Here is a 56,327-nt window from a genome sequence, read left to right as displayed (position 1 = left end):
TCCAACAATGACTTCGCGCCCACCTTCACCGCCGAGCTGGCGAACAAGGACATCGGACTGGCCATCAGCGCTGCCGAGGACACCGGCACGCCGCTCGAAATCGGCAAGCACGTTCAGCAGCTGTACCAGCGCCTCATCGATGCGGGCGAGTCCGGCAAGGACTGCTCCATGATCATCAAGCTCGCCGACGGTTCCCTGGAATCAGCAAAGTAGAAGAGAGACCTCCATGCAGACCATTCCGCATTACATCAACGGCAGCCGCGTTGCCGATGCCGAACGCTTCGGCCCCGTCTACAACCCTGCTACCGGAGAGCAGGAAAAGCAGGTGGCATTGGCTTCCGCTGCCCGGGTAGAAGAAGCCATTGCCGTCGCCTCGGCTGCGCTGCCGGCCTGGCGGGCGACCAGCCTGGCGAAGCGGACCAACATCTTCTTCCGCGTCCGGGAAATCCTGACCCAGCGCAAGTCCGAGCTGGCCGCCATCCTGACCAGTGAGCACGGCAAAGTACTCTCCGACGCCGAAGGGGAAATCTCCCGCGGACTCGAGAACATCGAGTTCGCCACCGGGCTGTCCCACATGCTCAAGGGGGAACGCTCCGAGCAGGTCTCCAGCGGCGTGGACGTCCACTCCGTCCGGCAGCCGGTAGGCGTCGTGGCTTGCATCACCCCGTTCAACTTCCCGGCCATGGTTCCGCTCTGGATGATCGGCAGCGCCCTGGCGTGCGGGAACACCGTACTCCTGAAGCCCAGTGAAAAGGATCCGTCGTCCGCCGTGTTCATCGCGGAAGTCTTCGCCGAAGCGGGACTGCCGGCCGGTGTGCTGAACGTGGTCCAGGGTGACAAAGAAGCGGTGGACGTCCTGCTCGAACACCCGGACGTCAAAGCCGTCAGCTTCGTGGGCTCAACCCCCATTGCGCAGTCAATTTACAAGCGTGCGGCCGATCACGGCAAGCGGGTCCAGGCCCTGGGCGGGGCCAAGAACCACATGGTGGTCCTGCCGGACGCGGACCTTGACATGGCCGCGGACGCTGCCATCTCGGCTGCCTACGGATCGGCAGGCGAGCGCTGCATGGCGGTCAGCGTTCTCGTCGCCGTCGGCACCATCGCCGATGACCTTGTGGCGGCAATCCAGAGCCGGATGGCTACCCTGACGATCGGCCCAGGCACCGACCCGGCATCACAGATGGGCCCGCTGATCACCGCCGAACACCGGGAAAGAGTGGCCTCCTACGTGGCCGGGGCCGAAAACGAGGGCGCCACGGTGGTTGTCGACGGCCGCTCGCAGCAGTTCGATTCCAATGGGTTCTTCATTGGAGTCAGCCTGGTGGACCATGTCAAGCCGGGCATGAAGGTGTACGACGACGAAATCTTCGGCCCCGTCCTGTCCGTGGTCCGGGTGGATACCTACAGCGACGCGGTCCGCCTGGTCAACGACAATGAGTTCGGCAACGGGGTTGCCATTTTTACCCGCGACGGCGGCGCCGCCCGCCAGTTCGAGTTCGACGTCGAGGCGGGCATGGTGGGCGTCAACGTGCCCATCCCGGTGCCGGTGGGCACGTTCTCCTTCGGCGGCTGGAAGAACTCCCTCTTCGGTGACACGCACATGTATGGGCCGGACAGCATCCGTTTCTACACCAGGGGCAAAGTCGTCACCACGCGGTGGCCGGACCCCGCGACCTCGGTGATCGACCTGGGCTTTCCGCAGGTGGACTGACGCAGGTGGAACTGACCTACGTGGACTGACTCAGGTCAGCCGTTCATGATCTCGCCGCGGCGGGCCATGTACTCCTCCACGGAAAGTTCGCCGTTGCTGTACTTCTCATCCAGTTCCGCGAGCTTGCGTGCGCGGTAGCCCTGTGGGGCCGACGGCGGCGGGGGAGTGGCAGGTGCTGCTGGCTGCTGCGGGGATTGGGGTTGCCCCTGCCGGGGTTGTTCCGGCCGGGGCTGCCCGTACTGCGGAAACTGTTGGTCCATGGGCGGAAACTGCTGGTCCATGGGTGGAACCGGCTGGATGGGCGGCAGCGGCTGGGGCCGGTCAAGCTCGCGGAATCCGCCGCTGAAATAATCCTGCTGGGTGTAACCGTCCCGGGGCTGTTTGCTCTGCGGGCCGGCCGAACCGGGGAACTGGCCGCCGCCCGGAAACTGCTCGGGGTAGCGCCCGGAAAAGCTTTGCTCGTGGTTCCTGCGGGCGACAGACTTCCGGTACATCCGCATGGCCATCGGGATCAGGAATGACAAAATGATGATCCAGAAAAACAAGTTACTCACGGTGCCGTGCCTCTCATGTGTGTCCTTCCAGCTTAGCGCCGTACTGCACGCGGACGGCCGGGAGTCCCGTGAACGTGCCGTACCGGTCCACTGCTTCCTGCACTGCGGCTGCCAGCGGGGAACCCGGCCGGTCGTCGGAACTGGTGAGCCGGATGTCCAGCTCACACCGCCCCGGAAGCAGCCTGTGCCGCCAGGAACCGGCCATCCGTCCGTCCAGCAGCACTACGTGCATCGGCTGGCCTTCGAAAGGAAATGCGGGAGCTCCGCCGCCCATGTAACGCCGCGTGGCGGAATAGCCCATGATGTATTCGTCGTAGCACTGGATCAGGTCGATCCGCGGTCCTGCTTCCGAAAGGGCAGCGCCACCAGTCCGCGCGTTGGCTTCAGCGGTGGCGGCGCCAGCACTGTAATAGAGCTCGACGCCGTCAGCCGCCGTCTGGGCGAGGGCTTCGGGGTGTGCCTCCAAGGTGAGTTCCAGGCCCCGCCGGACATCCGTCATGGTCAGTCCTGACCAGTCGGCACAGTCCTTGATGCTTGCGGGGCCGCGGCTGGTGAAATAGCGGCGGGCAAGTTCTGCCAGCGCTTCGGCACGGGCAGGAACCGTCTCCGGGCTGCCGGGAACCCGTTCCTCAAAGAGCGCATAAGTCTGTTTAAGTGCACCACCGCGGCTGCGGACAGGCGCGCCGCTGACCAGGACGCCACTGGCTTCGGCGTGCATGATCAGGTACGCAAGGCGCAGTCCACTGGCCACTATGCCAGCCGCCTGCAGCTTCGCGGCGAGTTGTTCCCGGGTGAGGTGGTTGCCGCCAGCGACAGCACCGGCCAGCACCTCCCCGGCCCGGGCGGCAGTTGCCGTATCGATTCCGGTGAGACGGTACGTGGAGGCATTAGCCTGCTGCAGCCGTGGCGCCGAGATGGCCAGAAGCCAGCGCAGATCGTCCCGGTGGACGAAATGCCAGGTGGGGCGAAGGATATGCGTGCGCAGGATCCGGCCGGCGGCCACTGCGTCCTCGATGTCCGCGGCACTGATCGGCGGATCGATACGGCGTGAAACGCGCTGGGCAAGGCTCCACCTGGCGTAGGGAAACTCCTGCGCCTGGACGGCCAGCAGGTTCCTCAGGGCGGCCTCCGGCGAGGGGGCGCCTGGTTTCCGCAGCAGCTGGGCGGAAAGCCGGTGCCGCACTACCGCATCCGGTTCCATGCCCGTCTCCAGCTGGTCCGCTGCCACGTCACGCCGCCCGCCTCCTGCCCTGGTCACGGGGAACGGCCTGAGAACTGTCCCGCCCGTTGCCCGGAACCGTGGCCCGGCACTATCGCCGGGCGGCCTCGGTGGTCCCCAGCGGACCCTCGCCGGATCCCAGCGGAACACCGGGACCAAAGACGGGACCCGGCGTAGGACGCTTGGCAGTGATTCCATCGCCGGACGATTGGTGGCGCAGCCTGCGCAGCACCCACGGCACAAAATACTCGCGGGCCCACACAAGGTCACCCGAGCGCGCCTCGCGCCAGGTGCGGGGCGGCAGCGGTTTGGGCTGCAGCGGCTCCAGCGTGTGCTGCACGTTCAGCGAGTCCAGCACCATGGCCGCGATGGTGTGATGGCCAAGCGGTGAAAAGTGCAGCCGGTCCTGGTCCCACATCTGCGGATCGCTGAGCTGCCGCAGGGACCACATGTCCGCAATGACGGCATCGTGCCGGGCAGCCACGGTGCGCAGGTTTTCGTTGAAGATCGCCACCTTGCTGCGGATCCTGCCCAGCACCGAAGAACCGGTATCCGGGCCGTTAAAGAGGACCACGGTGGCGCCGCCCATCGCGAGGATCTGCACCACTGAATCGAGCTTTTCAGCCAGGGCGTCAGGGTCGCCGCCCGGGCGCAGCAGGTCGTTGCCGCCGGCCGAGAGGGTGACAAGGTCCGGCTTGAGCGCCAGGCAGGGGGCAAGTTGCTGGTCCACAATCTGCTGCAGCAACCTGCCGCGCACGGCAAGATTCGCGTAGGCAAAGTCGGGCTGCGTACGGCCCAGTTCCTCCGCCACCCGGTCCGCCCAGCCGCGGTAGCCGCCGGGGCGTGAGGGCTCGGGGTCGCCGATGCCCTCCGTGAAGGAATCGCCCATTGCCACGTAGCGGGTCCAGGGGTGGGATCCGGCGCGGGCAGTAGGGGATTGAATGGCACTTGTGTCAGTCACGGTCCTATCCTGCCTTCCGCTTCACTGGCTACGCGAACGTAGGTTGTTACCTTTCGCTAGCTGTAACAATGGAAACCATGACTGAAGCCGAAGTATTTCCTGCCCCTGTTGTTCTGTGGTCCCATCCCGAGGACCAGCGTGACGGCAGGCCGCTGCTGGTACTGCTGCACGGCTACGGCGCCAACGAACAGGACCTGCTCAGTCTGGCTGACCTGCTGCCCGGGGACTTCGCCGTCGCCTCCGTCCGGGCTCCCATCGCCATGGGCCCGGGTTTCACCTGGTTCCCGCTGACGGCTTCCATCGAGTACTCCCTGGAGCGGGTCAAGGCGGCATCGTCCTTTGTGCTGGACTGGATCGACGCCATCAAAGTGGGGCACCCCTCGGTCTCCCTGCTCGGCTTCTCGATGGGAATGGCGATGGCCACCACGCTCCTGCGGCAGCGGCCCACGGACTTCGCCGCCGTCATCGGGCTCTCAGGCTTTGTGGTGGACGCAGGCGACGATCCCAGCTTCAGGGACTCCGAACTGGACGGCACCGTTCCCATGTTCTGGGGCCGGGACCAGCAGGACCCCGTGATCACCCCGGACAAGATCGACTACACCATGGGCTGGGTCCGCAAGCACGTCAAACTTACCAAGGTCCTGTACACGGGCATGTGGCACGGGATCAACCAGCAGGAGATCGGGCACGTGGGTGAATTCCTTACCCACGAAGTCCTCAAAAAGTAGGCGGACGACGACGGGTGCGGGCCCGGCAGGTTAACCTGCTTCGGGTGCAACCACCCGGACCGTTTGCCCGTTGACCGTGACGGTATCGCCATGGTGCAGCTGGCGGCCGCGGCGGTCGTCGATCTCCCCGTTGACCTTGACGAGCCCGTTCTTGATGAGGTCCGCCGCCTCAACGCCGTCCTCCACCAGGTTGGCGAGCTTGAGCAGCTGGCCAAGGCGGATCATGTTGTCGCGGATGGGGATGTCTTCAACACGGTTGCTCATGAAGCAATAATGCCTGACGTAAGGTGGATTCAGTGACCTCCACCCATCGCCTGCCGCTGCTTGCAGGCCTTCCCTTGGCGGTGGGCGCAGGCCTTGCCATTCCCCTGCAGGGCCGGATTAACGGTGCCCTGGGTGCCCGGTTGAACGACGGCATCGCCGCTTCCGTGGTGAGCTTCAGCGCAGGGCTCGTGGTGATGATCCTGATCTCGCTGCTCCTGCCGCGCGGCCGCGCCGGTCTGGCCAGCATCCTGCCGGCCGTCCGCAGCCGGGCTTTCCCCCGGATCTACGTCCTTGCCGGGGGCATCGGGGCGCTGTTCGTCTTTGCGCAGTCCTTTACGGTCGGCATTTTGGGCGTGGCCCTCTTCACGGTTGCCACCGTCACCGGGCAGACCGTCAGCGGGCTCCTCGTGGACCGGTTGGGGATTGGGCCGGCGGGCCGGAAGCCAGTCACCGGGATCCGGATTGTCGGCTGCCTGCTGACCATCGCCGCCGTCGCCTGGGCAGTTTCGCCCCGGTTCAGCGGAGGTGCCGGAGGCGCCGGGGGAGCGGGCGGTGCGGCCGACGGCGGTCCGGCGGGCCTGCTGCTTCCGCTCCTGCTCCCCGTCGCCGCCGGTTTCCTGATGAGCTTCCAGCAGGCGATGAACGGAACGGCCACCGTTTACTACGGCACGCCGATCGCCGCCACGCTGGTCAATTTCGTGGCCGGTTCTGTGGTTCTCTGGACGGCCTATGCCATCAAACTGGCCGTGGTTGGCGCCGGGAACCCCCTGCCGGGGGAGTGGTGGTACTACGTCGGCGGTCCGATGGGATGCGTCTTTATCGGCCTGGGCGCGCTGCTGGTCCGCAGCCTGGGCGTTCTGGTCACAGGCCTGGGCATGATCGCCGGTCAGTTGCTCGGCTCGCTTGCCCTTGACGTGATCCTGCCGCCGCCGGGGACAGTGGTTGCGCCTGCCACAGTGCTCGGCACCATCCTCACGCTGGCTGCCATCATCCTGGCAACCCTGCCCTGGCCGCGGGGCGCACTCCGCAGGTAGGCACCGGTAGGCTAGGACACGCAGCTTTTTCGCATCTTTCCTTCATCCGCCCCCGCGGCAGCCAGCGGTCATGCGCCTCCGGCTTGCCCGGGGCCTGAAAACCGCGGACCGCACCCAGCGGCCCTGTAGAAATTGGAGTTACCCCATGGCAGCAAAATCCGTTCTCGACCAGGTCATTTCCCTCTCCAAGCGGAGGGGCTTTGTGTTCCAGGCCGGTGAGATCTACGGAGGTTCGCGCTCTGCCTGGGACTACGGGCCCCTCGGCGCCGAACTGAAGGAAAACATCAAGCGCCAGTGGTGGCAGTCCATGGTCCGCGGCCGCGAGGACGTGGTGGGCCTGGACTCCTCCGTCATCCTGCCCCGCCAGGTATGGGAAGCCTCCGGCCACGTTGACGTCTTCTCCGACCCCCTGGTGGAGTGCCTCTCCTGCCACAAGCGCTACCGCGCCGACCACCTCGAGGAAGAATACGAGGAAAAGAAGGGCCGCCCCGCCGAGAACGGGCTGAAGGACATCGCCTGCGCCAACTGCGGAACCCGCGGTGAATGGACCGAACCGCAGGAATTCAGCGGCCTCCTAAAGACTTTCCTTGGCCCGGTGGCCAGTGAGGAAGGCATGCACTACCTGCGCCCGGAAACGGCCCAGGGCATCTTCGTGAACTTCAACAACGTCCTCACCACCTCGCGCAAGAAGCCGCCGTTCGGCATCGGCCAGATCGGCAAGTCCTTCCGCAACGAGATCACGCCCGGCAACTTCATCTTCCGCACCCGCGAGTTCGAGCAGATGGAAATGGAGTTCTTCGTCGAGCCCGGCACCGATGAGGAATGGCACCAGTACTGGATGAAGGAGCGCATGTCCTGGTACACCGGGCTGGGCATCCGTGAGGAAAACCTGCGGTTCTTCGAGCACCCGCAGGAAAAGCTGAGCCACTACTCCAAGGGCACCACGGACATCGAGTACCGCTTTGGCTTCCAGGGATCGGAATGGGGCGAGCTGGAAGGCATCGCCAACCGCACCGACTTTGACCTCTCCACCCACGCCAAAGCCTCCGGCCAGGACCTGAGCTACTTCAACCAGGCCACCAACGAGCGGTACACCCCCTACGTCATCGAGCCGGCCGCCGGCCTCACCCGCTCCTTCATGGCGTTCCTGGTGGACGCCTACACCGAGGACGAGGCCCCCAACGCCAAGGGCGGCGTGGACGTCCGCACCGTCCTGAAGCTGGACCCGCGCCTTGCCCCGGTCAAGGCTGCCGTGCTGCCGCTGAGCCGCAACGAGGACCTGTCACCGAAGGCCAAGGACCTTGGCGCGCAGCTGCGAAAGAACTGGAACATCGACTTCGACGATGCCGGCGCCATCGGCCGCCGCTACCGCCGGCAGGACGAAATCGGTACACCGTTCTGCATCACCGTGGACTTCGACACCCTCGAGGACCAGGCCGTGACCATCCGCGAGCGGGACACCATGAGCCAGGAACGCGTTTCCCTGGACAAGGTGGAGGGCTACCTGGCCGCACGCCTGATCGGCGCCTAGCAGTGGCCATCGAATACCGCGCATGGCGCGAGGGTGACGACCTGGCCCTCCTGGAGATCTGGGGCGGCCCCGAAACGTACCAGGCCCGGCAGTTCCGCGGCGCGCTGGCGCTCTCGTCGGCCGGGGGCAGCGGCACCCCGTGGCGGCGCTGCATCGTGGCCGAGGACGTGGTGGACGGCGTCGGAATCCCGGTGGCCGCGGGCGTCGTCTACGAGGCCTCCCTGCACCCGGAGCGGCTCTGGGCCTACATTGAGGTGGCGCGGGACCACCGGCGCTCGGGCATCGGCGCGACGCTCCTGACCATGCTGCGCCGGGAAGCGGAGCAGTCGCCGTCGGGCGTGTCAAAGCTCCGTGCCAAGGTGGAGCCGGGCACCCCGGGTGCCGCCTTCGCTGAGCATTTCGGCCTTTCGCCCATCCAGCGCTCCCGGCTGGTGGTTGTGGAACCGGGCGCCCTCCGGCTTCCGGTGTTCCCCGCGGATGACGACGGCGGCAGGCCGGCCAACGACGAAAACGCCGGCTCCGACGTCGTGATGGACCTGGCCACCGGCTCCGTGGAACTCACGGACGTTGTGGGCCGCTACTACACGGCGATCCACGGCTGGGATTCCCCGGGCGTACTGTCCGTGGGCCAGGTGCAGCGGCTGTTCCTGGACGACCTCACCGGTGCCCATGGCGCCATCGTGCTGCGGGCCCGGCCGGAATCCGCTTTTGGTGCCGGGGTGGCGCCAAGCAAGAAGGGCCGGATCCGCGCCTTTGCCGTCAGCTATGCGGCCCCGGCAGACCCTGACGCGGCACCCAACCAGGAGGACACGGGGCCGGAAACTCCCACGGACGTCTTCGTCGGCCACGAGCCCGCGCTGGACGCCGATGATGCCGCGGAAGCAGTCCGGGACATGCTCGCCCTGATTGCCTACCAGCACCCGGTGATGCTGGAACTGGACGATTCGATGACAGCCCTCCGCGCCGCCGTCGAGCCCCTGCTGGACAGCGGCAAGGCCCGCCTCGCCGGCCCGGAAACCCTGGTGGTCTCGGACTAGGGCAGGGCCACCCAAGTGGCTCGCAGTTAACGCTCCCGCAACGCGATTTCGGAACGTCAACTGCGAGTCACTTGCGTGCGTCAGCTTCGCTTGGGCGGCCACGGGACGAAGCTGCTGGTCGCCTCGCGGTACTCACGGTACCCCGGCCGCCCGGACATCGCCTGCTCCGCCAGCGGCTTGCCCGTCTTCGCCGCCAGTGTCCACACCATCAATGCGGGCGAGAGGACCGTCAGGATTCCCGGCCATGAGTCGGCGGCAACCAGGAACAAGCCCGTCCATACGGCGGCGTCGCCAAAATAGTTGGGGTGCCGGGTCAGGCGCCACAGGCCGGTGTCCAGGACAGTTCCACGCCGGCGCGGGTCCCGCTTGAACTGCTGCAGCTGCCAGTCGCCCACGGCCTCGAAGAAAAACCCGGTGAGCCAGAGCAGGACACCCAGGACCGCAAGCCAGCCCAGGCCGCCTGTGGCGAACATTCCCACCTGGACGGACAGGGAAACGAAGAACATCACCACGCCCTGCGGCAGGTAGACCCGACGCAAAGCGTAAATATCCCTCTTGCCGGGGGCAGAGCCAAGCAAGGCCACGTACCTCGGGTCCTCGTGGCCGTCGCGGGCGCGCCAGCCAATGTGGGTGCCCAGCCGCAGGCCCCACACCCCGGTCAGGAGGAGGAGCAGCAGGCGCCTGGCGTCATCGCCTTCCCCGGCGGAGAGGAACCAGGACACCGCGGCAACGGCCACGAACCCGGGTCCCCAGGCCACGTCCATCACCGAGTGGCGCCCCTGCAGGACGGCCACGGTGTAGGTCACCGCCAGGACCGCGACGACGGTCAGCGCCGTCCAGGGCAGGGCCCCGGCAAAGTCCGGCCAGGGGAAAGGACTCACAGGGTCACCTGAACCGATGACGCCGGCAGCAGCTGCTCAAACCCCCGTGGCAGTGACACGTCAGTCCCGCTTGATTCACCGAAGACTTTCAGGACAAAACCGGTGGATAGTGTGTGCCACAGCCGGATCTTGCGGAACATAAAATGCCCGGCTCCTTTCAGGGCGACGTACTGCATGGATTCAGCATCTGCAGCGGCATGCCGGGCAAACGCGAGCGACGCCGACGGGCTGGTCCACCTGTCAATGGTGCCGTGGACGATCAGCACCTTTCTGCCAGCCACTGCGGAGACCGGAGTCCCGGGGCTGAGCCACGGTGCGAGCGCCACAACCGCTTCCACCTGTGGGTGATCGGCAGCACAGACAGCGGTCAGCCCGCCCATGGAATGGCCCACCAGGAACACGGGAACGCCGGGGTGCCTGCGGCTGATCTGCTCCAGTGCCCAGCGCGCATCCTGCAGCGGCGTCATGTCCGCACCGTTCCAGCCGCGCACGCTGTTGCGAAGAGACCAGACCGCAAGCCCGTGCTTTCTTCCGGCCCGGTGCAGGTGCCTTGCGAAGGGGACCATCCTGGCAGGGCTCAGGTGCCTGGCTTCCACCGGCTCGCGGCTGTGTGATTTCCCGCCGTGCAGCACCAGGGCAACGCCCAAGGTAGGCCCGGATGCCGGAAGCTCGCTAAGAACGGCCCGGTGGACGGTGTCAGCGGCTTCTCCTGCTGCGTTTCCCGGGGCATCAGAACGTCCACTTTCCCCAGTGCTGCCGTTGGCCATGCCAGGCTCCTCCAAGTTCTGACGATCCATTTATCAACCCTATGGTGCCGGACGTAGAGTTCAACGTATGAGGTTCTACTGCTGATGGGGTCCGGTCACTCCCACGCTTCTACAGGTCATTCGGAGCCGACGCCCCAGGCGATGGCCGCCCGCCGGAAGGCAAACCGCATCCTCGCGGCGGTGCTGATTCCCCTGACGCTCCTGACCCTTGCCGGGATGGCAATGCTGTGGCCCTCCGGGAGCAAGGAGGGAGTCTCCCTGGCCAACCCGTACTCCGCCGCGCCCGGTGTCACGTTCGACACCGGCACCATCCAAAGCGTGGTCACCGAAAACTGCATGCAGGGTGTGGCCCAGCAAGGCCAGCAGCCTTCGGGCGAACAAAGCCAAAGCCAGCAGGGCCAAACCCAGCAGGGATCCGACTGCACCTTTGCCTTCACGGAACCGGATAAGGGCGGAAGCCCGGTCAAGGTGGTCATCAACCCGGACGTCGCGAAGTCGCACGGGGTCAAACCCGGTGACCAGATCCGCTACCTTAACCTCTCCAACGCCCAGGGCGCCTCATCCTCCCAAGGTTCGCCAGCCTTTATTTTTGTTGACTTCGTCCGAACCCTGCCCATAGTCCTGCTCGCACTGGTCTATGCCGCGGTAGTCATCGCAGTGGCCCGCTGGCGGGGTCTCAGGGCACTGATCGGCCTCGTGGGCGCCTACTTCGTGCTGGCCAGCTTCATGCTTCCCGGCCTGGTGGAAGGGAAGCCACCGCTGCTGCTGGCCCTGGTGGGATCCACTGTGATTATGATCGGGGTGCTGTACTTCGCCCACGGATTCTCGGCCCGGACCTCCACCGCCCTCCTGGGCACCATGTTCGGGCTGGGCATCACGGCGCTCCTTGCCGCTTGGGCCACCGGAGCTGCGAACCTCGCCGGTGTGGGCAACCATGAGGCGACCGCCCTGGTGAACACCTCAGCCAACATCTCCATCTCCGGCGTAATCCTGTGCGGGCTCATCATCTCCGGGCTCGGTGTCCTCAACGATGTGACCATCACGCAGTCCTCCGCGGTGTGGGAACTGTACGAGCTGGCACCCGGCAGCAGCGCACGGAAGCTGTTCACCTCCGCAATGCGAATAGGGCGCGACCACATCGCCTCCACCGTCTACACCATCGCCTTCGCCTACGCCGGCGCCGCCCTGCCCATCCTCATCATCGTGATGCTCTACGACCGCCCGCTCGCGGACACGCTCACCAGCGCGGAGCTGTCGGAAGAGGTCATCAGGACCCTGGTCGGCTCCATCGGCCTGGTCCTGGCAATCCCGGTCACCACCCTGATTGCGGTGCTGGTGGTCAAGGCCACCGGCTCACGGGGAGCGGACCTTCCGGTGCCGGCTGCCGGCGGAACGGGCAACGCGGGAAGGGATGACGCGGGGAGGGATGACGCGGGAACGGGCAACGCGGGAACGGACAACGGCGAAGGTTCGGCCGGCACTGTACGTTCGGGCAGGGCGGCGACGCGTGCCGCCGTCAATCCGGACGATGTCAACGATACGGGGACCCTTGCCGCGGCGGCCCTGCAGACGCGGCGGGGCCGCAGGGCGGCGGAGCGGGACTGACGGCACCGGTTGCCCGGGGGAGGCCGGACCTGCCGCCACCCCCGATTTGCCCGGCTTTGCAACAATGGATAGGTGACTGTTGCAGCAACTACTCCCGCCCCCAGGTTGGAACTCCCGCCCCTGAAGCTGGGTCCCATCACCGTGGACACTCCGGTGATCCTGGCACCCATGGCCGGCATCACCAACTCGGCTTTTCGTCGTCTGTGCCGGGAATACGGCGGCGGCATGTACGTAGCGGAGATGGTCACCTCACGCGCGCTGGTGGAGCGGACCCCCGAATCCCTCCGGATCATTTCGCACGACGACGACGAGAAAGTGCGTTCCGTCCAGCTGTACGGCGTGGACCCGGTGACGGTGGGCCAGGCGGTGCGGATGCTGGTGGAGGAAGACCGGGCGGACCACATCGACCTGAACTTTGGCTGCCCCGTTCCCAAGGTGACCCGGCGCGGCGGCGGCTCGGCCCTGCCCTGGAAGATTGACCTCTTCACTTCGATCGTGCAGACAGCCGTCAAGGAAGCCTCCAAGGGCAACGTCCCGCTGACCATCAAAATGCGCAAGGGCATCGACGACGACCACCTCACGTACCTCGACGCCGGCCGGATCGCGCGCGATTCCGGCGTTGCCGCCGTCGCCCTCCATGGCAGGACGGCAGCCCAGTTCTACTCCGGACAGGCCGACTGGTCAGCGATAGCACGCCTTCGCGAGGCGCTGCCCGACATTCCGGTGCTCGGCAACGGTGACATCTGGTCCGCCGAGGACGCGGTGAGGATGGTGCGCGAAACAGGTGTTGACGGCGTGGTGGTGGGCCGCGGCTGCCAGGGCCGGCCCTGGCTGTTCGGCGACCTGCAGGCCGCCTTCGAAGGCAGCGACACCCGCTTCCGCCCGAACCTGCGCCAAGTGGCCGAGGGGGTGTACCGCCATGCCGAACTGATGGTGGAAACCTTCGGTGACGAAGGCAAGGCCCTGCGCGAGATCCGCAAACACATCGCCTGGTACTTCAAGGGTTACGTGGTGGGCGGCGAACTGCGCACCCGGCTGGCGCTGGTGACCAGCCTTCAGGTGCTGCGCGACACCCTGGCCGAACTGGACCTCGACTCGCCCTACCCGGGAGGCGACGCCGAAGGTCCCCGCGGCCGCGCAGGTTCACCGAAAAAGCCGGCCTTGCCCAAGGACTGGCTGGAATCACGGGCGCTGAATGCGGACCAGTCGCGGGACATCTCGGCCGCGGAACTGGACGTATCCGGTGGCTGAGACCAGGACCAGCGCGCCGGTGCTGCCAGGCTACGACAGCCACGATTCCGCCCGCTGGGTGGAGGAACCGCCCAAAAGCGTTTACCGTTCGGACTTTGAGCGTGACCGCGCGCGGGTCCTGCATTCCTCCGCGCTCCGCAGGCTGGGCGCCAAGACACAGGTGGTGGCACCGGACACGGACGACTTCGTCCGGACGCGTCTCACCCACAGCCTGGAAGTGGCCCAAGTGGGCCGCGAGCTGGGCCGCGCCCTGGGCTGTGACCCGGACGTGGTGGACACTGCCTGCCTGAGCCATGACCTGGGCCACCCGCCTTTTGGCCACAACGGGGAATCGGCCTTGAACGAGGTGGCGCACGCGATCGGCGGCTTCGAAGGGAACGCCCAGACCCTCCGGCTGCTCACGCGCCTGGAACCCAAGGTGCTCACGGTGGACAACCAGCCGGCCGGGCTGAACCTGACCAGGGCGAGCCTTGACGCCGCAGCGAAGTACCCTTGGTCCGCGCTGGAGGCTCCGGTGATCCACGGGCAGCGCACCAGCAAGTTCGGCGCCTACGAGGACGACCTGCCCATTTTCAACTGGATCCGCGAAGGTGCCCCGGAGCGCCGGTCCTGCCTTGAGGCCCAGGTGATGGACCTTGCCGATGACATCTCCTATTCGGTGCACGACGTCGAGGACGCGATCGTCGCCGGACACTTCCAGCTCCGTTGGATGGATAACCCGGACCACCGCGCCCGTGTAGTGGGGTACGCCAAGCAGTGGTACCTGCCGCACAACGATCCCGCCGCCATCGACGCTGCCCTGGCACGGCTGGAGGCGACGGACGTGTGGGTGCGCGAAGCGGATGGAAGCCGCAAGTCCATGGCGGCCCTGAAGAACATGACCAGCCAGCTGATCGGCCGGTTCTGCCAGAGCGCATTGGAAACCACCCGTGCCGTTTACGGTCCGGAGAACCTCACCCGGTACAATTCCCAGCTCATGGTGCCGGACGAGACCGTTATGGAAATCGCCGTCATGAAGGGCCTGGCTACCACCTTCGTGATGACCACCGAACACCGCCAGCCCATCTACGAACGCCAGCGCGAGGTACTGCACGCCCTGGTCACGGCGCTGAGCGCCACCGGGGACCGGCACCTCGAGCCGATGTTTGCGGCTGACTGGCGGGACGCGCCCGACGACGGTGCACGCCTTCGCGTGGTGATCGACCAAGTGGCGTCACTCACTGACGGCTCGGCGCTGGCCATGTACGAACGGCTGGTGGGAAGCCTTCCGTCGCTGTGGTGAAGTACGCAACAGGGTGCGGGTCGGGGCCGTACCCCGGGGGGCTAGGATGGCTCTGTGCCTGGGCTGATCAAACGTGAAGATATCGACGAAGTACGCCAGCGCACCGACATCAAGGAAGTGGTTGACGGCTACGTCACACTCAAGGGCGCGGGGCTGGGCACCTTCAAGGGACTGTGCCCGTTCCATGACGAGCGGTCACCGTCGTTTACTGTCCGGCCCCAGGTAGGCCGCTACCACTGCTTCGGCTGCGGCGAGGACGGGGACGTTATTGCCTTCGTCCAGAAGCAGGACCACAGCTCCTTCCAGGAGGCCGTGGAGAAGCTGGCTTCCCGGATCGGATACGAGCTCCGGTACGAGGACGGCGGGACGGGTCCCAGCCGCGAAGAAGTGGGGCGGCGGCAGCGGCTGCTCGATGCCCACAAAATAGCCGACGAATTCTTCCAGTCGCAGCTGCTGACACCCGGTGCCGCGGAGGCCCGCACCTTCCTGCACGGCCGCGGGTTCGACCGTGCCGCTGCTGAACAGTTCGGCGTGGGTTATGCGCCGCAAGGCTGGGATGCGCTGCTCAAACACCTGCGCGGGCGGGGCTTCACCGATGCTGAGTTGAAACTCACGGGCATGTTCTCGGAGGGGAACCGGGGCATCTACGACCGGTTCCGTGGCCGTCTCATCTGGCCCATCCGGGACATTGCGGGGGACACGATCGGCTTCGGCGCCCGCAAGCTCTACGAGGACGACCAGGGCCCCAAATACCTGAACACCCCCGAGACCACCCTGTACAAGAAATCCCAGGTCCTGTATGGGATTGACCTCGCGAAGCGCAACATCGCCAAGGACCGGCAGCTGGTGGTGGTGGAGGGCTACACGGACGTTATGGCCTGCCACCTGGCGGGGATCCCGACGGCGGTGGCCACCTGCGGCACCGCGTTCGGCACCGAGCACATCAAGATTGCCCGCAGGCTGCTTTCGGATGACGGCACCGGGGGAGAGGTCATTTTCACCTTCGACGGCGACGCCGCCGGCCAGAAGGCAGCCCTGCGGGCCTTTGAAGAGGACCAGCGCTTCACAGCGCAGACGTTTGTGGCCGTGGAGCCTTCCGGAGCCGATCCATGCGACCTGCGCCAAAGCAAAGGCGACGAGGCAGTACACGCCCTGGTGCAGTCCCGGCGTCCGCTGTTTGAATTCGCCATCCGCACCACGCTGAAGCAGTTCAACCTGGACACCGTGGAAGGGCGGGTGCAGGGACTGAAGGCCTCGGTTCCGGTGGTCGCAGCCATCCGGGATGCTTCCACCCGTACCGGCTACTGCCAGGCATTGACGGGCTGGCTGGGAATGCCTGACCCGAACGAGGTGCTGCGCCTGGTGACGGCAGAAGTCAAGAACGCAGTGAAGCGCGGGGACCAGGGCGGGCCTCCCGCCCCCGGTCCCCGGACTCCCTCTGGCGCGGCCCAACCGGGCGGGCCCGGGGTAGCTGCCGGGCCGCCGTCGGGCGCTGTCCCGTCCTTCCACCGCCCGGACCCGCGTGATCCGGTGGCTTCCATGGAGCGGCAGGCGCTGGAGGTGGCGCTGCAGGAGCCGGCATTGCTGGGCGGCGGAATCTGGGAACGCTTCTCTGCTGCCCGTTTCGCCACCCCGGCCTTCCAGGCAGTCCATGACGCCATGCGTGCCACCGGCCCTGCCCTTACCGCTGATCCCGTGCGCTGGGTGGAGCACGTGATGCACGAGGTCCCGGAACCCCTGCGGCCACTGGTATCTGAGCTGGCCGTGGTGCCGTTGCCTGCCAGCACGGAGGAAGCAGTGCAGAAATACTGCCGGGACATCCTGTCGCGGCTTTTCGAGCTCCAGATCACCCGGGTGAAAGCAGAGAAGATGGGCCAGCTCCAACGGCTGGACCCGGGTGCGGATCCGGAAACGTACCAGCGCCTCAACCGGGAGCTCATGATGCTGGAAATGGAACGCCGTGCCCTGCGCTCTGATGCCTAGGCTGCGCCCTTGCACTGCACCTGCCAACCCCGATTTCGTTTCCAGCCGGGGTGTTTGCTAGGCTAATACCCGCTTCATTCCTCCTTAGCTCAATTGGCAGAGCATTCGACTGTTAATCGAAGGGTTGCTGGTTCAAGTCCAGCAGGAGGAGCGCACAATCCCCGTTCCGGGTCTGCCGGAACGGGGATTTTTTATGTCCTCGTAACCATAAATGTGCCGGCAAAAGCGCCGATTTCCCTAGGCCGGAATCCTTTGCTAATGTCATACCTGCTTCATTCCTCCTTAGCTCAATTGGCAGAGCATTCGACTGTTAATCGAAGGGTTGCTGGTTCAAGTCCAGCAGGAGGAGCCAAGAGAAAAATCCCCGTTCCTCCGTTGGAGGGACGGGGATTTTTTGCTTCCTAGACGAAGTCCATCTCCACCTGAAGGAACCGCTCTGCCTCAACGATGGCGGCAAGGAACGCCTCCTTTTCGGTGGGCGACATCCGCGGCTGTCGCGGGTTCCACTCATGGGGCGCGGAATGGACGCGGACAAAGCCCGTCCCGGGTGGCGCGTAGAAGATGCCGAAGCGCTGCACGGGCCACTCGGGGGAGGCTTCCGGCGCCACCAGCAGGGCGGCTTTGACGGCGGGGTTGTACCACTGGGCGATGGGCCGGCGGCGGTCCTCGGTGAAGAGTCCTGCCGCGTAGAGGGCTGCGGACTGCTCGCCGCTCTGGGCACACAACCGGTCCCACCACAGTGGCAGTATCCCGGTATCGCACCGTTGCCATGTGGCCGGAAGTGGCGGGTGATCCTGCCAGCGGGGCACGGTCAACATTTTATCCCGTGAGAGGCGCACAGCGGCAGACGTCGCAGCCGCAGCCTGGGCGCGCCGGGATTGCCTGGGGGAGCGCCGTGGGGGCCCGGGCGGGCTGAATCAGGGCCGGTTCCAGGGCCCGGGGTTGACGCGGTAAAGCAAAGCCGATCCCGCCACCATGCCCAGCACAATTCCCATCGCCGGGTTGCCCAGGGCACGGCCGGCGAAATAACCCGCGACGGCGCCCAGCACCGCCCCCAGGAAAAGTCCCCGGCGGTTCCGGTGCGGCTTGCGCCCTGCAGTGTTCTTCATGGCGTCAGTGGATCGACGGCACGGTGCGCGGCCGGACCACAATCCACAGGGCAGCGATGGCGAGCAGGATGCAGGCTCCCTGGACGGCGCCCATGGGAGCGGCGCTGGTGATGCCCAGCCAGCCAACCACTGGGGAAATGAGGCCCGCCATCATAAAAGTCGCGAAACCCAGCAGGGAGGCCGCGGTGCCTGCCTGGGCGGCATGGCTTGCCAGGGCGAGTACCTGAACGCAAGGGAACATAAAGCCCGTGCCCATGATGTAGAACCACAGCGGCACCAACACGCCCCAGAGCCCGAATCCCAGCTGGTCGAACACCACGATCAGCATGGCCATAACGAACATCCAGGCCGTGGCGCCCGCCACGATCCATTGCGGCGGTACCCGCCGGATGAGCCGCGAACTCGTCTGGATGCCTGCAACGATGCCCAGTGAATTGATGCCGAAGAGCAGGCCGTACTCCTGGGCGGAAAAACCGAAAACGTCCTGGAACAGGAAGGGTGATGCCGAAAGGTACGTGAACAGGCCGCCGAAATTCAGGCCGGCCACCATGAGCAACCCCACAAACACCCTGTCCGTGAAGAGAACCCGGTAGCGCTGGCGAGCCGTCAGCCCGCTCTGCTGGCGCTTCTCCGGCGGCAGCGTCTCGCGCACCAGGAACAGGGCGGCCACGATGACCAGAGTGCCGTACGCGGCGAGGAACACAAAGATCCCCGGCCACGGCATGACCAGCAGCAGCTGTGACCCTATGACGGGGGCAAGGATCGGTGCCAGCCCGCTGACCAGGGACATGCGGGAAAACATCTTGACCAAGGCATAGCCGGAAAACAGGTCCCGCACCATGGCCATGGCCACGACGCCGCCGCCGGCGGCACCCACGCCCATCAGGACGCGGAAAATGCCCAGGGTGGTGATGTCCGTGGACAGGGCGGCGCCGAGCGACGCTGCAATGTGGAGGGCGGTGGCCAGGATCAGCGGGGTCCTGCGGCCAAACCTGTCGCTGAACGGGCCCACCACCAACTGGCCGATTGCAAAGCCCACGGTAGTCCCGGCCAGGGTCAGCTGGACCTGGGCCTCGGTCACGCCCAGGCTCGCTTCCAGCGCGGGGAAGGCGGGAAGGTAGAGGTCGATGGTGAACGGACCCAAGGCCGTCAGGGCGCCAAGAAGGAGGATGTACAGAAGTTTCCGTCGGCGGCTCAACAGATCGCCCGGATTGCTGGGGGTGGTCACGGAAATCAATCCTAGGCCCGGGCCACGCAGGAATTCTGCAGCGTTGTAGGCCGCGCCGTCCGGCAAGCCCCGGGGTCCGCGCTTAACCTGAATGATAGTTTTGGTGCCGGGGACTGTGCAGCTGCACTTTCCCGCAGCACATGGAAGCCGAATCGACCATGAAACAGTAAGGCGGAACCGATGAGCGGACGTCACAGCGGGCGGACCAGCCAGGGATTGCGCATCGCTGCGCTGCCCAGGACGCTTCAACTCCTTTTCCGGTTGGCGCCCCGCCAGCTGAACGACGAAGTCGCTTTCGCGAAGATGGAGCTCAAGCGCAAGGGCATCCAGGTCGGAGTTGCCGCAGCTTTCCTCGCCGTGGCCCTGGTCTTCCTCCTCTTCCTGGTGGTGGGACTGATCGTTGCAGCCATCATGGGTCTCGCCACCATCATGCCCGCGTGGCTGGCCGCGCTCCTGGTCTCCGCAGCGTTCCTGCTGATAGCACTCATCGGCGGCCTGATCGGGATGCGCAAGTTCAAGAAGGCCATGCCCCTGCTGCCCGAGGAAACCATCCGCGGCATCAAGCACGACATCGGCATCGCCAAGGAGGGTTCCGCCTTCAATCCCGCGATCCTCGATCCGCAGAGCCCCGAAGCCAAAGCTGCCAAGGCTGCCAAGGACGAGGCCGCTGCCAAGGCCAAGGCCGAGAAGGCGGCAAAAGCAGCGGAGCATGACAAGGAATACCCTCACGCTTCCGAACCAGAAGTGGCCCGCCGCCTGAACCAGCGCCGCCACCACCTCACCGAGGTCCGTGACGACCTCGGCGAAGAGCTGGACGTCAAAACCCAGGCGCAGTTCCTGCTGGCTGCCGCCCAGGGCAAGCTCCGCCAGGGCCAGGTTCTCGCCGGGCGGGGCAAGGACCTTGCCGGGCACCGGCTGGCAGCACTGTCGGAGTCCGCAGGCGGCCTTGGCAACCGGTGGAAACCACTGGCTGCCCTCGCGGCTGCCGGTACCGTGTTCGTAGTCCTGGTCCGAAAGCTCCTTCGGACCTACTAGCAGCCGCCTTTCGACGGCGGTGTCAGCGGGCAGCGCACCGCCGGCCGCAGGCAGAAATCATGAGTCCGCGCCCGGAAGGCAGCGGGAAGGAAAGGGGGACGGCGTGAAGTTCATCGGTGCCGGCTCCCGTCCCGGACGCCCCCAGGTGGATCACGACCGTGTATTTACCATCCCCAACCTGCTGACTGTGGTGCGGTTCATGGGGGTGCCGCTCTTTGTCTGGCTGGTCCTGGCCCAAAAGGAATACGGCGCCGGAGTAGTGGTCCTCGCCGTGATGGCAAGCACCGACTGGATTGATGGCTACGTCGCGCGGCGCTTCGACCAGGCCTCCAAGCTCGGCAGGGTCCTCGATCCTATTGCCGACCGGCTGGCGCTGATTGCCGTCGCCGTCACCCTGGTGATTGCCGGCGTCGTGCACTGGCTGTATTTGGCCGCGCTGGTGATCCCGGACGCCGTGCTGCTGGTCCTCACGTTGTCCTTCTTCGGCGGCCACCCGGACCTTCCGGTCAGCGTAGTGGGCAAGGTGCGCACCGGCCTCCTGCTCCTGGGCACGCCGATGCTGGTCCTGTCCCGGCTGGACACGTCGTTCTCGGGTGAGCTGTTCATCGCTGCGTGGATAGTGCTGGGCCTTGGCCTGATCGGCCACTGGATTGCCGCCTACAACTACTTCTGGGCCATCCTGCGCAAAGGCAGGATGCAGCAGCATCACGACGGCGGGACCGCCTGATGGTGTGGGTGGCCGTTGTGCTCGCGCTGCTCGGAGCCTTCTGCCTTGCCCTTGGAGCCCAGCGCCAGGGAAGTGCCGTCAAGGCCGACACCGGAGGCCTGGCCCTCAGCTCGAACGGCTTCCTCCGCCTCCTGCGGAACCCGCGCTGGGTCTTCGGCCTGCTGCTGCTGTGCGCGGGGATGGCCATGAACGCAGTGGCCCTCGTGTCCGCCCCGCTCACCGTTGTCCAGCCCATCGGCGCCATCGCGCTCGTCATCACCACCGTCATCAATGCCAAGGACCAGGACCTCACCATCAACCGGGCAACGGTGGTGGCCATCGCCGCCTGTGTAACCGGCTCTGCGCTCTTTGTCCTCCTGGCCGTCAATGTGACGCAGGAAAACCACCATGTAAGCCTCGAGGCCGAACTCACCATTGTGCTGCTGCTCGCCCTCGCCGTTGGACTCTTCGGCACGCTGGCCGTGATGTTCAAGCACCGGATCAACGCTTTTGTCTACATCCTGGGCGCCGGCGTCCTCTTCGGATTCGTGGCAGTCCTCACCCGGATCATTGGCAAGCACCTGCTTGATCCGAACGGGCTGTTCCTGCTGAACGTGCAGTGGTACTCGGTGCTGGCGCTCATTGCTGCCGGAGGACTGGGCTCGTGGTTTGTCCAAAACGCCTACTCGGCCGGGCCGCCGGACCTGGTGATCGCAGGACTCACAGTGATCGATCCCCTGGTGGGGATTGCCATCGGAATTGTCATCCTCGGTGAACTCCGCCCCGATGTCCACGCCGTCATGGCCATTGCCATGGGAACCGCGGCATCCCTTGCTATCGTGGGAGTCATAGCCCTTTCCCGGCACCATCCCGAGGTCACCAAGCGCAAAAAAGACGCTCGGAAGGCCGCGGGCAGACCGTCCCACTAGTCCCTTCCACCAGCAAATACACGAGGCCCCGGCGCCATGCAGCGGCCAACCGTGCTGTCAGTGCCAGCTGTCCGCACCGTGACCATCAGGAGCACTCCACGTGACCACGCCCGCAGACCAGCAACCCCTGACCATCCTGATCGCCGCGGACACCTACCCGCCGCACATCAACGGCGCCGCCCAGTTCGGTTACCGCCTGGCCAAGGGAATGACAGGCCGGGGCCACAACGTGCACGTGCTCGCCTGCCGTGCGGACAACGGGAAGAGCTTCACCGAGTTCCGGTCAGAAGCCACCGTGCACCGCCTCCGGTCGCACGCCGCCCCCACCCATGAGTACTTCCGCATCTGCTTCCCGTGGGAAATCAAGAAGGAGATCAGCCTCCTTTTTGACCGCGTCAAGCCCGACGTCGTCCACATCCAAAGCCACTACATGATTGGCGAGCACGTCCTCTATGAGGCCGACAAGCGTGGCATCCGGATCGTCGCCACGAACCACTTCATGCCGGAGAACCTTAACCCTTTCCTGCCGTTCCCGCAGTGGTTCAAGAACATCATCGGAAAGATCTCCTGGAAGGACATGGGCAAGGTCATGGGTCGGGCCGACGTGGTCACCACACCCACCCCGCTGGCGGCCAAGGCCATGCACCAGCACGCCTTCCTCCGCAAGGTCCTTCCGCTTTCCAACGGCATCGATTCGGCGGCCTACGAACTCCAGCCGGGCGAACACATCGAACCGCACCCGCACCCCACCGTGGTGTTTGCCGGCCGTCTCGCCGAGGAAAAGCACGTGGACGTGCTGATCCAGGCCATCAGCAAGACACCCCCTGAGCTGAACGTGCACCTTGAAATCGTGGGTGGCGGTGAGGTCCGTTCCTCCCTGGAAAACCTCGTCCAGCGTCTCGGGCTGGGGGACAGGGTGAAATTCCTGGGCCTGGTCAGCGACGAGGACCTGCGGAAGACATACATCAAGGCCGACCTCTTCTGCATGCCAGGGACTGCGGAGCTGCAGTCCCTGGTAACCCTGGAGGCGATGTCTGCCTCGACGCCGGTGGTGCTGGCGGACGCCATGGCCTTGCCGCACCTGGTGCGCGACGGCGAGAACGGGTACCTGTTCACCCCGAACGACAGCGATGACCTTGCCAAGAAGATCACCATGATCCTTGAGCTGCCCGCCGACCAGCGCGCCGCCATGGGCCAGCTCAGCCGGCAGATGGTGGAACCGCACAGCATTGAGGGGACCCTGCAGACCTTCGAAGACCTGTATCGCGGCGCACGCTTCGAGGACAAGGTGGTCTGAGCGCTTTCCGGGGTTTGCTAGAGTAATTTTGCCCTGCAGGCACATCCCTTATACGGACCAGCCAGGGCATAGGGGGCTATAGCTCAGCTGGTTAGAGCGCGGGACTCATAATCCTAAGGTCCTCGGTTCAAGTCCGAGTAGCCCTACCAATAACGCGGAAACCGCGGCCGGCATATCTGCCGGCCGCGGTTTTCTTCCTTAAGCTTCCGATCTGCGGTATGTTACTGAGCAGTAACTTACGGTGCTCCTTCCCGGAGAGTCCCGATCACCGCTGATCATCTGCGAGGTAACCATGTCCACTTCTGCTGCCGACCTCAACAACCTTCCCTACGCGGATGGCGACTTCTATTCGTTCGAGCAGCTGCTCAGCGCAAAGGAGCGGGACAGGCTTGCCGAGGTCAGAGATTTTTTGGCCCGCGAGGTGCGTCCCATTGCTGTTGACTTCTGGAACCGTGGTGAATTTCCCATGGACCTGATTCCGAAGCTCGCCGATATCGACCTGGTCAGCCCGGTCCGCAGGCAGGGCCACTCCAACCTCTTCGCGGGCCTGATGCACGCCGAGGTCACGCGCGCCGATGCGTCCATCTCCACCTTTATGGGCGTCCATGATGGCCTCTTCACCGGTTCCATCGAGGCGCTGGCCTCCCAGGAACAAAAAGACGCGTGGCTGCCGGACATCTACTCACTCAGGAAAATCGGAGCGTTCGGCCTGACGGAGCCCTTGGGCGGCTCCGACGTGGCCGGCGGAACGCGTACTACCGCGCGCCGCGAGGGCGGCTCGTGGATCCTGAACGGTGCCAAGCGCTGGATTGGAAACGCCACCTTCTCCGACTGGGTGGTCATCTACGCCCGGGACCTTGAGGACAACAAGGTCAAGGGATTCCTCGTGGACACCACGCTGGAGGGTTTCAGTGCGGAGAAGATCGAGAATAAAATCGCCCTCCGGACCGTGCAGAACGCCGATATTACCCTGGACAACGTAGTGGTTCCGGACTTCTGCAAGCTTGCCCATGCCAACAGCTTCCGGGACGTCAACAAGGTCCTGAAAGTCACGCGCCTCGGTGTCGCCTGGCAGGCCGTGGGCCAGCAGCTGGCCGCCTTCGACGTGGCCCGGCGGTACGTGGTGGAGCGCCACCAGTTCGGGCGGCCGCTGGCCTCCTTCCAGCTGGTCCAAAGCCAGCTGGTCCAGATCCTGGGCAATGCCGTCAGTTCCATGGGCATGATGGTGCGGTTGTCCCAGCTGGAGGACGCCGGCGCGGCGAAGGACGAGCAGTCCGCCCTGGCGAAGGCCTTCACCACTGCAAGGATGCGTGAAAGCGTGGCAATCGGCCGGAACCTCCTGGGCGGCAACGGCATCGTAACCGACTTCGAAATGGCCAAGATCTTCGCTGACGCCGAAGCGATCTACTCCTATGAGGGGACGCACGAAATCAACACCCTCGTGACGGGCCGGGCCGTTACCGGCATCTCCGCCATCGTCTGACCTGTTTCCGTCCGGGTCCGGCCTGCCGGGTACCGGCCGCTACGGCAGCCCTTCCAGCGGCAGCAGGATGGATGGGCGCAGGTCCATCACAAACTGCAGCGGATTCACGTAGTCCTCACCGCGCCGGACGCCCCAGTGGACGCACGAAGCGGCAGGGCAATGGCCGGGAAGAGCTATTCCTATCGCCTGGCCCGCGCCCACCGGACTGCCGGCCGCCAGGCTGCTCTCTACAGGTTCAAAGCTGCTGCGGAGGCCGTTGCCGTGGTCGATGGTGATCACCGGGCGGTCCACTACGACTCCCACGAAGCTCACCGTGCCCGCGGCCGGTGAGGCGACCTGAACGCCGTCGGACGCTGCTGCCAGGTCCACGCCCCGGTGGCCGCTGAGCCACGGCTTGGGCGGCGGGTCAAAGTCCCGCAGGACGGGCGGGCGCGGGGAGAGGGGCCACTGCCAGGAGGGTGCCGGCTCCGTGGCCCTGGCCACCGGACCGAAGGCCAGCATCTCGCCGGTGGGTGCAAGTGAAGCGGGCAGCAGGAGCAGGGCTGCAAGCAGTACCGGTGGTTTCATCTGCCCAGCCTGCCCCGCGACGTTCAGGGCCGGCAGGGGCAGGTTGGCCTATGTGGATAAGGCTCCTCGGAGACGCCGCTGCTGTCTTCCGGGTGCGGGTGCCTGTAGTACACTTGATGGAGCAGTTTGCTGCGCCCTCAACGCTTTCCGTCCGGCGGCTATCCCAACGGTTTTTCCAGCGGTATACGCCCCTGTCCGGGTTTGCGTCGGCACGTCTCATTCAGGAGTGTGGGGGAGCGGCAGCTGACTACGCGCATCCAGCCCTCAATGGAGGATCATGCTTCTTGCGGTCAGCACCCTTGGTGCTGATGAGAAGCGCGAGGGATGCCAGGAGCAGGGCCCGCCCGGGCCACGCTAATAAACCGTCAACTATTGGCAGGGTAAGAAGCCTTGGGGCTTTCTCATGAATGACCTGCCGGAAGGAGCGTCGGCATGCCCGTCGTAACTATGCGCCAGCTGCTTGACAGCGGCGTCCACTTTGGACACCAGACCCGCCGTTGGAACCCGAAGATGAAGCGCTTCATCTTCACGGAGCGCAACGGCATCTACATCATCGACCTTCAGCAGTCGCTGTCCTACATCGACCGTGCATACGAGTTCGTGAAGGCCACCGTTGCACACGGCGGCACCGTCCTCTTCGTCGGCACCAAGAAGCAGGCCCAGGAAGCAATTGCCGAGCAGGCAACCCGCGTTGGCCAGCCGTACGTGAACCAGCGTTGGCTCGGCGGTATGCTGACCAACTTCCAGACGGTTGCCAAGCGCATCCAGCGCATGAAGGAACTCGAAGAGATCGACTTCGACGACGTCGCCGGCTCCGCGTACACCAAGAAGGAGCTCCTGCTCCTCAAGCGTGAACTCACCAAGCTCGAGTCCAACCTCGGCGGTATCCGCAACCTCACCAAGGCACCCTCCGTGCTCTGGATCGTGGACACCAAGAAGGAGCACCTCGCCGTTGACGAGGCCAAGAAGCTGAACATCCCGGTTGTGGCCATCCTGGACACCAACTGCGATCCGGACGAGGTCGACTTCCCGATCCCGGGCAACGACGACGCCATCCGCTCCGTGAACCTCCTGACCCGCGTTGTTGCCGACGCCGTTGCCGAAGGCCTCATCGCCCGCAACAACCGCGCCACCGGCACCACCGAAGCTCCGGAAGAGCCGCTGGCCGAGTGGGAGCGCGAACTCCTCGAGGGCAGCAAGGCTGAGGAAGCTGCTGCTGCTCCCGCCGAGGAAGCTGAAGCTCCGGCCGCTGCCGAGGCAGCTGCTCCAGCAGAAGACGCTGCTGCTCCGGCTGAAGACGCCAAGTAACACCAGTAAATCCGGATTCTCCGGTGCCGCCTGCGGTGCCGGAGCTGCTGACAGGATGGCGGCCCACCACATGGGCTGCCGTCCTGTCAGTCCGTACACCACAACACATTTCTAGACAGAGGGGTTCACATGGCGAACTACACTGCCGCGGACATCAAGGCCCTGCGCGAGCGCACCGGCGCCGGCATGATGGACGTCAAGAAGGCTCTTGACGAAGCCAACGGTGACGCCGAGAAGGCCATCGAAATCATCCGCATCAAGGGCCTCAAGGGCGCTACCAAGCGCGAGGGCCGCTCCACCGCTGAAGGCCTGGTGGCCGCAAAGGTCAGCAACGGCGTCGGCGTCATGATCGAGGTCAACTGCGAGACCGACTTCGTAGCCAAGGCTGACAAGTTCATCCAGCTGGCCGACAAGGTCCTGGCCGTCGCCGTTGAGTCCGGTGCAGCCGACCTGGAGACCCTGCTCGCCACCGAAGTTGACGGCAAGCCGCTCTCCGAGGTCGTCGTCGAAGAAGGCGCTGTCCTGGGCGAAAAGGTTGTTGTCCGCCGTATTTCCCGCGTCGAGGGTGCAACGGTTGACGCTTACCTGCACAAGACCTCCAAGGACCTCCCGGCCCAGGTTGGCGTGCTGTTCGCTGTCGACGGTGAAGGCGAAACCGCTGCCACCGCCGCCCACGATGTCGCAGTCCACATTGCTGCCATGGCCCCGAACTACCTGACCCGCGATGACGTTCCGTCCGAGCTGGTTGAGTCCGAGCGCCGCATCGCCGAAGAGACCGCCAAAGCCGAGGGCAAGCCCGAAGCCGCACTCACCAAGATCGTGGAAGGCCGCGTGACCGGCTTCTACAAGGGTGAGGTCCTGGTTGACCAGGCATTCGCGAAGGACGCCAAGAAGTCCGTGGCGCAGGTCCTCGAAGAGGCCGGTGTCAAGGGAACCGCGTTCACGCGTTTCCGCGTCGGCTCCTAGTCGAAACAGCAAGGGGGTGGCCACTTCGGTGGCCGCCCCTTTTGCATGCACCGGGCCGGTACCGACCATTGGCCCCAGCAGGATAACCTTTTTTGAGACTCACAACGGGAAGGCATCATGGAAGCCGTCAACAGTGTAATCCAGCCAGAGAAAAGCCGACGCCGGGTCCTCCTGAAGCTCTCCGGCGAGGTCTTCGGCGGCGGGAAGCTTGGCGTTGACCCGGAGACAGTCCGCGACGTTGCCAAGCAGATCGCGGCGGCCGTTCCCCAGGTGGAAGTGGCGATCGTGGTTGGCGGCGGCAACTTCTTCCGCGGCGCAGAACTTTCCCAGAGCGGCATGGACCGCTCAAGGGCGGACTACATGGGCATGCTCGGAACGGTGATGAACTGCCTCGCCCTGCAGGACTTCCTGGAGCAGGCCGGCGTCGAGACCCGCGTCCAGAGCGCCATCACCATGGGGCAGGTAGCCGAAGCGTACATTCCCCGCCGTGCCATCCGGCACATGGAAAAGGGCCGTGTGGTCATCTTCGGCGCGGGCGCCGGCCTGCCGTACTTCTCTACCGATACCGTCGCCGCCCAGCGTGCCCTCGAAGTCCATGCCGACGTCGTCCTGATGGCGAAGAGCGGAGTGGACGCTGTCTACACCGCGGACCCGAAGAAGGACCCCTCAGCCGAACGGCTCGAGACCCTCAGCTATGACGACGCCCTCCGCCGCGACATCCGCGTGATGGACCAGACGGCGATGACCATGTGCAAGGACAACAATCTCTCGATGGTGGTCTTCGGCATGGAGGGCGAGGGCAACGTCACCCGGGCCATCCTCGGCGAGAAGCTGGGCACGCTGGTCACTGCCTAGCTACGGCTAGGATGTTTTCAGGACCGTTCCGCCCCTGCCTTCGGGACCAGGGGCGGAAGCAGTAACAGAGAACCACGTTGTGCATGGAACCGGGGCCCCGGACAGCACCCGAATCTTCAGGAGAGACCGTGATCGAAGAAACCTTGCTCGAAGCCGAAGAAAAGATGGACAAGGCCGTTGAGGTAGCCAAGGAAGACTTCGCTTCCATCCGCACCGGGCGGGCCAACCCGGGCCTGTACAACAAGGTCCTGGTGGACTATTACGGCTCACCCACGCCGCTGCAGCAGCTTGCCTCCTTCGCCATTCCGGACGCCCGTACCATCCTCATCACCCCGTTCGACAAAACCGCCCTGCGCGACATCGAACGTGCGCTCAGCGACTCCGAAGTCGGCGCCAACCCCTCCAACGACGGCAACGTCATCCGGGTCACCATTCCGGAGCTGACCAAGGAACGCCGCAAGGAATACGTCAAGATCGTCAAGACCAAGGGCGAAGACGCCAAGGTTTCCATCCGCAACATCCGCCGCAAGGCGAAGGAAACCCTGGACAAGCTGGTCAAGGACGGCGAGGCGGGCGAGGATGAGGGCACCCGCGCCGAAAAGGAACTGGACGGACTCACTAAGGCGCATGTGGACGGCATCGACGAGCTGCTCAAGCGCAAGGAAGCAGAGCTGCTCGAAGTCTGATGGGCCAGGCAGAGCAGGCCCCGGCACAGCGGGCGCGCACACGGGGAAAGCAGCCCAGGACCAACCCGACGCCGAAGGCCGGGCGGAACCTGCCGGCTGCGGTGGTGGTGGGCCTGGCCATGCTCTTCGCCGTGCTGGGCGGGCTGCTGTTCCTTCCGCTCGGATTTGTTGCAGTCACCACTGCGTTCGCCGTTTTTGGGGTGTGGGAAATTTACCGGGCCCTGGAGGCGAACGGGACCAGGATGCCCATTGTGCCGGTCATGACCGGCACGGTGGCCATGCCTTTTGCTGCCTACTTCGGCGGGATCGAAAGCCTGCTCTTTGGCATGCTGCTCAGCTCCGTGGCCGTGCTGCTGTGGCGTTCCATTGAGAGCGCCGCGGGCTCGGCCAACAGCATCTTCGCCGGCGTCTTTACCCTCGGCTGGGTGCCGTTCTTCATCAGCTTCGCGGCGCTCCCGCTGCACGCTTCGGGCGGCGCCACCCCGCTGGGGCTCTGGCCGGGAGGAACAATTCCCGACGGCGCGTGGCAAGTGGCGGTGATGCTGCTGCTGGTGGTGTCCAACGACACCTTCGGTTACCTGGTGGGCGCATCCCTGGGCAAGCACCCGATGGCGCCGAAGATCAGCCCGAAAAAATCCTGGGAAGGATTTGCCGGTTCCATTGGCGGCGCGATACTCATCGGCATCCTTGCCAGCCTCTTTCTGCTGGACAAGCCCTGGTGGGTGGGTGTTCTCCTTGCAGTGGGCCTGGTGGCGGCATCCACGGCGGGTGACCTGGCGGAGTCGATGGTTAAGCGCGAACTGGGCGTCAAGGATATGAGCAGCATTCTGCCGGGACATGGCGGCGTAATGGACCGGCTGGACTCCATTGTTTTTGCGGCCCCGGCGGCTTTTGTCCTGTACGGGCTCGTTTCCGGGGCCTGACACACAAAACCCTGCCGGGTCCAGGCGCCAATAGACTGGTGCCGGAGTAACGGCTTGAAGAGCATCGAAGGAATCAAAAGTGGCATTGGACATTCATCGGCAGATCCCTGCGTCCTTTGAGCGCGTGGAGCGCAGCGATTACGGCTACAACGCCAAGCAGGTGGACCAGTTCCTGCAGCGGGCGCGGGTGTCCCTTGAAACCCCCGAGGCTGCGGCGCAGCCCGTTACCAGTGCCGTTGTCAGGGCGGTTTCCTTCGATCCCGTCAAGGGCGGCTATTCAGCGGCCGTCGTGGATGCAGCACTGGACCGCCTCGAAGACGCCTTCGCGCGCCGCGAGCGGGACGAACTGATCGCTGCCCATGGTGAGGAAGCGTGGCTGCGGGAGATTGGAGACCTGTCCGGCATCCTCCGCGGCAGGCTGCACCGCCCCGACGGTGACCGCTTCCGCCGGCCGTCCAGGAATAAGGTCCGCAGCTACAACACGGTTGACGTGGACCGCCTGTGCCACGAACTCATCGCCTACCTCGAACAGGACAAGCCGCTCAGCGTCGACAACGTCCGCCGCGCAGTTTTCCGTCCCGCCGTTGGCCGCGACGGGTACGAGGAAACCCAGGTGGACGCCTTCCTGGACCGTGTGATTGAACTGATGGCGGCCATCGACTGACCCGGCACATTCTCACGCCGGCGGGGTGGGGGAGAGCGGTTGGAACCTCCGCCAAATCTCCCTGTACGCCCGGTAACCGTGGATCGACCACGCCGCCAGGAAGGCCAGGCCGGCCACTGCTCCGACGATGACTGCCGCCGCGTTGCCAGCACCCAGGAGGGACACCAGCAGGCCCGACAGGATGGCGATCAGGGCCGAGTTCGCTGCAGCCATAAAAATCATGCTGCTCCCGGCAACGTGGCTCAGGTTGCTCCGGTTTCCAAAGAAGAAGTATGTCCGGGCGGACCCGGCCTCGTCATCGTGATAGGCAGCCATCAAGTAGGGCGCTATGCCCGGATCCAGATCGACATACGCGGCCCGGAGCCTGTTCATTGCCGTTACGTACATCAGATCCTCCTGGGCGACGTTCATCACGCGGACCTGGGTGAGGAGCCCCATGGCCACGTCGATGCAGAGGACTATCACCGCGAGCATGACGAACGCTTCGGAAAAGCGGGTGGCCTGGCCCACCAGGGCCGCGCTCACCACGCTGGCGGAGGTAAAGGTGAGAAACACGCTGATGCGGGTCAGTACCTCGCTCTGGGTGGTGCTGCGCGATGCAAGCAGGCCCCAGTGTTCAGTGGCGAGCAGTTGGGCCCGCACTGAAGGAGGAATTTCATCCCGTTTGCCTGCGGGCACGCCGCCCTCGGTGGACATGGCGTAATTGTCTCCCAACAGAGGGAGCAGCGCGAGGAAAAACCGGGCCGGGCCGGCAGGGCTGCGCGAGGGTCAGCGTTCCGTGGCCAGGGGCCGTTCCGGAGTGTGGAGCCGGGTCATGACCCGTGGCATGGTCTTGGGGACACGCTGGACGGTGGCACGGGAAACTCCGACCATCACGGCGAAGGCCGCCGGCACGGTCCAGGCCGCCGGCTGTGCCAGCCAGGGTGCGAGGTTGGAAGCGCCCGCCACGGCGCCGGCGATCATGGCGCCGCCGCACAGTACCCCGCCGGTTACCATCCCGGCGATGGCGCCGGCGTCGGTCAGACCCCGCCACCAGATGCCCAGCAGCAGCACCGGGCACACGGTGGACGCGGTGAAGGCGAAAACCAGGCCCACGCTCCCGGCGAGGGCCAGCGAATCCGTCATAAACGCGAACCCCAGGGGCACCACGATGGAGATCACCGCAGCGAGCCGGAAGCCACCCACGCCGGCGCCCAGGACGTCCTGGCTGATCACGCCGGCAAGGGACACCACCAGGCCTGACGTGGTGGAGAGGAAAGCTGCAAAGGCGCCTGCGACCACAAAGGCTGACAGCAGGTCTCCGGCGGGGCCGCCCACCAGTTCGCCGGGGAGCAGCAGCACCATGGCATCGGCCTGGTTGGCGCGGGCGAGGCCGGGCGCGAACATTCTGCCCACGAGTCCGTAGGCCGTGGGAAACAGGTAGAACACGGACAGCAGGCCCAGGACAATGAGCGTGGTCCGCCGGGCAGACTGCCCGTCGGGGTTGGTGTAGAAACGGACCAGTACGTGGGGGAGCCCGAGGGTCCCGAAGAGGAGGGCCACCAGCAGCGACACGTTCTGGTAGAGCCCGGCGGGGGCAAGGCTGGTGGGGTTCACGGCAGGCGGAGACAGGGCAGGAGTGCCGTTCCCAGCGAGCATAAAGATGATGAACAGGATGGGAACCGCCAGGGCCGTCAGCTTGAGCCAGTACTGGAAAGCCTGGACAAAAGTGATGGAACGCATGCCGCCGGCAACCACTGTCAGGCACACAACAATCACCACGGCCACCGATCCCACCCACGACGGCAGGCCTGTGGTGATCCGGATGGTCAAAGCGGCGCCGTGGAGCTGCGGCACAATGTACAGCCAGCCCACCAGCACCACCACCAGGCTGGTGACCTTCCGGACGGCCCTGGAATCCAGCCTGGCTTCAGTAAAGTCGGGGATTGTGTACGCGCCGGAGCGCCGAAGCGGGGCTGCAACGAACAGCAGCAGCATGAGGTAACCGGCGGTGTAGCCCACCGGAAACCACAGGGCATCCGTCCCGGACAGCAGGATGAGGCCGGCAACCCCGAGGAAGCTTGCCGCGGAGAGGTACTCTCCACCGATGGCCGAGGCATTCCACCACGGCCGCACCGTCCGGGAAGCAACATAGAAATCGCCGGTGGTCCGCGAGATCCGCAGTCCGTAGAAGCCGATCACCGCAGTGGCCACGGACACCACGGCGAGCGCCGCTATGGCCACGCCTGGATTCATGGTGCCGTCACTGGTCCTTGGCCAGGTCCCGGTACCGCGCTTCGTTGCGTGCCGCGGTCCGGACGTACAGCCAGGCGCTGAGCCCGATCAGGGGATAGATGCCTGCGCCCAGGAGAAGCCAGTCGAAGGGGATCCCCGCGAGGCGGGTTTCCGCCAAGCCGGGCACCACGGCCAGCAGCAGAGGGAAGGCGCCAAGGATCAGCAGGAACCCTGCGGCCACCACCAGGGCCAGGCGCAGCTGGGACCGGATCAGGGACCGAACGAAGACCTGCCCCACCTCGGAGTCCTGCGCCGCTTCCCGGCTGTCCCTGGGAGGAAGGGCCGCGGAGCGCGGTGCAGTGACCCGTACCCTCGTCACGCGTGCGGCCTGATCCTGGTGGCGCCCAGCTTCTCCCGAACCGTTGGCAGGTGGCGCCGGCTGATGGGAAGTCCGGCACCTGCAACGGTGACACTGGGCCCATCGGCCGCCAGTTTCATGGACGTCACATGCTTCAGGGCAACCAGGTAGGAGCGGTGCGTCCGGATGAACCCGGCGTCCGCCCACTGCTGCTCCAGGTCGGCAAGGGGCACCCTGATCAGGTAGCTCGCATCCGCCGTATGCAGCCTTGCATAGTCGCCCTGGGCCTGTACGTACGTGACGTCGTCGCGCCTGATCATCCTGGTGGTACCGCCTTGGTCCACGGTGATCATCTCAGCCGCCGTTTCGCCGTCGCGCAGTTCGCTGATGCGACCCACCGACCGTGCCAGCCGTTCGGCCCGGACCGGCTTGAGCAGGTAATCCACCGCGGCGAGTTCGAAGGCCTTCAGGGCGTGGTCCTCGTCCGCGGTGACAAAAACCACCGCAGGGGGATTCCTGCTGGCGGCAATGGCGCGCGCAATATCCAGCCCGGACACCGCCGGCATATGGATGTCCAGGAAGACGGCGTCCACCGGACCGGCTGCCAAGGCCCGAAGGGCTTCGGTGCCCGACGTGGCGCGCAGGACGGTGCCGATGCGGTCGTCCCGCCCCAGGAGGAAAGCCAGTTCCTCAACGGCGGGCAGCTCATCATCAACGACGAGGACGTTAATCATGTTCCTAGGTTAGCTTCCGCCGCAGGGCGGCCGGATCAGGGGAGCATCAGGACGCACGTTTTGCAGGTCAGGCATCGTGGCCGGGCTGCGACTTTGGAACGCGCATGGTGATCAGCGTCCCCTCCCCGGGCGCGGTGTCGATGACCAGCCCGTGGTCGTTGCCGTAGACCTGCCGCAGGCGGGCGTCCACGTTGCGCAGGCCTACGTGCTCGCCGTCGGTATGGCCTGCCAGCATGGACTGCAGCTGCGCCGGATCCATGCCCACACCGTCGTCCTCAATGGTCACCTCGGCGAAGGCGCCGGCGTCGTTCGCGCTGATGCTGATGTGTCCCGGCCCTTCCTTGGCCTCAAGCCCGTGCCGGACGGCGTTTTCCACCAGCGGCTGCAGGCTAAGGAAGGGAATAACGGTGCTGAGCACCTCAGGCGCCACGCGCAGGCTGACCTGGACGCGCTCGCCGAACCGTGCTCGTTCCAGGAGGAGGTAGCGGTCGATGCAGCGGAGTTCCTCGGCGAGGGTGGTGAAGTCCCCGTGGCGACGGAAGGAGTAGCGGGTAAAGTCGGCGAACTCCACCACCAGTTCCCGGGCGCGGGCGGGGTCTGTGTTGATGAAGGAGGCGATGGCGTTGAGCGAGTTGTAGATGAAGTGCGGGCTGATCTGTGCGCGCAGTGCCCGCACCTCCGCCTCCATGAGCAGCGTCCGGGATGCGTCCAACTCCGCCAGCTCCACCTGCACAGCCACCCAGTCCGCCACCTCGCCGGTGGCCCTGACCAGCCCGGCACCCGCCGACGGCGCGAAGGCGGCGACGGCGCCCACGACGCGCGTCCCGGCGCGCACCGGGGCGATCACTGCGGCAAGGGGGATGCCCGTGCCGCTCCTTGCGGTACCGCCCGGCCCCGTGGGGTGCCCCGCCGGGAGCACCGCCGCCCGCCCGCCCGCGAGCACGCCTTCGGCCAGGCGCATCAACTCTGGCTTCAGTTCCTCGGCGGCGCCGTCCCACGCCAGCACCCCGGTGGTGTCGGTGATGGCGAGCGCCTCGCAGCCCAGCAGCGCCCGCAGCTGCCGACTGGCCTTCGCTGCACCCGCGGGGTTGAGGCCGCGCCGCAGATGCTGCCCTGCCTGGGATGCCGCGTGCAGGGTGTGGTAGGTGGCGCGTTCGGCGTCCGTGCCGAGGTCCCTGAAGGACCGCAATACCTTCAACCCCAGGCCGACGACGACGGCGACAGCCATGGCGATCACGGCAACAGCCGCGGCGGTCAGGAGGGGGGAGTCCGGCATGGTGCCCAGCGTAACGGCGGGCGCCGTTTGTCGCAGCATCGCGACCGTTGAGCGACCGCGGGCGCGTCAGGGCTGGAATGTGGTGCCGCCGCCCAGCACAGTGATTGCAGTCACATTTGCGGTATTCCTGCCAGGGATCTGCGGCGGGTGTGTCCAAGGCAAGTCTCAATGAGGAGGAACGATGGGTAACGATGCCCACACTCCGGACGCAGCGGCGTCCGTGGACTTTGAACAGGTCCAGTCGACCGAGCAGTTCCAGGAACTGCGCAAGCGTCACCGCAGCTTTGTCTTCCCCATGGCAGTCGCATTCCTGCTGTGGTATTTCGCTTACGTCCTGCTGGCGGACTACGCCGTGGGCTTTATGTCCACCAAGGTCTGGGGCAACATCAACGTTGGCCTGATCCTCGGCCTGCTCCAGTTCGTCTCGACGTTTGCGATCACCAGCTGGTACGTCAGCTACTCCAACCGGCGGCTGGATCCCATCGCCGCTGAAATCCGCGACGAGATTGAAGGACACGAATTTGATAAGGACGGCAACCGAGTGGGCGGGGTAAACAAATGATCGGCATCGCCACAGCGGTGGACGTGGCCGCCCTCAAGGACACCACCCTGCTGAACATGGGCGTCTTCGGGCTGTTCGTGGCCGTCACCATGGTGATTGTTTTCCGCGCCAGCCGGAACAACAAAACGGCAGCGGACTACTACGCCGCCGGGCGCTCGTTTACCGGCTCGCAGAACGGAACCGCCATCGCGGGGGACTACCTCTCGGCAGCCTCGTTCCTGGGCATCACCGGAGCCATTGCCGTCAACGGCTATGACGGTTTTATGTACTCCATCGGCTTCCTGGTGGCCTGGCTCGTCGCCCTGCTGCTCGTCGCCGAGCTCCTGCGCAATACCGGCAAGTTCACCATGGCGGATGTGCTGTCCTTCCGCCTGAAGCAGCGGCCCGTCCGCATCGCCGCCGCCATCTCCACCCTTGCGGTCTGCTTCTTCTACCTCCTGGCGCAGATGGCCGGCGCCGGAAGCCTGGTTTCGCTGCTGCTGGGCATCAGCGACTGGGGCGGACAGGCTTTGGTGATCATCGTCGTCGGCGGCCTGATGATCATGTACGTCCTGATCGGCGGCATGAAGGGCACCACGTGGGTGCAGATCATCAAGGCCGTCCTGCTCATCGCCGGCGCGGCCGTCATGACCCTCTGGGTCCTGGCGATCTACGGCTTCAACCTCTCCAGCCTGCTCGGCGCGGCGGTGGAAACGGCCAACAACCCGGCCGTCCTCAACCCGGGCCTGCAGTACGGCAAGACGGAAACGTCCAAACTGGACTTTATGTCCCTGGGCCTCGCGCTGGTCCTGGGCACCGCCGCCCTGCCGCATGTGCTGATGCGCTTCTACACCGTCCCCACGGCCAAGGAAGCCCGCAAGTCCGTGGTGTGGGCCATCTGGCTGATCGGGCTCTTCTACCTCTTCACGCTGGTCCTCGGCTACGGTGCAGCAGCACTCGTCGGCCCCGAAACCATCCGGACGGCTCCGGGCGGCGTGAATGCCGCAGCGCCGCTGCTGGCCTTCTACCTGGGCGGTCCGCTGCTGCTGGGCTTCATCTCGGCCGTGGCGTTCGCCACCATCCTGGCCGTTGTGGCGGGCCTGACCATCACCGCCGCTGCCTCCTTCGCCCATGACATCTACGCAAGCGTCATCTCCAAGGGCAAGGCCGACGCTGACACCGAAGTCAAGGTGGCCCGGCGCACCGTGGTGGTCATCGGCATCCTGGCCATCCTGGGCGGAATCCTCGCCAACGGGCAGAACGTGGCGTTCCTCGTGGCACTGGCATTCGCCGTCGCCGCCTCCGCCAACCTGCCCACCATCGTCTACTCCCTGTTCTGGCGGAAGTTCACCACGCAGGGCGCAGTCTGGAGCATGTACGGCGGGCTTGGTGCCGCGATTGTCCTGATCATCTTCTCGCCGGTCGTCTCCGGCGGCGCAACGTCGATGATCAAGGATGCAAACTTCGCGATCTTCCCGCTGAGCAACCCCGGCATCGTGTCCATTCCGCTGGCATTCTTCCTGGGCTGGCTCGGAACAGTCCTGGACAAGAAGCGCGAAGACAGTGCCAAGCAGGCCGAAATGGAAGTCCGTTCCCTCACCGGGGTCGGAGCAGAGAAGGCAGTAAACCACTAGGCCCCCGCGGACCAGCCACCCGCCACGACAGAAAGAGCCCCGGCGCTGCGGCGCCGGGGCTCTTGTGCGTCTGCGTGGCTGGTCTTTGGAGCTAGGCCTTGGGCCGCAGCTTGATGTTGGTCATCTTGAGCTCGTCCGTGCCTTCAAACCGGTACATGAGGTCCACTTCCTTGCCCTCACAGGTGATGACACCCGCCACGTCTGCGGCCTTGACCCCGTTGTCCGTGCTCACCTGGAGGTCGTTGTAGGACGGCTTGCACTGGTCGTTCATCTCCAGCGTTCCCACTCCGGCGATAAACGCTTCTTTGGACAGCTGTTCCTTCAGGGCGGGGTCGAGGTACTCATCGTAGGCCTGGGAGCTCTGTCCGCTGATGACCAGCTCGGTGAAACCGTCAGCAAGGCCGCGGGCCTGATTCGTGGCGCTGCCCACCACGTTGACCAGGATGATGATGCCCAGGACCACCAGGAGCAGGACCCCGCCAACGCTGGCCAGGATGATCCACAGTTTCCGCCGGCTCCTGCGCGGGGGCTGCTGGCCCGGCAGCCCGAACGGGCCGGGCTCACCGTAAGTGCCGGCAGGAGCCTGGTACGCCTGTCCGCCCTGGCCCGGTTGCTGCTGAGGGGGCGAGGGCGGCTGCTGCGGGGCATGTGCGGGCTGTCCCGGCTGGTACGGTTCCTGAGGATTGCTCAAGATGGAGCCTTTCCGGCGTGCTGCATCGGCACCGCCTGATTGCGGGGACCCTCCCGGAACCCCTGAATAACTTGCAACAGCCTATAGCCCGCGCTGCCGCCGTCGTACTTCATGCTCCGTCCGCCGGTACCGTCAGCTGCCTTGCGGTCCCCGGTCCAGCAGGGGCTGTATCCGGAAGGGGATGAGTTCACCCATCGCCAGGGCGGTGTCGGTCCGGTCCACGCCGTCGCACGCCAGGATCTTCCCGTTAATACGGAAGAGGTCCTCGGCATCCAGGGCCACCACCCGGAGCAGCAGGTCGGCTGAGCCGGTGAGCCCGTAGCCCTCCAGGATCTCCGGAATGTCTGCCAGGTCCGCCGCCAGTGGGACAAGCTTTTGCTGCTGGACATGGACGGAGATGAATGCCATCAGCGGGTACCCGAGCGCCACCGGATTGATCCTGCGTTCGAAGGATAGGAAGACGTGCTTTTTTTCCAGCTGGGCCATCCGCGCCTGCACTGTATTCCTGGAGAGGCCAAGCCTCTGGGCCAGCGCCACCACCGTCCGCCGGGGATCTTGCGCCAACGCGGACAGAAGGCGGGTGTCAGTGCCATCCAAAGCTTGCATAATGCGCAACGTTAGCACCGTCATGAGGCGCCGGGCAGCGCATTGTGCTCAATGATCACCGCGGTGGTTGTACCCAATGAGCATTGTGAGTAGGGTCACAGTATCCGGAGCAACGGCGCCCGGGAGGCCGGCGGCCAGCGGGATCACAAGTCCCGGATCCGCTGGTCAACGACGTGAGAAGGTGCGGCTATCGTGTCTACAGACGAAACGGGCCAGGACGGCACAGGTGCCCCGGATGCGGGTGCCGGAAGTGTTGCTGCCAGTGCGGACATCCACGGACAGGGCAGAGCCCTCGTCCAGCTGATTACTCCGGCGGGGGAGCGGGTGAGCCACCCCGAATTCGACCCCTGGGTGCGGGACGTCACGGACGAGCAGCTGTGCGCGCTGTTCGAGGACATGACGGTCATCCGGCGCATCGACGTCGAAGCAACGGCCCTGCAGAGGCAAGGTGAGCTCGCGTTGTGGCCGCCGCTGCTGGGGCAGGAAGCAGCCCAGGTCGGTTCCGGCCGGTCCCTCCGCCCCGACGACTTTGTGTTCTCCAGCTACCGTGAGAACGGTGTTGCGTACTGCAGGGGAGTGGACCTGACGGACATCGTCCGGGTCTGGCGCGGGAACGCCTCCTCCGGCTGGGACCCGTACTCCATCAATATGGCCACGCCACAGATCATTATTGGAGCCCAGACCCTGCACGCCACCGGCTATGCCATGGGCATCCAGAACGACGGCGCCGATTCCGCGGCGGTGACGTATTTCGGTGATGGAGCCACCAGCGAAGGCGACGTCAACGAGGCCATGGTCTTCGCCGCGAGCTTCCAGGTGCCGGTCGTGTTTTTCTGCACCAACAACCACTGGGCCATCTCCGAACCGGTGCGGCTTCAGTCGCACATCCAGCTGGCGGACAGGGCGGCCGGGTTCGGCATCCCAAGCCTGCGGGTGGACGGCAACGACGTCCTGGCGGTGATGGCAGCAACGCGGGTGGCCCTGGACCGTGCCCGGCGCGGCGGCGGTCCGACGTTTATTGAGGCGGTCAGCTACCGGATGGGTCCGCACACGACTGCCGATGACCCCACCCGCTACCGTGACGCCAACGAGCTGGAGGACTGGGCAGCGAAGGACCCGATCAGCCGGGTGGAGGCACTCCTGGACCGCAAGGGGCTGCTGACGGCAGCGCTGAAACAACAGGTCAAGGACAAGGCCGACGCCGTAGCCCGGGAAATGCGCACGGGCTGCACCACCATGCCCGAGCCGCAGCCGATGGATGTCTTCAAGCACGTCTACAGCACCCCCAACTCCTGGCTGGACCGGCAGCAGGACCATTACGCCCGTTACCTGGCCTCGTTCGGTGATCCCGCAGAAGCCGTATCAGAAGAAGGTGCACGCTGATGACCCAGATGACCTTTGCCCGCGCAATCAACGCCGGCCTGCGCAAATCCCTGGAGAACGATCCCAAGGTGGTCCTCCTGGGGGAAGACATTGGTGCCCTGGGCGGCGTCTTCAGGATTACCGACGGCCTCCAGAAGGACTTCGGCAAGCACCGGGTGGTGGACACGCCGCTGGCAGAGTCAGCGATTGTGGGAACGGCCGTGGGACTGGCCTACCGCGGTTACCGTCCCGTGGTGGAGATCCAGTTCGACGGCTTTATCTACCCCGCGTTCGACCAAATCGTCAGCCAGGTGGCAAAGCTCCACTACCGCACGCGCGGCGCGGTGAAAATGCCCATTACCATCAGGGTCCCGTTCGGCGGCGGCATCGGTTCACCCGAGCATCATTCCGAGTCCCCGGAAGCCTACTTCACCCACACCTCGGGCCTGCGCGTAGTGACAGTCTCTAACCCGCAGGACGCCCATACCGTCATCCAGCAGGCCATCTCCTGCGACGATCCTGTCCTGTACTTCGAGCCCAAGCGCCGCTATCACGACAAAGGCGAGGTTGACGAGTCCCTTGATCCGGGCTCCGCAGTGCCCATGGACCAGGCGAGGGTGCTGACAGAAGGCGCCGACGTCACCCTGGTGGCCTACGGCCCGCTGGTGAAAACTGCCCGCGACGCTGCCCTTGCCGCTGCGGACGAAGGTATCTCCATTGAGGTCATCGACCTGCGCTCGCTGGCCCCAGTGGACTACGACACGGTAGTGGCATCGGTCCGCAAGACCGGCCGCCTGGTGGTGACGCACGAGGCCGGCCAGTCCGGAGGGCTCGGTGCGGAGGTAACGGCCAGCATCACCGAGCGGTGCTTCTACTACCTTGAGGCGGCGCCCGTCCGGGTGACCGGCTTCGACATTCCGTACCCGTACTCCAAGCTTGAAATGCATCACCTGCCGGGCCTGGACCGCATCCTCGACGGCGTGGACCGTGCCCTGGGCCGGCCTAATTCCCTCAGCGGGCTGGAAGGATGAGCGCCACCATGATCAAGGAATTCCGGCTTCCGGACCTGGGCGAAGGGCTTACTGAATCGGAAATCCTCAGCTGGAAGGTTGGGGTGGGGGATACCGTCAGCCTCAACCAGGTGATTGCCGAGGTGGAAACCGCCAAGGCCGTGGTGGAGCTCCCGTCCCCTTTCGCAGGGGTCATCCGGGAACTCCATGAACAGCCCGGCACCATCGTGGAGGTAGGCAAGCCCATCGTTTCGTTCGAAGTAACGGACGACGCCGCCGCCCCCTCACCAAAGGCCGATGCCCCCGCTTCGTCCCCGGCATCCCCAATGCCGCGACTGGGGGCGCCGGAGGCAGGGGAAACCACAAGGCAACCCAACCTCGTGGGGTACGGCGCCGTCGTCGAAAGCTCCGCCCGGCCGGCACGGCGGGTCCGCAACCTCCACCCGATGGTTGAGCCTGGTATCACCCGTTCTCCGCTGGTAGAGCCTGACGACACCAAGCCCGCCGGCACCCGCCCCCGGTCCACGCCGCCGGTGCGGAAGCTTGCCAAGGACCTAGGTGTGGACCTGGCCATGGTGGCCGGGACCGGGCCGCAGGGCCTGATCACCCGCGAGGACGTCCAGCACTTTCTGGATGGTGATTCCGGTGCAGCCCAGGAAGCAGCCCCGGTCGGAATTCAGGTCCGTCAGGGGGAGCGGGAAACCCGGATGCCCATCAAGGGCGTGCGGAAGTTCACGGCGGCCGCTATGGTGGCGAGCGCCTTCACTGCCCCGCATGTCACCGAGTTCCTCACGGTGGATGTCACCCCGGCCATGGGCCTGCTCTCCAGGCTGAGGAGCAATCGCGAATTCAGCGGGCACAAGCTGACGCCGCTCACCCTGGCGGCCAAAGCTGTGCTGATCGCCCTTCGTCGGAACCCGGCCCTGAACGCGCGCTGGGACGGGGAGAACCAGGAAATCGTGACGTTCAACTACGTGAACCTGGGCATTGCGGCCGCCACGCCACGGGGACTGACCGTACCCAACATCAAGGACGCAGACTCGCTGTCGCTGCTGCAGCTGGCCGAGGCGCTGGCCGAACTCACCGAAACAGCCCGTGCCGGCAGAACCACACCGGCGGATCTGTCCGGGGGAACCATCTCGATCACCAACATCGGCGTCTTCGGGATCGACGCCGGCACGCCCATCCTCAACCCCGGGGAGGCCGCGATCCTCGCACTGGGGGCGGTGCGGAACATGCCGTGGGAGTATCAGGGCGAGGTGGCCCTGCGTCAGGTGCTCACGCTAAGCCTGTCCTTTGACCACCGCCTGGTGGACGGAGAGCAAGGCTCGCGCTTCCTGGCGGACGTGGGCGCAATCCTCGCGGACCCGGGAATGGTCCTCACCATGGTCTGACCCAGGGGAGTTTTGTCCAGAGATGCAGGGTTCCGGACGGTTTATCCCTGCATCTCTGGACAAAAACCAAGGCCTAGGGGGAAGGCGGCCTGGCATCCACCAGAAGCGCCGCCAGGGCCATGCTCTCGAGCAGGGGGCGGGCGGATTGTGCTGCCATCTTCCGGCCGTGGCTGCGCACCGAGTGCGGTGTTGAGTTGATGAGCCCGAACGTGGCATGTGCACGCATCCGGAGCTCCGTGATCTCCGTGTCCGGATGCAGCTTTGCGAGGACATCCACCCAGGCCTCGACATAGCTCAGCTGGAGGGTCCGCACAGCCGCCTGGTCGTCATCGGACAGGTTGCTGAAATCCCGGTCCTGTACCCGGATAACGTCAGGCTTGCCCAGGGCGAAGTCCACCTGGAACTCCACCAGGCAACGCAGTGCGGATGCGGGATCGGGATTGCGCGCCACCACCTCGCGGCCGCCGTCGAGGAGTTCCTGGCTGACGGTCACCAGCAGGTCCGCGAGGACCGCCTGCTTCCCGGGAAAATGACGGTAGACAGCCGGGCCGCTGACCCCTGCCGCCGCTCCGAGGTCCTCAAGGGACACGCGGTTGAACCCGTTGACGGCGAACAGCGAAGCCGCGGCACTCAACAAGGCCTGCCGCCGGTTCTCCTTCGCCTGGCCGCGTTGCGTTGACGAGCTGCGCTGGGTTGACGAATTGCGCTGGGAGCCCGGGGCCCGGGGCGCAGGGGGAACGGGTTCCGCCGCCGTAGCGTGCTCCAGCGGGGAGCCGCGCCCGCCGGTCCGGGCGGCCTCAGTGCTGGCCATGATTCCTCCTCAGGCCCGCAGATTAGCCAGGGCGGTATGTGTTGGACTTCACAGTTAATACAGACTAACCTGAATTTCAGTTATTGGGCGCTAACCGAGTTGGCTTTCGGCGGCTCGGATCGGAACAGGAACGGACGTCAATGGAGACCCTTGCCACCCGGCTTGACGCTACAGCCGAGGCTTATTCGTTGAACCGCGCCGCCCAGCTGTCGCTCGCCGGCGAGCTGCGGAAAAAGCTGGCCGACGCCGCGCTGGGTGGACCGGAAAAATCAAGGGAACGCCACGTGGCCAGGGGGAAACTCCTGCCCCGCGAGCGGATCGACCACCTGCTGGATGACAGCAGTCCGTTCCTCGAAATTGCGCCCCTGGCCGCCAACGGCATGTACAACGACGAGGCACCCGGCGCCGGGGTTATTGCCGGGATCGGGCTGGTTCATGGCCGCCACGTGCTGGTGATCTCCAACGACGCCACGGTCAAGGGCGGAACGTACTATCCGATGACGGTGAAGAAGCACTTGCGGGCCCAGGAGATTGCCCTTGAGAACCGGCTGCCCTGCATCTACTTGGTGGACTCCGGCGGAGCATTCCTGCCCAAGCAGGATGAGGTCTTTCCGGACAGGGACCACTTCGGCCGAATCTTCTATAACCAGGCCAGGCTCTCCGCCGCCAAAATCCCCCAGATCGCCTCGGTGATGGGATCCTGTACCGCCGGTGGCGCCTATGTTCCGGCCATGAGCGATGAAACCGTTATCGTCCGGAACCAGGGCACGATCTTCCTGGGCGGGCCGCCGCTCGTGAAGGCCGCCATCGGAGAGATCGTCAGTCCGGAAGAGCTCGGCGGCGGGGAAGTGCACTCAAGAATCTCCGGCGTGACGGACCACCTTGCCGAAAATGACGAACATGCCCTGCAGATCATCCGGGACATCGTTGCCACGCTTCCGGCTCCGGCGGCGCCGGTGTGGGAGATGGAACCCGCAGTCGAACCGGCCGCAGCCCCGGCGGAGCTCTACGGGGCGGTACCCACTGATGTCAACGCCCCCTACGACGTCCACGAGGTGATTGCCCGGCTGGTGGACGGCAGCCGGTTCCACGAATTCAAGAAGGAGTACGGCACCACCCTCGTGACGGGCTTCGGGAGGCTGCACGGGCATCCGGTAGGCATCGTAGCCAACAACGGGGTGCTGTTCAGCGAGTCTTCCCTCAAAGGGGCCCACTTCATCGAGCTCTGCGACCAGCGCGGCATTCCGCTGATATTCCTGCAGAACATCTCCGGGTTCATGGTGGGCAGGGACTCGGAGCAGGGCGGCATCGCCAAGAACGGCGCGAAGATGGTCACCGCCGTGGCCACGGCGCGGGTACCCAAGCTGACAGTGGTGATCGGCGGCTCCTTCGGCGCCGGCAACTATTCCATGTGCGGCCGCGCCTATTCGCCGCGGTTCCTGTGGATGTGGCCGGCCGCCCGGATCTCGGTGATGGGCGGCAACCAGGCCTCCAGCGTCCTGGCCACGGTGAAGCGTGACCAGTACGAGGCAGCCGGCCAGGAGTGGTCAGCGGAGGACGAGGAAGCCTTCAAGGCACCCATTCGGCGGCAGTACGAGGACCAGGGCAGCCCGTACTACTCCACGGCCAGGCTGTGGGACGACGGCGTGATCGATCCCGCCGACACCCGTACCGTCCTTGGCCTCGCACTGGACGTGGTGTCCCGCACGCCGCTGCCGGAAACCTCCTTCGGCCTCTTCAGGATGTGAGCCCGCAATGACCCTTCCCCTCTCGCCCGTCACCCGGCAGGAGACTGCTCCCGCAGCAGCCCCAGGGCGCCAGCCCCTGTTCAGCACAGTCCTGGTGGCCAACCGCGGTGAGATCGCCTGCCGCGTCATCCGCACCCTCCGCGCCCTGGGCATCCGTTCCGTCGCGGTTTACAGTGATGCCGACGCCGGCGCCCGGCACGTGCGTGAAGCAGACACAGCAGTGCGCATCGGCCCCGCCGCGGCCACGGATAGCTACCTTAAGATCGAGGCCATCGTTGAGGCATGCCGCAAGACCGGGGCGGACGCCGTGCACCCGGGCTATGGCTTCCTGAGCGAAAACGTGGACTTCGCCCGCGCCCTGGACCAGGCGGGGATCACCTTCATCGGCCCGGGGGTGGAAGCCCTTAATATGATGGGCGACAAGATCCGGTCCAAGAACCACGTGTCCGGTTACGGCGTCCCCGTGGTGCCCGGGGTAGCGCAACCGGGAATGACGGACCGGCAGCTGGTACAGGCTTCCGCCGCCGTGGGCTTTCCGCTCCTGATCAAACCTTCCGCCGGTGGTGGCGGCAAGGGCATGCATGTGGTGGAACGCCCGGAGGACCTCGAGGCCACACTGGCCACGGCCCGGCGGGTGGCGGCGGGCGCGTTCGGCGACGATACCCTGTTCCTGGAACGCCTGGTATCCACCCCGCGGCACATCGAGGTGCAGGTGCTCGCGGACAACCACGGCAACGTCATCCACCTCGGCGAGCGTGAATGTTCTCTGCAGCGGCGGCACCAAAAGGTCATCGAAGAGGCACCATCGCCCCTGCTCGAATCCCTCGCGGAAGGCGGTGCCATCCGTGCCCGCATCGGCGAGGCTGCCTGCAACGCCGCCCGCAGCGTGAACTACAGCGGCGCCGGAACCGTGGAATTCCTTGTCTCCGACGATTCGCCGGAGGATTTCTACTTCATGGAAATGAACACCCGGCTGCAGGTGGAGCATCCCGTCACCGAAATGGTGACCGGCATCGACCTCGTCGAATGGCAGGTGCGGATCGCCGCCGGGGAGGAGCTCACCGTCCGGCAGGCCGACGTTGAACTTAACGGCCACGCTGTGGAGGCGAGGGTCTACGCCGAGGTGCCCGAAAAGAACTTCCTGCCGTCCACAGGAACAGTGCTCCTGCTGGACGAACTGCCCGGCCGGCCGGGCGTGCCGGGTACGCCTCCACCGACGCGGGCATCCGCCGGCCAAGGGACTGTGCGGGTGGACTCGTCCCTCGTGGAAGGGCTGGAACTCTCGTCCAGCTACGACCCCATGATGTCCAAGGTCATCGCCTGGGGAGAGGACCGCGCGGCTGCCCTCGCTACGCTCGACGGGACGCTCGCCGCGTACACGGCGCTGGGGCTGGACACCAACGTGGAATACCTGCGGCTGCTGATCAATGACCCTGACGTCCGCGCCGGCCGGCTCGACACCGGCCTGATAGAACGCAGACTTCCGGATCTCGCGTTCCGCCGGGTCGCCGAGGCCGAACTTGTGGCAGCAGCACTTTTCACTCTTTTGGCCGAGGAACAGAACAACACACCCCTGCCGCCCGGACCCTGGCACGCGCGCAATGGCTGGCGGCTGGGAGCAGCGGCACCCCGCCGGATCAGTCTGGGCACTCCCGACGGCGGGGTGGCATCAGTGCGGATCAGCGGCACCGCATCTGACGGAACGGCCGGTGACGGAAAGGCAGGTCAGGAAGTTGTCCCTGGCGGCACTGCCTACCACGGAGCGTTCCTGGTGGCCGTAGACAAGGGGCCCTCGCGTCCGGCGCGGCTCGAGTTCCTGTCCCGCCGGGAGGCTGTGCTGACCCTCGATGGCCGGGCCACGACGTACGCGATCGCACCGGTCTTCCGCGGGCCGGCGGCCCCGACGCGTGATTCCCCGGCTGTTGGGGTACCTGCCGAACTGTTCCTGGGCAATGAGGGCTGGTCCTGCCGGCTGGAGGTATTGACCCGGGAAGGGCGGCTTGAGCGGGTACTTGCAGCCATCCACCGGGAGGAGGGCGCCGCGGATCCGGCAGTGCGATCACCGATGCCGGGAACGGTGGTATCCGTTCCGGTTAAAGACGGAGATGCCGTGATGGCCGGGCAGGTGCTGGTTTCAGTGGAGGCAATGAAGATGGAGCACCAGTTGCCGGCGCCCCTGGACGGGACGGTCCACCTCAACGCCCGGCCGGGAGACCTGGTGAAGGTCGGCCAGGTCCTGGCCACCATTCACCCGCATCCCACCGACGTTTCCGGCGACAGTCCGCCCCGTGCCGCCCACAGCGGCGGCGGCCCGGACGGCAACGCAGACACTGCAGGCATCGATTCACCCCACGGCAAAGGAGCCTAGACATGGCAGGTTTTGAACTCAGCGAGGAATACCAGGACCTCAGCGACACCGTCCGGGACTTCGCGGACAACGTCGTCGCCCCGGTCTCGGCCAAGCACGACGAGGAGCACAGCTTCCCGTACGAGGTAGTGAAGCAGATGGCGGAGATGGGGCTGTTCGGCCTGCCCTTCCCCGAGGAGTTCGGCGGGATGGGCGGCGACTACTTCGCCCTTGCCCTCGCACTGGAGCAGCTGGGCCGGGTGGACCAGTCCGTTGCGATCACCCTGGAGGCGGGTGTCTCCCTGGGCGCCATGCCGGTCTACCGCTTCGGCACCGAGGAGCAGAAGCAGGAGTGGTTGCCCATGCTGGCCGCCGGCGAGGCGCTCGCCGGCTTCGGCCTGACGGAACCGGAGGCAGGATCGGACGCGGGCGGCACCAAGACCCACGCCCGGCGTGAGGGCGGGAACTGGGTGATCAACGGCAACAAGGAGTTCATCACCAACTCCGGTACAGACATCACCCGCCTGGTCACCGTCACAGCCGTCACCGGCCGGAAGGAACGCGCGGACGGCAGCGTCCAGAAGGAGATCTCCACCATCCTGGTGCCCACGGACACCCCAGGCTTCAAAGCGGAAAAGCCCTACAACAAGGTGGGCTGGAACGCGTCGGATACCCACCCGCTGACGCTGAAGGACGTGCGCGTCCCGGAAGCAAACCTGCTGGGAGCGGAGGGCCGCGGCTATGCCAATTTCCTCTCTATTCTGGACGAGGGCCGCATCGCCATCGCAGCGCTGGCCACCGGCGCAGCCCAGGGCTGTGTGGACCTCTCGGTCAAATACGCCAAGGAACGCAGCGCCTTCGGCAACCAGATCGGCAAGTACCAGGCGATCTCCTTCAAGATCGCGCGCATGGAAGCCCGGGCCCACACCGCCCGCCTGGCCTACTACGATGCAGCCTCCCGGATGCTTGCCGGAAAGCCGTTCAAGACCCAGGCGGCCATCGCTAAGATGGTCGCAGGCGAGGCGGCCATGGACAATGCGCGGGATGCCACCCAGGTGTTTGGCGGCTATGGCTTCATCAACGAGTTCACCGTGGCACGCCACTACCGCGACTCCAAGATCCTTGAAGTGGGGGAGGGCACCACGGAGGTCCAGCTGATGCTGATCGCCCGCGAACTGGGTCTGTAGTATCTGGGACAGTAGCCGGCCTGAAAGGATCACCGATGATTGACAAGGTTGTTGCCACCGCCGAAGAAGCAGTGGCGGACATCCCGGACGGCGCCTCCCTCGCCGTGGGCGGTTTCGGTCTATGCGGCATCCCGGTTTCGCTCATTGACGCCCTGCACCGGGCCGGCACTTCGGACCTGGAAACTGTGAGCAACAACTGCGGCGTGGACGACTGGGGCCTGGGCATCCTGCTGCGCGATGGACGGATCCGGCGCACCATCAGCTCTTATGTTGGCGAAAACAAGGAGTTCGCCCGCCAGTACCTGGCCGGCGAGCTCGAGGTGGTACTCACACCGCAGGGAACCCTGGCCGAGAAACTCCGGGCAGGGGGCGCCGGCATCCCGGCCTTCTATACCAAAGCCGGCGTCGGAACCCAGGTGTCCGAAGGCGGCCTGCCCCAGAAGTACGACGCCGAGGGCGGCATCGCCGTAGCGTCCTCCCCGAAGGAGGTGCGCTCCTTTGCCGGGGTTGACTATGTGCTCGAAGAGGCGTTGACTCCGGACTTTGGGCTGGTCCACGCGTGGAAGGGCGACCGCCACGGAAACCTCGTCTTCCATGCCACCGCGATGAACTTCAACCCGCTGTGCGCCATGGCCGGACGGATCACCATCGCCGAAGTGGAGGAACTCGTGGAACCGGGCGAACTGGATCCGGAACACATCCATACCCCGGGGATCTTCGTCCAGCGGGTGGTGCTGGCCCCCAACGCGGAGAAACGCATCGAGAAACGGACGGTCGCGCTCGCAGCCGCATCCGGGCAGCCTGCAAACCAGGCAGGCGCCAGCCAGTCGGGCACCCCGCAGCGCGCCACCAACGAGCAGGCAGGAGCCTAGCCATGGATCCCAACAGCCCCTACGCCCCCCGCCCCGAAGGTGTCCGGCCGGAGTACCGCCGCGCAGACCAGCAGCATGGGGAACCCGCGGACGGTGCCGGCCCCAAGGGCTGGACCCGGAATGAGCTCGCCGCCCGCGTGGCGCAGGAGCTCAGCAACGGCCAGTACGTCAACCTGGGAATCGGCATGCCAACCCTCATTCCCAACTACATCCCCGGCGGCGTCGAAGTGGTGCTCCATTCGGAAAACGGGATCCTCGGCGTCGGCCCTTATCCGGCGGAGGATGCTGTTGATCCTGACCTGATCAACGCGGGCAAGGAAACTGTCACGGTCAACAAGGGCGCCGCATTCTTCGACTCTGCTTCTTCCTTCGGGATGATCCGGGGCGGCCATGTGGACGTCGCCGTCCTGGGCGCCATGGAAGTCGCCGCCAACGGTGACCTGGCCAACTGGATGATCCCGGGCAAGATGGTCAAGGGCATGGGCGGTGCGATGGACCTGGTGTTCGGTGCCAAAAAGGTGATTGTGATGATGGAACACGTGGACCGGAACGGCAACCCGAAAATCGTCCAGCAGTGCTCCCTCCCGTTGACCGGGAAGGGCTGCGTGGACCGCATCATCACGGACTTGGCAGTCATCGACGTCGTTACGGATGACACCGGGTCACGGCTGGTGCTGCGGGAGCTGGCTCCCAACGTTTCCGTGGAGGACGTGGCAGCCGCAACCGGCGCGGAGCTTTTCGAGGAAGACCGGGAACTGACTGTATGACCGGGAACCACAGGGTTTCGACAGGCTCGACAACCGGAAACCAGCGCGTCGTCGAGCAGCGCGGACTGTACTTCGATGAGCTGGAGGAGGGCGTGCTGTACGCCCACCGTCCCGGCCGCACCGTCACCGAAACGGACAACGTCCTGTTCACCACCCTCACCATGAACACCCAGGCCCTGCACCTCGATGCTGCCTGGAGCTCAGGACAGCCCTTTGGCCAGCGGCTGGTGAACTCCATGTTTACGTTGGCCACCATGGTGGGCCAATCCGTTTCCCAGCTCACCCAGGGCACCATCATCGCCCAGCTGGGTCTGACCGACGTCTCCTTTCCGCACCCGCTGTACCACGGCGACACCCTCTACACCGAGACAGCCATCAGCAGTAAGCGGCTTTCCAGCTCACGGCCGGGCCAGGGAATTGTGACTATGGAGCACACCGGCCGCAACCAGGACGGCACGGTAGTGGCGCTCGCGAAGCGCACCTGCCTGATGTGGACGCGTGAGGCGCACACCCTGCAGCCGGGCGCGGGAGAAGGGACAATACCGGTATGACCTTTGTGATGGGCCCGGCCCTGCTTTTTTGCCCTGCCGACCGGCCGGAGCGGTACCAAAAGGCTGCCACCCGCGCCGACGCCGTCATCCTGGACCTCGAGGACGCGGTGGCGCCCGCCGAAAAGCAACGCGCCCGCGGTGCCATTCTCGCGCAACTGGGGGCCGCCGGGGATGTGCCCGAACTGGATCCCAGCCGGACCATCATCCGGGTCAACCCCGCCGGGACGGACGAATTTGAGAAGGACCTCCACTGCCTCGCCCACACCCCGTACAAGACGGTGATGCTAGCGAAAGCCGAGAGCGCGGCGCAGCTGGAGGCCCTGGCCGGCTACCAGGTGATCGCACTGTGCGAAACGGCAGCAGGAGTCCTGAACGCCCCTGCCATTGCTGCCGCCCCCAATGTTGTGGCCCTGATGTGGGGAGCCGAAGACCTGCTGGCCTCACTCGGCGGGACCTCCAGCAGGAAGGACGACGGCGCCTACCGAGCCGTTGCGCTCCACGCCCGGTCCTCCGTCCTCCTGGCTGCGCGTGCCTTCGGCAAGGAAGCCGTGGACGCCGTCTATACCAACATCCCTGACCTGACGGGCCTGGCAGAGGAAGCGGCGGACGCTGTCTCGTCAGGCTTCGGCTCCAAGGCCTGCATCCATCCCAGCCAGGCAGCGGTAGTGCGGGGAGCCTATGCGCCCTCGGAAGCGGAAGTCTCGGCGGCAGCACAGCTGCTGCAGGCCGCGGCGGCGGCTGGGCAGGGCGTCTTCCAGTACAAAGGGCAGATGATTGACGGTCCCATCCTTAAGCACGCCGAGGCCGTCATCCGGCGCGCAGGCGAGCACGTCTAGCGTTTCCGTCCGCTGGACCGCCGCAGCGAGACCGGCGGAATCGGCTCGTGGAGCAGAGTCCGGACCCAGCGGTCCCCGGTCTCCCGGAACTCCTGACGCGTGGCAAACCGGTAGTGGTAGCTGCGCACCCGCACCCAACGTGGCGGGGCGCCGTCGAACGGGTCATCCCGGAGGAGCCGCAGAATCCGGCGGTCCGCCTCCAGCAGCTTGGTGAGGAAGGCGTAAAACCACTCCTCGTGCACGGTCCTCAACGGCAGGAACCACATCAGCCAGTCCAGCCGGAGATGATATGGCGCCCACTGGCGCGGAATCCGGCGAAGGTCGCCGGGTTTGCCCTTGAACCCGTACTCCCGCCACTCGGAGGAGTCGTCCGGATTGTCGTCGAGCGTCGCTTCCACCACAATCTCGATGCGCTTCTTCGTGACTGATCCGAACGCCCCATAGGTGTTGACCAGCTGCCAGCGGTTGAAGCTGGCGTTCATCAGCTGCCGGTGGGAAAACAGGTTGCGCAACGGCCAGTAACTAAGAACCACCAGCAGCAGGGTGACTGCCAGGGTGATAACCAGCCACCACAGGGGCGTTTCCCTTGCCACGCCCGCCGCGCCGTGCCAGTCCAGCGGGATCGCCGGCAGGACGGCGTGAGCCACCGGGTCGCTGACCGCGGCGAACGCCAGCACAATGGCAATCCAGTTCAGCCAGGCGAAGTTGCCGCTGGCCACAAGCCACAGCTGCGTCAGGATCACAATCGCCGCCGCCACGCTGGCAACGGGCTGGGGCGCGAACAGGAAAAAGGGAACCACCAGCTGGGCGAAATGGTTCCCGAGCACTTCCACCTTGTGGAGGGGCTTGGGCAGCAGATGCGCCTGCCGGCTCAGTGGACCCGGCATGGGCTGGGTTTCGTGGTGGTAGTACAGGGCGGTCAGGTCACGCCACTCCTGGCCGCCGCGGATCTTGATCATTCCCGCGCCGAATTCCAGCCGGAACACCAGCCACACGATCAGGATCAGGATGGTGCGCGGCGGGTCGGTCTGGTCCGAACCCAGGAAAGCAACCGTGAATCCTGCCTCAAGGAGCAACATTTCCCAGCCGAAGCCGTAAAACGTCTGGCCAACATTGACGATGGACATATAGAGAAGCCACAGGGACAGGAACGCAATGAGGGGCACCCAGGGCGGCCCCGTTTGCGGGATCCCGGCCACCAGCAGGGCCGAGACCAGGAGCCCCATTGCGCACACCCACCGCAGCAAGCGGTCCGAATACCGCCAACGGAAAAGCGTGGGCCGGCGCAGACGGCTGAAGCCGGAAAGATACTCCGGTACCGGCAGGAGGCCCCGCTCACCCAGCAACGCAGGAAACTGGTTCAGGGAGGACAGGAACGCAACGAAATACAGTGCTGCCACACCCCGCTGCAGCACCTGCCGGGCGAACTCATATTCCGGCGCGTCAAACCAGGAGAGCCAGTCCACGCAGTCCACGTTACGCCCGCCGTCGGCGCGGCTGCCACTAGGATCGAGGGATGTTTGTACTGGTGCTGATCGCCGTTGTGGCAGGCGCATTGGCCCAGCGGATCGCAGGCCTTGGCTTCGGCCTCCTGGTTTCCCCCGTGCTGGTGGTGCTGCTGGGCCCTTTCGACGGCGTGATGATCATCAACCTCTGCGGTGCCACCTCATCCCTCCTCATCCTTTTCCGGGTCTGGAGGCATGTGGCCTGGCGGAAGTACTTTGGGTTGGCGCTCGCCGCCCTGGCGGGCGTGCTGCCCGGCGCCTGGCTGGCGAGCAACGTGCCGGAAGCCCCACTTGAGATCGGCATCGGCGTCCTCCTCATCATCGCCCTCCTTGCGTCCCAGCGGTTGACCAGGAGTTCGTGGCGCGCCAGCGGCCCCGTTCCAATGGTGTCCCTGGGATTTTCCAGCGGCCTGATGAACGCCGCTGCTGGAGTCGGCGGTCCTGCCATCACGGCCTATGCCATCGCCAGCCGATGGGAGCAGAAAAGCTTCAGCGCCACGCTTCAGCCATACTTCATCACCACCGGGTTTACCTCCCTCATCAGTAAATACTTGCTGTCCGGCGGGCATGTTCCCGGCCTGGAGGGCTGGCAGTGGCTGGCCATCCTTGGGGCCATGATCACGGGAATCGTGGCCGGAGATCTCTTGTCGGGCCGGGTGCGTCCGGCTTCCGCCCGGCGCATTGTTACCGCCATCGCCTACCTGGGCGCTGTGGCGACCCTGGCCAAGGGCCTCGTAGAACTGGCAGCGGCCTGAGCGGCGGCGGGTTAGAGCGGCATTCCCCAGCCCTCGCAGGCTTAACGAAGACAGCGGGGCAGTTCGGTGCGCGATACTTAAGCAATGCAGCCACGCAAGATTGCCCTCCTCGGATCCACCGGCTCCATCGGCACCCAGGCAATTGACGTCGTCGACGGCGCCCCGCACCTTTTCGAGGTGGTGGCCCTCAGCGCCGGCGGCGGCAACCTGGAACTCCTCGCCCGGCAGGCTGTGCACACCGTGGCAGCGGCTGTTGGCATCGCCGGCGGCGATCCCCGCCGGTTGGCCGCCTTAATCGATGAAGCCGCTGCCGCCGCGGGAAAGCAGGGCTACCGGCCGGAGATCATCGCCGGACCGGACGCCTCAACCCGGATCGCCGGACTCGAAGCCGATGTGGTGCTCAACGGAATCACAGGTTCGATCGGACTGGCACCCACGTTGGCGGCCCTCAACTCCGGCGCCACCCTGGCCCTGGCCAACAAGGAATCCCTCATTGTGGGCGGCTCCCTGGTGAAGGCGGCAGCACGGGCAGGCCAGATCGTCCCCGTGGACTCTGAGCACTCGGCCATCGCCCAATGCCTGCGTTCGGGGTCGGCGGGCGAGGTGGAAAAACTGATCCTCACCGCCTCGGGCGGGCCTTTCCGCGGCAGGACCCCCGAGGAACTCCACGATGTCACGCCTCAGGAGGCGCTGGCCCACCCCACCTGGGACATGGGCCTTATGGTCACCACCAACTCGGCCACCCTCGTGAACAAGGGACTGGAAGTCATCGAGGCGCACCTGCTGTTCGACGTGCCGCTGGACCGGATCGACGTCGTGGTCCATCCCCAGTCCGTGGTGCACTCCATGGTCCAGTTCATCGACGGGTCCATCATCGCGCAGGCATCACCGCCGGACATGCGCCTGCCCATCGCGCTGGGGCTGGGCTGGCCGGACAGGGTGCCCAAGGCCGCCGCTGCCTGCGACTGGACCCAGGCCGCCACCTGGACCTTTGAGCCGTTGGACGCGAAGGCTTTCCCTGCCGTGGATCTTGCCAAGGATGCCGCCAAGCAGGGCAGCACGTACCCCGCCGTGTTCAACGCCGCCAACGAGGAGGCCGTAACCGCCTTCCACGCCGGCCGCATAAGGTTCACGGACATCGTGGACACGGTCGCCGCCGTTCTCAGCGAACACCCAGGCTCCTCCGGGCTGACAGTGGAAACCGTACTGGATGCTGAAAGCTGGGCACGCGCGCGCGCCAATGAACGTTTAGCAGTCAGCAGTCTCTAGGAAGCAGCAAGCACCTCCATGACCCCCGTTCTCCTCTTTGTCCTCGGTGTCGTCTTCGTGGCAATCGGCATCGCTGCCTCCATCGCGCTTCACGAAGTGGGCCACCTCCTGCCCGCAAAGCTCTTCAAGGTCCGCGTCACCAAGTACATGATCGGCTTCGGGCCCACCCTCTGGTCACGGCGGAAAGGTGAGACCGAGTACGGCGTGAAAGCCATCCCGCTGGGCGGCTACGTATCAATGATCGGGATGTACCCGCCCAACAAGGACGACGGGTCCGTCCGGCCCTCCAGCACCGGAATGTTCCAGACCCTTGCTACGGAGGCACGGTCCATGGCACACGAAGAGGTGGGCCCCGGCGATGAGAACCGCGTGTTCTACCGGCTTCCGGTGTGGAAGAAGATCATCGTTATGCTGGGCGGACCCGCCATGAACATGTTCCTGGGCGTCGTGCTGACGGCTGTCCTGCTGATGGGATTCGGCATGGCCACGGCCACCACCACCATCTCTGACGTCTCCAAGTGCCAGGTGGCAGCAGGCGAAACAGTGAACCCGGATTCAGCCGACTGCCAGCTCACGCCCGCCGCCGCAGCCGGCCTCAAACCCAATGACACCGTCACCTCCTTCGACGGGAAAGCCGTGACCAGCTGGGACCAGCTGACGGAATGGATCCGGGCCTCTGCCGGCCGCGAGGTGGCCATCACCGTGGAGCGGGGCGGCGCCCCGGTATCCACCACGGTGACTCCCGTGCTCTCGGCCCGCCCCATCATCGGGGCGGACGGGCGGCAGGCAACAGACGACGCCGGCATCCTCCTCTACCAGGACGTCGGCTTCCTGGGCATTGGCGCGCAGACGGAACTGGTGGCCCAGCCGGCGTCGTCCGTCCTGCCCATGGCCGGGGAGAACATCCGGCAGGTGGCAGGAGTGGTGTTCAACCTGCCCGCGCGCGTCGTGGGCGTGGCGAAAGCCGCCTTCAGTGAGGAACCACGCGATCCCAACGGCCCCATCAGCGTGGTGGGTGTGGGCCGGGTAGCCGGAGAAGTGGCCGCGATGGAGGAAATTCCCGTCCAATCGCGGATCGCCACGCTGTTTGGCCTCCTTGCCGGGCTGAATTTCGCACTGGCGGTCTTCAACCTGGTCCCGCTGTTGCCGCTGGACGGCGGCCACGTTGCGGGCGCCCTCTACGAAGGCGCCCGCCGCCAGCTGGCCAAGCTGTTCGGCAAGCCGGACCCCGGAGCCTTCGACATCGCCAAGCTGCTCCCGGTGACCTACGTGGTGGCAGCCCTGCTGATGGGGAT

Annotated in this window: 55 protein-coding genes and 3 tRNA genes (2 of these 58 cut by a window edge); 39 read left to right on the top strand and 19 right to left on the bottom strand. The window is 65.6% G+C overall.

All coding sequences use genetic code 11. From position 1 onward, the window contains the following. Together mmsB and M1D32_RS13010 are read left to right on the top strand one after the other, a co-directional pair. A protein-coding gene (gene mmsB, locus M1D32_RS13015) for a 3-hydroxyisobutyrate dehydrogenase (protein ID WP_458779068.1) crosses the window boundary here: on the top strand, positions 1 to 213 show its end. Its footprint begins 690 nt before the window's first position; the window shows 213 of its 903 coding nt (coding positions 691–903); the start codon falls outside the window, past its left edge; its stop codon occupies positions 211 to 213. Positions 214 to 226: 13 nt separating this feature from the next. Continuing rightward, positions 227 to 1,711: a CoA-acylating methylmalonate-semialdehyde dehydrogenase gene (locus M1D32_RS13010; RefSeq protein WP_458779067.1), complete on the top strand. Its 1,485-nt coding sequence runs from the start codon at positions 227 to 229 to the stop codon at positions 1,709 to 1,711. A gap of 35 nt (positions 1,712 to 1,746) precedes the next feature. Here M1D32_RS13010 and M1D32_RS13005 read toward each other — a convergent pair whose 3' ends face one another. From M1D32_RS13005 to M1D32_RS12995, 3 genes are read right to left on the bottom strand one after another with little or no spacing between them, the layout of a single operon-like run. Then, entirely contained in the window at positions 1,747 to 2,265 is a 519-nt protein-coding gene (locus tag M1D32_RS13005; protein WP_458779066.1) for a hypothetical protein, read from the bottom strand. 13 nt (positions 2,266 to 2,278) lie between these two features. Beyond that, on the bottom strand, positions 2,279 to 3,523 hold the full coding sequence (locus tag M1D32_RS13000; RefSeq protein ID WP_458779065.1) for a winged helix DNA-binding domain-containing protein: 1,245 nt from the start codon (positions 3,521 to 3,523) through the stop codon (positions 2,279 to 2,281). 52 nt (positions 3,524 to 3,575) lie between these two features. Then, a complete protein-coding gene (locus M1D32_RS12995) occupies positions 3,576 to 4,445 on the bottom strand; it encodes an SGNH/GDSL hydrolase family protein (protein WP_458779064.1) in 870 nt (289 codons plus the stop codon). A 77-nt stretch (positions 4,446 to 4,522) separates the two neighbouring features. On the opposite strand from M1D32_RS12995, the gene M1D32_RS12990 reads away from it, so the two are divergent. Further along, on the top strand, positions 4,523 to 5,173 hold the full coding sequence (locus tag M1D32_RS12990; RefSeq protein ID WP_458779063.1) for an alpha/beta hydrolase: 651 nt from the start codon (positions 4,523 to 4,525) through the stop codon (positions 5,171 to 5,173). A 30-nt stretch (positions 5,174 to 5,203) separates the two neighbouring features. Here M1D32_RS12990 and M1D32_RS12985 read toward each other — a convergent pair whose 3' ends face one another. Next, a complete protein-coding gene (locus tag M1D32_RS12985; RefSeq protein WP_458779062.1) occupies positions 5,204 to 5,437 on the bottom strand; it encodes an RNA-binding S4 domain-containing protein in 234 nt (77 codons plus the stop codon). Between the two features lie 32 nt (positions 5,438 to 5,469). Here M1D32_RS12985 and M1D32_RS12980 point away from each other — a divergent pair, with 32 nt between their 5' ends. The 3 genes from M1D32_RS12980 (at position 5,470) to M1D32_RS12970 (ending at position 9,039) form a co-directional block, all read left to right on the top strand. After that, positions 5,470 to 6,471 carry a DMT family transporter gene (locus M1D32_RS12980; protein WP_458779061.1) on the top strand — a complete coding sequence of 334 codons (1,002 nt, stop codon included), beginning with the start codon at positions 5,470 to 5,472 and terminating at the stop codon, positions 6,469 to 6,471. A gap of 145 nt (positions 6,472 to 6,616) precedes the next feature. Continuing rightward, positions 6,617 to 8,002, top strand: a complete 1,386-nt coding sequence (locus M1D32_RS12975) for a glycine--tRNA ligase (protein WP_458779060.1) — start codon at positions 6,617 to 6,619, stop codon at positions 8,000 to 8,002. Between the two features lie 2 nt (positions 8,003 to 8,004). After that, positions 8,005 to 9,039, top strand: a complete 1,035-nt coding sequence (locus M1D32_RS12970; RefSeq protein ID WP_458779059.1) for a GNAT family N-acetyltransferase — start codon at positions 8,005 to 8,007, stop codon at positions 9,037 to 9,039. Between the two features lie 80 nt (positions 9,040 to 9,119). Here the strand turns inward: M1D32_RS12970 and M1D32_RS12965 are convergent, their stop codons facing one another. Then, positions 9,120 to 9,920 carry a DUF1295 domain-containing protein gene (locus M1D32_RS12965; RefSeq protein WP_458779058.1) on the bottom strand — a complete coding sequence of 267 codons (801 nt, stop codon included), beginning with the start codon at positions 9,918 to 9,920 and terminating at the stop codon, positions 9,120 to 9,122. Beyond that, the gene (locus tag M1D32_RS12960; RefSeq protein ID WP_458779057.1) at positions 9,917 to 10,687 is read right to left on the bottom strand and encodes an alpha/beta hydrolase; all 771 of its coding nucleotides are present in this window, start codon (positions 10,685 to 10,687) and stop codon (positions 9,917 to 9,919) included. Before M1D32_RS12960 ends, M1D32_RS12965 begins: the two co-directional genes overlap by 4 nt. A 141-nt stretch (positions 10,688 to 10,828) precedes the next feature. Here M1D32_RS12960 and M1D32_RS12955 point away from each other — a divergent pair, with 141 nt between their 5' ends. From M1D32_RS12955 to M1D32_RS12930, 6 genes are all read left to right on the top strand, one after another. After that, positions 10,829 to 12,292, top strand: a complete 1,464-nt coding sequence (locus tag M1D32_RS12955; protein WP_458779056.1) for a YibE/F family protein — start codon at positions 10,829 to 10,831, stop codon at positions 12,290 to 12,292. 72 nt (positions 12,293 to 12,364) lie between these two features. Next, complete coding sequence (gene dusB / locus M1D32_RS12950) at positions 12,365 to 13,543, top strand: tRNA dihydrouridine synthase DusB (protein WP_458779055.1); 1,179 nt, start codon at positions 12,365 to 12,367, stop codon at positions 13,541 to 13,543. Continuing rightward, positions 13,536 to 14,825 carry a deoxyguanosinetriphosphate triphosphohydrolase gene (locus M1D32_RS12945; protein ID WP_458779054.1) on the top strand — a complete coding sequence of 430 codons (1,290 nt, stop codon included), beginning with the start codon at positions 13,536 to 13,538 and terminating at the stop codon, positions 14,823 to 14,825. The genes dusB and M1D32_RS12945 overlap by 8 nt, the downstream gene beginning before the upstream one ends. Before the next feature lie 54 nt (positions 14,826 to 14,879). After that, positions 14,880 to 16,808, top strand: a complete 1,929-nt coding sequence (dnaG, locus tag M1D32_RS12940; RefSeq protein WP_458779053.1) for a DNA primase — start codon at positions 14,880 to 14,882, stop codon at positions 16,806 to 16,808. Between the two features lie 78 nt (positions 16,809 to 16,886). Continuing rightward, positions 16,887 to 16,959 (top strand) — tRNA-Asn (locus M1D32_RS12935). Positions 16,960 to 17,084: 125 nt separating this feature from the next. Further along, a tRNA-Asn gene (locus M1D32_RS12930) sits at positions 17,085 to 17,160 on the top strand. Between the two features lie 49 nt (positions 17,161 to 17,209). On the opposite strand, the gene M1D32_RS12925 is transcribed toward M1D32_RS12930, so the two are convergent. From M1D32_RS12925 to M1D32_RS12915, 3 genes are all read right to left on the bottom strand, one after another. Beyond that, positions 17,210 to 17,617 (bottom strand): hypothetical protein, encoded by a 408-nt coding sequence (locus M1D32_RS12925; protein ID WP_458779052.1) that lies wholly within the window; start codon positions 17,615 to 17,617, stop codon positions 17,210 to 17,212. A 108-nt stretch (positions 17,618 to 17,725) separates the two neighbouring features. After that, positions 17,726 to 17,917 (bottom strand): hypothetical protein, encoded by a 192-nt coding sequence (locus tag M1D32_RS12920; protein ID WP_458779051.1) that lies wholly within the window; start codon positions 17,915 to 17,917, stop codon positions 17,726 to 17,728. Positions 17,918 to 17,921: 4 nt separating this feature from the next. Further along, on the bottom strand, positions 17,922 to 19,145 hold the full coding sequence (locus M1D32_RS12915) for a multidrug effflux MFS transporter (RefSeq protein ID WP_458779050.1): 1,224 nt from the start codon (positions 19,143 to 19,145) through the stop codon (positions 17,922 to 17,924). Between the two features lie 180 nt (positions 19,146 to 19,325). Between M1D32_RS12915 and M1D32_RS12910 the strand changes: the two genes are divergently transcribed. The 6 genes from M1D32_RS12910 (at position 19,326) to M1D32_RS12885 (ending at position 24,595) form a co-directional block, all read left to right on the top strand. After that, positions 19,326 to 20,180, top strand: coding sequence for a phage holin family protein (locus M1D32_RS12910; RefSeq protein ID WP_458779049.1), 855 nt, complete (start codon positions 19,326 to 19,328; stop codon positions 20,178 to 20,180). A gap of 103 nt (positions 20,181 to 20,283) precedes the next feature. After that, positions 20,284 to 20,907: a CDP-alcohol phosphatidyltransferase family protein gene (locus M1D32_RS12905; RefSeq protein WP_458779048.1), complete on the top strand. Its 624-nt coding sequence runs from the start codon at positions 20,284 to 20,286 to the stop codon at positions 20,905 to 20,907. Beyond that, a complete protein-coding gene (locus M1D32_RS12900) occupies positions 20,907 to 21,815 on the top strand; it encodes a DMT family transporter (RefSeq protein ID WP_458779047.1) in 909 nt (302 codons plus the stop codon). The genes M1D32_RS12905 and M1D32_RS12900 overlap by 1 nt, the downstream gene beginning before the upstream one ends. Before the next feature lie 100 nt (positions 21,816 to 21,915). Further along, a complete protein-coding gene (locus tag M1D32_RS12895) occupies positions 21,916 to 23,112 on the top strand; it encodes a glycosyltransferase (protein ID WP_458779046.1) in 1,197 nt (398 codons plus the stop codon). Between the two features lie 72 nt (positions 23,113 to 23,184). After that, a tRNA-Ile gene (locus M1D32_RS12890) sits at positions 23,185 to 23,261 on the top strand. 143 nt (positions 23,262 to 23,404) lie between these two features. Next, a complete protein-coding gene (locus tag M1D32_RS12885) occupies positions 23,405 to 24,595 on the top strand; it encodes an acyl-CoA dehydrogenase family protein (RefSeq protein ID WP_458779045.1) in 1,191 nt (396 codons plus the stop codon). A 39-nt stretch (positions 24,596 to 24,634) separates the two neighbouring features. Here the strand turns inward: M1D32_RS12885 and M1D32_RS12880 are convergent, their stop codons facing one another. Beyond that, on the bottom strand, positions 24,635 to 25,162 hold the full coding sequence (locus M1D32_RS12880) for a M23 family metallopeptidase (RefSeq protein WP_458779044.1): 528 nt from the start codon (positions 25,160 to 25,162) through the stop codon (positions 24,635 to 24,637). 432 nt (positions 25,163 to 25,594) lie between these two features. On the opposite strand from M1D32_RS12880, the gene rpsB reads away from it, so the two are divergent. From rpsB to M1D32_RS12850, 6 genes are all read left to right on the top strand, one after another. Next, positions 25,595 to 26,470, top strand: a complete 876-nt coding sequence (gene rpsB, locus M1D32_RS12875; protein ID WP_458779043.1) for a 30S ribosomal protein S2 — start codon at positions 25,595 to 25,597, stop codon at positions 26,468 to 26,470. A 129-nt stretch (positions 26,471 to 26,599) separates the two neighbouring features. Next, on the top strand, positions 26,600 to 27,436 hold the full coding sequence (gene tsf / locus M1D32_RS12870) for a translation elongation factor Ts (protein WP_163164406.1): 837 nt from the start codon (positions 26,600 to 26,602) through the stop codon (positions 27,434 to 27,436). Between the two features lie 117 nt (positions 27,437 to 27,553). Then, on the top strand, positions 27,554 to 28,291 hold the full coding sequence (pyrH, locus tag M1D32_RS12865) for a UMP kinase (RefSeq protein ID WP_458779042.1): 738 nt from the start codon (positions 27,554 to 27,556) through the stop codon (positions 28,289 to 28,291). 128 nt (positions 28,292 to 28,419) lie between these two features. Beyond that, entirely contained in the window at positions 28,420 to 28,977 is a 558-nt protein-coding gene (frr, locus tag M1D32_RS12860; protein ID WP_458779041.1) for a ribosome recycling factor, read from the top strand. Continuing rightward, entirely contained in the window at positions 28,977 to 29,900 is a 924-nt protein-coding gene (locus M1D32_RS12855; RefSeq protein WP_458779040.1) for a phosphatidate cytidylyltransferase, read from the top strand. Before frr ends, M1D32_RS12855 begins: the two co-directional genes overlap by 1 nt. A 79-nt stretch (positions 29,901 to 29,979) precedes the next feature. Then, positions 29,980 to 30,564: a DivIVA domain-containing protein gene (locus tag M1D32_RS12850; protein WP_458779039.1), complete on the top strand. Its 585-nt coding sequence runs from the start codon at positions 29,980 to 29,982 to the stop codon at positions 30,562 to 30,564. Positions 30,565 to 30,576: 12 nt separating this feature from the next. Here the strand turns inward: M1D32_RS12850 and M1D32_RS12845 are convergent, their stop codons facing one another. The 5 genes from M1D32_RS12845 to M1D32_RS12825 all read right to left on the bottom strand — a co-directional run bounded on the left by M1D32_RS12845 (position 30,577) and on the right by M1D32_RS12825 (position 35,146). Continuing rightward, on the bottom strand, positions 30,577 to 31,260 hold the full coding sequence (locus M1D32_RS12845) for a hypothetical protein (protein ID WP_458779038.1): 684 nt from the start codon (positions 31,258 to 31,260) through the stop codon (positions 30,577 to 30,579). 72 nt (positions 31,261 to 31,332) lie between these two features. After that, positions 31,333 to 32,799: a sodium/solute symporter gene (locus M1D32_RS12840; RefSeq protein WP_458779037.1), complete on the bottom strand. Its 1,467-nt coding sequence runs from the start codon at positions 32,797 to 32,799 to the stop codon at positions 31,333 to 31,335. Between the two features lie 7 nt (positions 32,800 to 32,806). Then, positions 32,807 to 33,157 carry a DUF485 domain-containing protein gene (locus M1D32_RS12835; RefSeq protein ID WP_458779036.1) on the bottom strand — a complete coding sequence of 117 codons (351 nt, stop codon included), beginning with the start codon at positions 33,155 to 33,157 and terminating at the stop codon, positions 32,807 to 32,809. Continuing rightward, a complete protein-coding gene (locus M1D32_RS12830) occupies positions 33,154 to 33,870 on the bottom strand; it encodes a LytR/AlgR family response regulator transcription factor (protein WP_458779035.1) in 717 nt (238 codons plus the stop codon). Before M1D32_RS12830 ends, M1D32_RS12835 begins: the two co-directional genes overlap by 4 nt. 67 nt (positions 33,871 to 33,937) lie before the next feature. After that, entirely contained in the window at positions 33,938 to 35,146 is a 1,209-nt protein-coding gene (locus M1D32_RS12825; protein WP_458779034.1) for a sensor histidine kinase, read from the bottom strand. Between the two features lie 181 nt (positions 35,147 to 35,327). Here M1D32_RS12825 and M1D32_RS12820 point away from each other — a divergent pair, with 181 nt between their 5' ends. Beyond that, positions 35,328 to 35,708 (top strand): DUF485 domain-containing protein, encoded by a 381-nt coding sequence (locus M1D32_RS12820; RefSeq protein WP_458779033.1) that lies wholly within the window; start codon positions 35,328 to 35,330, stop codon positions 35,706 to 35,708. Next, positions 35,705 to 37,321: a solute symporter family protein gene (locus M1D32_RS12815; protein ID WP_458779032.1), complete on the top strand. Its 1,617-nt coding sequence runs from the start codon at positions 35,705 to 35,707 to the stop codon at positions 37,319 to 37,321. Before M1D32_RS12820 ends, M1D32_RS12815 begins: the two co-directional genes overlap by 4 nt. A 91-nt stretch (positions 37,322 to 37,412) precedes the next feature. Here M1D32_RS12815 and M1D32_RS12810 read toward each other — a convergent pair whose 3' ends face one another. Continuing rightward, positions 37,413 to 38,012, bottom strand: coding sequence for a hypothetical protein (locus M1D32_RS12810; RefSeq protein ID WP_458779031.1), 600 nt, complete (start codon positions 38,010 to 38,012; stop codon positions 37,413 to 37,415). Positions 38,013 to 38,144: 132 nt separating this feature from the next. Next, complete coding sequence (locus M1D32_RS12805; protein ID WP_458779030.1) at positions 38,145 to 38,618, bottom strand: Lrp/AsnC family transcriptional regulator; 474 nt, start codon at positions 38,616 to 38,618, stop codon at positions 38,145 to 38,147. A 192-nt stretch (positions 38,619 to 38,810) separates the two neighbouring features. On the opposite strand from M1D32_RS12805, the gene pdhA reads away from it, so the two are divergent. The 3 genes from pdhA to M1D32_RS12790 are packed head-to-tail and all read left to right on the top strand — an operon-like array spanning position 38,811 to position 42,384. Beyond that, on the top strand, positions 38,811 to 40,001 hold the full coding sequence (gene pdhA / locus M1D32_RS12800; protein ID WP_458779029.1) for a pyruvate dehydrogenase (acetyl-transferring) E1 component subunit alpha: 1,191 nt from the start codon (positions 38,811 to 38,813) through the stop codon (positions 39,999 to 40,001). Then, positions 40,001 to 41,011: an alpha-ketoacid dehydrogenase subunit beta gene (locus tag M1D32_RS12795; RefSeq protein WP_458779028.1), complete on the top strand. Its 1,011-nt coding sequence runs from the start codon at positions 40,001 to 40,003 to the stop codon at positions 41,009 to 41,011. Before pdhA ends, M1D32_RS12795 begins: the two co-directional genes overlap by 1 nt. Further along, positions 41,008 to 42,384, top strand: coding sequence for a dihydrolipoamide acetyltransferase family protein (locus M1D32_RS12790; RefSeq protein WP_458779027.1), 1,377 nt, complete (start codon positions 41,008 to 41,010; stop codon positions 42,382 to 42,384). The genes M1D32_RS12795 and M1D32_RS12790 overlap by 4 nt, the downstream gene beginning before the upstream one ends. A 73-nt stretch (positions 42,385 to 42,457) precedes the next feature. Here M1D32_RS12790 and M1D32_RS12785 read toward each other — a convergent pair whose 3' ends face one another. After that, positions 42,458 to 43,195, bottom strand: coding sequence for an SACE_7040 family transcriptional regulator (locus M1D32_RS12785; protein ID WP_458779026.1), 738 nt, complete (start codon positions 43,193 to 43,195; stop codon positions 42,458 to 42,460). A 140-nt stretch (positions 43,196 to 43,335) separates the two neighbouring features. Between M1D32_RS12785 and M1D32_RS12780 the strand changes: the two genes are divergently transcribed. Genes M1D32_RS12780 through M1D32_RS12750 form a run of 7 tightly spaced genes read left to right on the top strand, consistent with a single transcriptional unit; the run spans position 43,336 to position 51,503 of the window. Further along, a complete protein-coding gene (locus tag M1D32_RS12780) occupies positions 43,336 to 44,943 on the top strand; it encodes a carboxyl transferase domain-containing protein (protein WP_458779025.1) in 1,608 nt (535 codons plus the stop codon). 7 nt (positions 44,944 to 44,950) lie between these two features. After that, positions 44,951 to 47,311, top strand: coding sequence for an acetyl/propionyl/methylcrotonyl-CoA carboxylase subunit alpha (locus M1D32_RS12775; protein WP_458779024.1), 2,361 nt, complete (start codon positions 44,951 to 44,953; stop codon positions 47,309 to 47,311). Positions 47,312 to 47,313: 2 nt separating this feature from the next. Then, on the top strand, positions 47,314 to 48,477 hold the full coding sequence (locus M1D32_RS12770; protein ID WP_458779023.1) for an acyl-CoA dehydrogenase family protein: 1,164 nt from the start codon (positions 47,314 to 47,316) through the stop codon (positions 48,475 to 48,477). A gap of 35 nt (positions 48,478 to 48,512) precedes the next feature. After that, positions 48,513 to 49,349, top strand: coding sequence for a CoA transferase subunit A (locus tag M1D32_RS12765; RefSeq protein ID WP_458779022.1), 837 nt, complete (start codon positions 48,513 to 48,515; stop codon positions 49,347 to 49,349). A 2-nt stretch (positions 49,350 to 49,351) separates the two neighbouring features. Beyond that, on the top strand, positions 49,352 to 50,116 hold the full coding sequence (locus tag M1D32_RS12760) for a CoA transferase subunit B (protein ID WP_458779021.1): 765 nt from the start codon (positions 49,352 to 49,354) through the stop codon (positions 50,114 to 50,116). Continuing rightward, positions 50,113 to 50,667, top strand: a complete 555-nt coding sequence (locus tag M1D32_RS12755) for a MaoC family dehydratase (RefSeq protein WP_458779020.1) — start codon at positions 50,113 to 50,115, stop codon at positions 50,665 to 50,667. Before M1D32_RS12760 ends, M1D32_RS12755 begins: the two co-directional genes overlap by 4 nt. Continuing rightward, the gene (locus M1D32_RS12750; protein WP_458779019.1) at positions 50,664 to 51,503 is read left to right on the top strand and encodes an HpcH/HpaI aldolase/citrate lyase family protein; all 840 of its coding nucleotides are present in this window, start codon (positions 50,664 to 50,666) and stop codon (positions 51,501 to 51,503) included. The genes M1D32_RS12755 and M1D32_RS12750 overlap by 4 nt, the downstream gene beginning before the upstream one ends. On the opposite strand, the gene M1D32_RS12745 is transcribed toward M1D32_RS12750, so the two are convergent. Then, positions 51,500 to 52,969 (bottom strand): lipase maturation factor family protein, encoded by a 1,470-nt coding sequence (locus M1D32_RS12745; protein WP_458779018.1) that lies wholly within the window; start codon positions 52,967 to 52,969, stop codon positions 51,500 to 51,502. The genes M1D32_RS12750 and M1D32_RS12745 overlap by 4 nt on opposite strands. A 50-nt stretch (positions 52,970 to 53,019) precedes the next feature. On the opposite strand from M1D32_RS12745, the gene M1D32_RS12740 reads away from it, so the two are divergent. The 3 genes from M1D32_RS12740 to M1D32_RS12730 form a co-directional block, all read left to right on the top strand. Further along, positions 53,020 to 53,763 (top strand): TSUP family transporter, encoded by a 744-nt coding sequence (locus tag M1D32_RS12740; protein ID WP_458779017.1) that lies wholly within the window; start codon positions 53,020 to 53,022, stop codon positions 53,761 to 53,763. Between the two features lie 84 nt (positions 53,764 to 53,847). Further along, positions 53,848 to 55,032 (top strand): 1-deoxy-D-xylulose-5-phosphate reductoisomerase, encoded by a 1,185-nt coding sequence (gene dxr, locus M1D32_RS12735; protein WP_458779016.1) that lies wholly within the window; start codon positions 53,848 to 53,850, stop codon positions 55,030 to 55,032. A gap of 18 nt (positions 55,033 to 55,050) precedes the next feature. After that, a protein-coding gene (locus M1D32_RS12730; protein ID WP_458779015.1) for a M50 family metallopeptidase crosses the window boundary here: on the top strand, positions 55,051 to 56,327 show its 5' portion. It continues 55 nt past the right edge of the window; only the first 1,277 of its 1,332 coding nucleotides appear in the window; it begins with the start codon at positions 55,051 to 55,053; the stop codon falls past the right edge of the window.

The organism is Arthrobacter sp. D3-16, from assembly GCF_054408515.1.
The sequence above is the reverse complement of the archived record's forward strand: the minus strand, read 5'-3'. Positions and strand labels throughout refer to the sequence as shown.

What these genes read in the sequence shown, in the direction of transcription:
- M1D32_RS12750 (WP_458779019.1), top strand. Translation starts at nt 50,664, where the DNA reads ATGACCTTTGTGATGGGCCCGGCCCTGCTTTTTTGCCCTGCCGACCGG.
- M1D32_RS12790 (WP_458779027.1), top strand. Translation starts at nt 41,008, where the DNA reads ATGAGCGCCACCATGATCAAGGAATTCCGGCTTCCGGACCTGGGCGAA.
- M1D32_RS12770 (WP_458779023.1), top strand. Translation starts at nt 47,314, where the DNA reads ATGGCAGGTTTTGAACTCAGCGAGGAATACCAGGACCTCAGCGACACC.
- M1D32_RS12740 (WP_458779017.1), top strand. Translation starts at nt 53,020, where the DNA reads ATGTTTGTACTGGTGCTGATCGCCGTTGTGGCAGGCGCATTGGCCCAG.
- M1D32_RS12825 (WP_458779034.1), bottom strand. Translation starts at nt 35,146, where the DNA reads ATGCCGGACTCCCCCCTCCTGACCGCCGCGGCTGTTGCCGTGATCGCC.
- M1D32_RS12985 (WP_458779062.1), bottom strand. Translation starts at nt 5,437, where the DNA reads ATGAGCAACCGTGTTGAAGACATCCCCATCCGCGACAACATGATCCGC.
- M1D32_RS13010 (WP_458779067.1), top strand. Translation starts at nt 227, where the DNA reads ATGCAGACCATTCCGCATTACATCAACGGCAGCCGCGTTGCCGATGCC.
- M1D32_RS12900 (WP_458779047.1), top strand. Translation starts at nt 20,907, where the DNA reads ATGGTGTGGGTGGCCGTTGTGCTCGCGCTGCTCGGAGCCTTCTGCCTT.
- tsf (WP_163164406.1), top strand. Translation starts at nt 26,600, where the DNA reads ATGGCGAACTACACTGCCGCGGACATCAAGGCCCTGCGCGAGCGCACC.
- M1D32_RS12990 (WP_458779063.1), top strand. Translation starts at nt 4,523, where the DNA reads ATGACTGAAGCCGAAGTATTTCCTGCCCCTGTTGTTCTGTGGTCCCAT.
- M1D32_RS12855 (WP_458779040.1), top strand. Translation starts at nt 28,977, where the DNA reads ATGGGCCAGGCAGAGCAGGCCCCGGCACAGCGGGCGCGCACACGGGGA.
- M1D32_RS12960 (WP_458779057.1), bottom strand. Translation starts at nt 10,687, where the DNA reads ATGGCCAACGGCAGCACTGGGGAAAGTGGACGTTCTGATGCCCCGGGA.
- M1D32_RS12760 (WP_458779021.1), top strand. Translation starts at nt 49,352, where the DNA reads ATGGATCCCAACAGCCCCTACGCCCCCCGCCCCGAAGGTGTCCGGCCG.
- M1D32_RS12845 (WP_458779038.1), bottom strand. Translation starts at nt 31,260, where the DNA reads ATGTCCACCGAGGGCGGCGTGCCCGCAGGCAAACGGGATGAAATTCCT.
- M1D32_RS12975 (WP_458779060.1), top strand. Translation starts at nt 6,617, where the DNA reads ATGGCAGCAAAATCCGTTCTCGACCAGGTCATTTCCCTCTCCAAGCGG.
- M1D32_RS12840 (WP_458779037.1), bottom strand. Translation starts at nt 32,799, where the DNA reads ATGAATCCAGGCGTGGCCATAGCGGCGCTCGCCGTGGTGTCCGTGGCC.
- M1D32_RS12805 (WP_458779030.1), bottom strand. Translation starts at nt 38,618, where the DNA reads ATGCAAGCTTTGGATGGCACTGACACCCGCCTTCTGTCCGCGTTGGCG.
- M1D32_RS12920 (WP_458779051.1), bottom strand. Translation starts at nt 17,917, where the DNA reads ATGAAGAACACTGCAGGGCGCAAGCCGCACCGGAACCGCCGGGGACTT.
- M1D32_RS12910 (WP_458779049.1), top strand. Translation starts at nt 19,326, where the DNA reads ATGAGCGGACGTCACAGCGGGCGGACCAGCCAGGGATTGCGCATCGCT.
- rpsB (WP_458779043.1), top strand. Translation starts at nt 25,595, where the DNA reads ATGCCCGTCGTAACTATGCGCCAGCTGCTTGACAGCGGCGTCCACTTT.
- M1D32_RS12955 (WP_458779056.1), top strand. Translation starts at nt 10,829, where the DNA reads ATGGCCGCCCGCCGGAAGGCAAACCGCATCCTCGCGGCGGTGCTGATT.
- M1D32_RS12780 (WP_458779025.1), top strand. Translation starts at nt 43,336, where the DNA reads ATGGAGACCCTTGCCACCCGGCTTGACGCTACAGCCGAGGCTTATTCG.
- dxr (WP_458779016.1), top strand. Translation starts at nt 53,848, where the DNA reads ATGCAGCCACGCAAGATTGCCCTCCTCGGATCCACCGGCTCCATCGGC.
- M1D32_RS12755 (WP_458779020.1), top strand. Translation starts at nt 50,113, where the DNA reads ATGACCGGGAACCACAGGGTTTCGACAGGCTCGACAACCGGAAACCAG.
- M1D32_RS12785 (WP_458779026.1), bottom strand. Translation starts at nt 43,195, where the DNA reads ATGGCCAGCACTGAGGCCGCCCGGACCGGCGGGCGCGGCTCCCCGCTG.
- M1D32_RS12765 (WP_458779022.1), top strand. Translation starts at nt 48,513, where the DNA reads ATGATTGACAAGGTTGTTGCCACCGCCGAAGAAGCAGTGGCGGACATC.
- M1D32_RS12795 (WP_458779028.1), top strand. Translation starts at nt 40,001, where the DNA reads ATGACCCAGATGACCTTTGCCCGCGCAATCAACGCCGGCCTGCGCAAA.
- M1D32_RS12815 (WP_458779032.1), top strand. Translation starts at nt 35,705, where the DNA reads ATGATCGGCATCGCCACAGCGGTGGACGTGGCCGCCCTCAAGGACACC.
- M1D32_RS12775 (WP_458779024.1), top strand. Translation starts at nt 44,951, where the DNA reads ATGACCCTTCCCCTCTCGCCCGTCACCCGGCAGGAGACTGCTCCCGCA.
- M1D32_RS12820 (WP_458779033.1), top strand. Translation starts at nt 35,328, where the DNA reads ATGGGTAACGATGCCCACACTCCGGACGCAGCGGCGTCCGTGGACTTT.
- M1D32_RS12885 (WP_458779045.1), top strand. Translation starts at nt 23,405, where the DNA reads ATGTCCACTTCTGCTGCCGACCTCAACAACCTTCCCTACGCGGATGGC.
- M1D32_RS12880 (WP_458779044.1), bottom strand. Translation starts at nt 25,162, where the DNA reads ATGAAACCACCGGTACTGCTTGCAGCCCTGCTCCTGCTGCCCGCTTCA.
- pyrH (WP_458779042.1), top strand. Translation starts at nt 27,554, where the DNA reads ATGGAAGCCGTCAACAGTGTAATCCAGCCAGAGAAAAGCCGACGCCGG.
- M1D32_RS12830 (WP_458779035.1), bottom strand. Translation starts at nt 33,870, where the DNA reads ATGATTAACGTCCTCGTCGTTGATGATGAGCTGCCCGCCGTTGAGGAA.